54 protein-coding genes and 1 tRNA gene (1 of these 55 running past the window's edge) are annotated in these 56,429 nt (G+C 59.9%); 29 read left to right on the forward strand and 26 right to left on the reverse strand.

Features of this window, described 5'->3' with window-relative positions:
* The coding region (locus tag HMPREF2792_RS13405) for a transposase (RefSeq protein ID WP_141748945.1) at window positions 1-143 on the reverse strand (143 nt) is incomplete at its 3' end.
* Window positions 144-257: 114 nt separating this feature from the next.
* Window positions 258-1,487, reverse strand: a complete 1,230-nt coding sequence (locus HMPREF2792_RS00010) for an MFS transporter (RefSeq protein WP_070495012.1) — start codon at window positions 1,485-1,487, stop codon at window positions 258-260.
* 91 nt (window positions 1,488-1,578) lie between these two features.
* Between HMPREF2792_RS00010 and HMPREF2792_RS13090 the strand changes: the two genes are divergently transcribed.
* Window positions 1,579-2,256 carry a TetR/AcrR family transcriptional regulator gene (locus tag HMPREF2792_RS13090; RefSeq protein ID WP_070462451.1) on the forward strand — a complete coding sequence of 226 codons (678 nt, stop codon included), beginning with the start codon at window positions 1,579-1,581 and terminating at the stop codon, window positions 2,254-2,256.
* A gap of 248 nt (window positions 2,257-2,504) precedes the next feature.
* Here the strand turns inward: HMPREF2792_RS13090 and HMPREF2792_RS00020 are convergent, their stop codons facing one another.
* On the reverse strand, window positions 2,505-3,389 hold the full coding sequence (locus tag HMPREF2792_RS00020) for a hypothetical protein (protein WP_070529834.1): 885 nt from the start codon (window positions 3,387-3,389) through the stop codon (window positions 2,505-2,507).
* A gap of 25 nt (window positions 3,390-3,414) precedes the next feature.
* On the reverse strand, window positions 3,415-3,624 hold the full coding sequence (locus HMPREF2792_RS00025) for a hypothetical protein (RefSeq protein ID WP_070529836.1): 210 nt from the start codon (window positions 3,622-3,624) through the stop codon (window positions 3,415-3,417).
* A 55-nt stretch (window positions 3,625-3,679) separates the two neighbouring features.
* Between HMPREF2792_RS00025 and HMPREF2792_RS00030 the strand changes: the two genes are divergently transcribed.
* A complete protein-coding gene (locus HMPREF2792_RS00030) occupies window positions 3,680-4,222 on the forward strand; it encodes a DUF421 domain-containing protein (protein ID WP_180952042.1) in 543 nt (180 codons plus the stop codon).
* A gap of 134 nt (window positions 4,223-4,356) precedes the next feature.
* Here the strand turns inward: HMPREF2792_RS00030 and HMPREF2792_RS00035 are convergent, their stop codons facing one another.
* The 3 genes from HMPREF2792_RS00035 to HMPREF2792_RS00045 all read right to left on the reverse strand — a co-directional run bounded on the left by HMPREF2792_RS00035 (window position 4,357) and on the right by HMPREF2792_RS00045 (window position 6,165).
* The gene (locus HMPREF2792_RS00035) at window positions 4,357-4,611 is read right to left on the reverse strand and encodes a hypothetical protein (protein WP_070522137.1); all 255 of its coding nucleotides are present in this window, start codon (window positions 4,609-4,611) and stop codon (window positions 4,357-4,359) included.
* A gap of 57 nt (window positions 4,612-4,668) precedes the next feature.
* On the reverse strand, window positions 4,669-5,016 hold the full coding sequence (locus HMPREF2792_RS00040; protein WP_070529837.1) for a hypothetical protein: 348 nt from the start codon (window positions 5,014-5,016) through the stop codon (window positions 4,669-4,671).
* Between the two features lie 288 nt (window positions 5,017-5,304).
* A complete protein-coding gene (locus HMPREF2792_RS00045) occupies window positions 5,305-6,165 on the reverse strand; it encodes a peptidylprolyl isomerase (RefSeq protein WP_070529838.1) in 861 nt (286 codons plus the stop codon).
* Window positions 6,166-6,271: 106 nt separating this feature from the next.
* Between HMPREF2792_RS00045 and tpx the strand changes: the two genes are divergently transcribed.
* The 3 genes from tpx to hisS are packed head-to-tail and all read left to right on the forward strand — an operon-like array spanning window position 6,272 to window position 8,696.
* Window positions 6,272-6,769, forward strand: coding sequence for a thiol peroxidase (tpx, locus tag HMPREF2792_RS00050; protein ID WP_070522146.1), 498 nt, complete (start codon window positions 6,272-6,274; stop codon window positions 6,767-6,769).
* Window positions 6,769-7,413 carry an MBL fold metallo-hydrolase gene (locus tag HMPREF2792_RS00055; RefSeq protein WP_070522149.1) on the forward strand — a complete coding sequence of 215 codons (645 nt, stop codon included), beginning with the start codon at window positions 6,769-6,771 and terminating at the stop codon, window positions 7,411-7,413. Before tpx ends, HMPREF2792_RS00055 begins: the two co-directional genes overlap by 1 nt.
* A gap of 5 nt (window positions 7,414-7,418) precedes the next feature.
* Window positions 7,419-8,696 carry a histidine--tRNA ligase gene (hisS, locus tag HMPREF2792_RS00060; RefSeq protein WP_070529839.1) on the forward strand — a complete coding sequence of 426 codons (1,278 nt, stop codon included), beginning with the start codon at window positions 7,419-7,421 and terminating at the stop codon, window positions 8,694-8,696.
* Here hisS and HMPREF2792_RS00065 read toward each other — a convergent pair.
* The 6 genes from HMPREF2792_RS00065 to HMPREF2792_RS00090 all read right to left on the reverse strand — a co-directional run bounded on the left by HMPREF2792_RS00065 (window position 8,693) and on the right by HMPREF2792_RS00090 (window position 15,668).
* Window positions 8,693-10,102, reverse strand: a complete 1,410-nt coding sequence (locus HMPREF2792_RS00065; protein ID WP_070529842.1) for an L-serine ammonia-lyase — start codon at window positions 10,100-10,102, stop codon at window positions 8,693-8,695. The two genes, hisS and HMPREF2792_RS00065, sit on opposite strands and share 4 nt — an antisense overlap.
* Window positions 10,103-10,176: 74 nt before the next feature.
* The gene (locus tag HMPREF2792_RS00070; protein ID WP_070529846.1) at window positions 10,177-10,854 is read right to left on the reverse strand and encodes an FMN reductase; all 678 of its coding nucleotides are present in this window, start codon (window positions 10,852-10,854) and stop codon (window positions 10,177-10,179) included.
* A complete protein-coding gene (locus HMPREF2792_RS00075; RefSeq protein WP_070529848.1) occupies window positions 10,855-11,961 on the reverse strand; it encodes an LLM class flavin-dependent oxidoreductase in 1,107 nt (368 codons plus the stop codon).
* 45 nt (window positions 11,962-12,006) lie between these two features.
* A complete protein-coding gene (locus HMPREF2792_RS00080; protein ID WP_070529850.1) occupies window positions 12,007-12,729 on the reverse strand; it encodes a CBS domain-containing protein in 723 nt (240 codons plus the stop codon).
* 128 nt (window positions 12,730-12,857) lie between these two features.
* Complete coding sequence (locus tag HMPREF2792_RS00085; RefSeq protein WP_198530273.1) at window positions 12,858-14,447, reverse strand: inorganic phosphate transporter; 1,590 nt, start codon at window positions 14,445-14,447, stop codon at window positions 12,858-12,860.
* Window positions 14,448-14,774: 327 nt separating this feature from the next.
* Window positions 14,775-15,668 carry a KPN_02809 family neutral zinc metallopeptidase gene (locus HMPREF2792_RS00090; RefSeq protein ID WP_070522171.1) on the reverse strand — a complete coding sequence of 298 codons (894 nt, stop codon included), beginning with the start codon at window positions 15,666-15,668 and terminating at the stop codon, window positions 14,775-14,777.
* Window positions 15,669-15,872: 204 nt separating this feature from the next.
* Here HMPREF2792_RS00090 and aspS point away from each other — a divergent pair, with 204 nt between their 5' ends.
* The 15 genes from aspS to nusB all read left to right on the forward strand — a co-directional run bounded on the left by aspS (window position 15,873) and on the right by nusB (window position 31,852).
* Window positions 15,873-17,693 carry an aspartate--tRNA ligase gene (aspS, locus tag HMPREF2792_RS00095; RefSeq protein WP_070522174.1) on the forward strand — a complete coding sequence of 607 codons (1,821 nt, stop codon included), beginning with the start codon at window positions 15,873-15,875 and terminating at the stop codon, window positions 17,691-17,693.
* Between the two features lie 83 nt (window positions 17,694-17,776).
* Window positions 17,777-18,979, forward strand: a complete 1,203-nt coding sequence (locus tag HMPREF2792_RS00100; protein WP_070529954.1) for a phosphotransferase family protein — start codon at window positions 17,777-17,779, stop codon at window positions 18,977-18,979.
* Window positions 18,979-20,334, forward strand: coding sequence for a replication-associated recombination protein A (locus HMPREF2792_RS00105; RefSeq protein ID WP_070529852.1), 1,356 nt, complete (start codon window positions 18,979-18,981; stop codon window positions 20,332-20,334). The genes HMPREF2792_RS00100 and HMPREF2792_RS00105 overlap by 1 nt, the downstream gene beginning before the upstream one ends.
* A 67-nt stretch (window positions 20,335-20,401) precedes the next feature.
* Complete coding sequence (alaS, locus tag HMPREF2792_RS00110; RefSeq protein ID WP_070529853.1) at window positions 20,402-23,089, forward strand: alanine--tRNA ligase; 2,688 nt, start codon at window positions 20,402-20,404, stop codon at window positions 23,087-23,089.
* Between the two features lie 58 nt (window positions 23,090-23,147).
* Window positions 23,148-23,696: a Holliday junction resolvase RuvX gene (ruvX, locus tag HMPREF2792_RS00115; RefSeq protein WP_070529855.1), complete on the forward strand. Its 549-nt coding sequence runs from the start codon at window positions 23,148-23,150 to the stop codon at window positions 23,694-23,696.
* A 22-nt stretch (window positions 23,697-23,718) separates the two neighbouring features.
* Window positions 23,719-24,909, forward strand: a complete 1,191-nt coding sequence (gene mltG, locus HMPREF2792_RS00120) for an endolytic transglycosylase MltG (RefSeq protein ID WP_070529859.1) — start codon at window positions 23,719-23,721, stop codon at window positions 24,907-24,909.
* A gap of 4 nt (window positions 24,910-24,913) precedes the next feature.
* Window positions 24,914-25,720, forward strand: coding sequence for a shikimate dehydrogenase (locus HMPREF2792_RS00125; RefSeq protein WP_070529860.1), 807 nt, complete (start codon window positions 24,914-24,916; stop codon window positions 25,718-25,720).
* 56 nt (window positions 25,721-25,776) lie between these two features.
* A complete protein-coding gene (locus HMPREF2792_RS00130; RefSeq protein WP_070529861.1) occupies window positions 25,777-26,169 on the forward strand; it encodes a prepilin peptidase in 393 nt (130 codons plus the stop codon).
* Between the two features lie 51 nt (window positions 26,170-26,220).
* Window positions 26,221-27,432, forward strand: a complete 1,212-nt coding sequence (aroC, locus tag HMPREF2792_RS00135) for a chorismate synthase (RefSeq protein WP_070529862.1) — start codon at window positions 26,221-26,223, stop codon at window positions 27,430-27,432.
* On the forward strand, window positions 27,429-27,938 hold the full coding sequence (locus HMPREF2792_RS00140) for a shikimate kinase (RefSeq protein WP_070522199.1): 510 nt from the start codon (window positions 27,429-27,431) through the stop codon (window positions 27,936-27,938). The genes aroC and HMPREF2792_RS00140 overlap by 4 nt, the downstream gene beginning before the upstream one ends.
* A gap of 75 nt (window positions 27,939-28,013) precedes the next feature.
* Complete coding sequence (gene aroB / locus HMPREF2792_RS00145; RefSeq protein WP_070529864.1) at window positions 28,014-29,084, forward strand: 3-dehydroquinate synthase; 1,071 nt, start codon at window positions 28,014-28,016, stop codon at window positions 29,082-29,084.
* A gap of 18 nt (window positions 29,085-29,102) precedes the next feature.
* Entirely contained in the window at window positions 29,103-29,528 is a 426-nt protein-coding gene (aroQ, locus tag HMPREF2792_RS00150; protein ID WP_070529866.1) for a type II 3-dehydroquinate dehydratase, read from the forward strand.
* 42 nt (window positions 29,529-29,570) lie between these two features.
* Window positions 29,571-30,662: a M24 family metallopeptidase gene (locus HMPREF2792_RS00155; RefSeq protein ID WP_070529869.1), complete on the forward strand. Its 1,092-nt coding sequence runs from the start codon at window positions 29,571-29,573 to the stop codon at window positions 30,660-30,662.
* A gap of 94 nt (window positions 30,663-30,756) precedes the next feature.
* Window positions 30,757-31,320, forward strand: a complete 564-nt coding sequence (gene efp / locus HMPREF2792_RS00160) for an elongation factor P (protein WP_070529873.1) — start codon at window positions 30,757-30,759, stop codon at window positions 31,318-31,320.
* 1 nt (window position 31,321) lies between these two features.
* On the forward strand, window positions 31,322-31,852 hold the full coding sequence (gene nusB / locus HMPREF2792_RS00165; protein ID WP_070529882.1) for a transcription antitermination factor NusB: 531 nt from the start codon (window positions 31,322-31,324) through the stop codon (window positions 31,850-31,852).
* A 179-nt stretch (window positions 31,853-32,031) separates the two neighbouring features.
* On the opposite strand, the gene HMPREF2792_RS00170 is transcribed toward nusB, so the two are convergent.
* The 6 genes from HMPREF2792_RS00170 to HMPREF2792_RS00195 form a co-directional block, all read right to left on the reverse strand.
* A complete protein-coding gene (locus HMPREF2792_RS00170; protein WP_070522216.1) occupies window positions 32,032-32,796 on the reverse strand; it encodes an amino acid ABC transporter ATP-binding protein in 765 nt (254 codons plus the stop codon).
* Entirely contained in the window at window positions 32,796-33,749 is a 954-nt protein-coding gene (locus HMPREF2792_RS00175) for an amino acid ABC transporter permease (RefSeq protein WP_070529883.1), read from the reverse strand. Before HMPREF2792_RS00175 ends, HMPREF2792_RS00170 begins: the two co-directional genes overlap by 1 nt.
* On the reverse strand, window positions 33,742-34,623 hold the full coding sequence (locus HMPREF2792_RS00180) for an ABC transporter substrate-binding protein (RefSeq protein ID WP_070529885.1): 882 nt from the start codon (window positions 34,621-34,623) through the stop codon (window positions 33,742-33,744). The genes HMPREF2792_RS00175 and HMPREF2792_RS00180 overlap by 8 nt, the downstream gene beginning before the upstream one ends.
* A gap of 3 nt (window positions 34,624-34,626) precedes the next feature.
* On the reverse strand, window positions 34,627-35,442 hold the full coding sequence (locus HMPREF2792_RS00185; RefSeq protein WP_070529887.1) for a DUF368 domain-containing protein: 816 nt from the start codon (window positions 35,440-35,442) through the stop codon (window positions 34,627-34,629).
* Between the two features lie 136 nt (window positions 35,443-35,578).
* Window positions 35,579-35,854 carry a hypothetical protein gene (locus HMPREF2792_RS00190; RefSeq protein WP_070529889.1) on the reverse strand — a complete coding sequence of 92 codons (276 nt, stop codon included), beginning with the start codon at window positions 35,852-35,854 and terminating at the stop codon, window positions 35,579-35,581.
* A gap of 67 nt (window positions 35,855-35,921) precedes the next feature.
* Window positions 35,922-35,995, reverse strand: a tRNA-Leu gene (locus tag HMPREF2792_RS00195).
* 91 nt (window positions 35,996-36,086) lie between these two features.
* Between HMPREF2792_RS00195 and polA the strand changes: the two genes are divergently transcribed.
* Window positions 36,087-38,738, forward strand: coding sequence for a DNA polymerase I (gene polA / locus HMPREF2792_RS00200; protein ID WP_070529891.1), 2,652 nt, complete (start codon window positions 36,087-36,089; stop codon window positions 38,736-38,738).
* Between the two features lie 3 nt (window positions 38,739-38,741).
* Here polA and HMPREF2792_RS00205 read toward each other — a convergent pair whose 3' ends face one another.
* Together HMPREF2792_RS00205 and HMPREF2792_RS00210 are read right to left on the reverse strand one after the other, a co-directional pair.
* Window positions 38,742-39,212 carry an RDD family protein gene (locus HMPREF2792_RS00205; protein WP_070529893.1) on the reverse strand — a complete coding sequence of 157 codons (471 nt, stop codon included), beginning with the start codon at window positions 39,210-39,212 and terminating at the stop codon, window positions 38,742-38,744.
* Between the two features lie 61 nt (window positions 39,213-39,273).
* Window positions 39,274-40,014, reverse strand: a complete 741-nt coding sequence (locus HMPREF2792_RS00210) for a class I SAM-dependent methyltransferase (protein ID WP_070529895.1) — start codon at window positions 40,012-40,014, stop codon at window positions 39,274-39,276.
* A gap of 241 nt (window positions 40,015-40,255) precedes the next feature.
* Between HMPREF2792_RS00210 and rpsA the strand changes: the two genes are divergently transcribed.
* Both rpsA and coaE read left to right on the forward strand, forming a co-directional pair.
* Complete coding sequence (rpsA, locus tag HMPREF2792_RS00215) at window positions 40,256-41,716, forward strand: 30S ribosomal protein S1 (protein WP_010190105.1); 1,461 nt, start codon at window positions 40,256-40,258, stop codon at window positions 41,714-41,716.
* A gap of 115 nt (window positions 41,717-41,831) precedes the next feature.
* On the forward strand, window positions 41,832-42,434 hold the full coding sequence (gene coaE / locus HMPREF2792_RS00220) for a dephospho-CoA kinase (protein WP_070529897.1): 603 nt from the start codon (window positions 41,832-41,834) through the stop codon (window positions 42,432-42,434).
* A 39-nt stretch (window positions 42,435-42,473) separates the two neighbouring features.
* On the opposite strand, the gene HMPREF2792_RS00225 is transcribed toward coaE, so the two are convergent.
* Window positions 42,474-43,850 carry a DUF4185 domain-containing protein gene (locus tag HMPREF2792_RS00225; protein ID WP_070529899.1) on the reverse strand — a complete coding sequence of 459 codons (1,377 nt, stop codon included), beginning with the start codon at window positions 43,848-43,850 and terminating at the stop codon, window positions 42,474-42,476.
* 104 nt (window positions 43,851-43,954) lie between these two features.
* Here HMPREF2792_RS00225 and HMPREF2792_RS00230 point away from each other — a divergent pair, with 104 nt between their 5' ends.
* The 4 genes from HMPREF2792_RS00230 to HMPREF2792_RS00245 all read left to right on the forward strand — a co-directional run bounded on the left by HMPREF2792_RS00230 (window position 43,955) and on the right by HMPREF2792_RS00245 (window position 47,644).
* Entirely contained in the window at window positions 43,955-44,317 is a 363-nt protein-coding gene (locus HMPREF2792_RS00230) for a DUF4259 domain-containing protein (RefSeq protein WP_141746419.1), read from the forward strand.
* An 88-nt stretch (window positions 44,318-44,405) separates the two neighbouring features.
* On the forward strand, window positions 44,406-46,499 hold the full coding sequence (uvrB, locus tag HMPREF2792_RS00235) for an excinuclease ABC subunit UvrB (protein ID WP_070529903.1): 2,094 nt from the start codon (window positions 44,406-44,408) through the stop codon (window positions 46,497-46,499).
* A gap of 114 nt (window positions 46,500-46,613) precedes the next feature.
* Window positions 46,614-47,060, forward strand: coding sequence for a universal stress protein (locus tag HMPREF2792_RS00240; RefSeq protein WP_070523204.1), 447 nt, complete (start codon window positions 46,614-46,616; stop codon window positions 47,058-47,060).
* 143 nt (window positions 47,061-47,203) lie between these two features.
* On the forward strand, window positions 47,204-47,644 hold the full coding sequence (locus HMPREF2792_RS00245) for a universal stress protein (protein ID WP_010190091.1): 441 nt from the start codon (window positions 47,204-47,206) through the stop codon (window positions 47,642-47,644).
* Between the two features lie 85 nt (window positions 47,645-47,729).
* Here HMPREF2792_RS00245 and HMPREF2792_RS00250 read toward each other — a convergent pair whose 3' ends face one another.
* The 4 genes from HMPREF2792_RS00250 to HMPREF2792_RS00265 form a co-directional block, all read right to left on the reverse strand.
* Window positions 47,730-48,746 (reverse strand): App1 family protein, encoded by a 1,017-nt coding sequence (locus HMPREF2792_RS00250; protein WP_070529905.1) that lies wholly within the window; start codon window positions 48,744-48,746, stop codon window positions 47,730-47,732.
* 10 nt (window positions 48,747-48,756) lie between these two features.
* Complete coding sequence (locus HMPREF2792_RS00255) at window positions 48,757-50,997, reverse strand: HelD family protein (protein WP_070529907.1); 2,241 nt, start codon at window positions 50,995-50,997, stop codon at window positions 48,757-48,759.
* A 141-nt stretch (window positions 50,998-51,138) separates the two neighbouring features.
* Window positions 51,139-52,062 carry a DoxX family protein gene (locus tag HMPREF2792_RS00260; RefSeq protein ID WP_070529908.1) on the reverse strand — a complete coding sequence of 308 codons (924 nt, stop codon included), beginning with the start codon at window positions 52,060-52,062 and terminating at the stop codon, window positions 51,139-51,141.
* Between the two features lie 95 nt (window positions 52,063-52,157).
* Entirely contained in the window at window positions 52,158-52,760 is a 603-nt protein-coding gene (locus tag HMPREF2792_RS00265; protein WP_070529910.1) for an MBL fold metallo-hydrolase, read from the reverse strand.
* A 76-nt stretch (window positions 52,761-52,836) separates the two neighbouring features.
* On the opposite strand from HMPREF2792_RS00265, the gene uvrA reads away from it, so the two are divergent.
* Entirely contained in the window at window positions 52,837-55,674 is a 2,838-nt protein-coding gene (gene uvrA / locus HMPREF2792_RS00270; protein WP_070529912.1) for an excinuclease ABC subunit UvrA, read from the forward strand.
* A protein-coding gene (locus tag HMPREF2792_RS00275) for a serine hydrolase (RefSeq protein WP_232748407.1) crosses the window boundary here: on the forward strand, window positions 55,674-56,429 show its 5' portion. It continues 225 nt past the right edge of the window; 756 of the gene's 981 nt are visible here — the first part of the coding sequence; its start codon is at window positions 55,674-55,676; its stop codon lies beyond the right edge, outside the window. The genes uvrA and HMPREF2792_RS00275 overlap by 1 nt, the downstream gene beginning before the upstream one ends.

Raw genomic sequence — 56,429 nt, forward strand, 5'->3', positions numbered from 1 at the left:
ACCCACCGGCCTAAAAGCCCGGCGGAAACACCGATTTCCTTAGCCACATGGGCAATTGGGCGCTCTGACTCGATTACCAGGTTCGCGGCCTCACGCCGGTACTCAGGCGTGTACTTCTTGCGCTGTTGACTCACAATGAACATCCTCTCTTACGGACACAAGATCCGTACAAATAGGGTGTCCACTAAACGAGGGTAACCTCAGGGCCGACTCCTGCGGATAACGTGATGGAACGGCTACTTCAGGCACGCTCATAGTTATTGGCGTAGTGCGGGTGCAGTGTGGGCGTAGATGACGACCACTGCAATCAAGGCGATACAGACGGCGAAGGGTGCCAGCGGGTTCCACCCGTAAAGGGCGGTCGAAGCCAGCGGGGCAATCGCGTACGCCAACCCATTATTAGCGTTGATGATGCCAGCCACTGCGCCTTGCTCATCTGCACTCATCTTCAAGGTTGGGCCAGTGTTGTACCCGGGCATCGCCAGTCCCATACCTACCCCCAGCACGATACACCCGACAACCAGTAAAGCGTGCGAGGAGGTAGGCCAAATGAGCACAGTTGCAACTAGTGTAATGGCCAGACCAGTACGTAAAAGCTTCGCTGCTCCCCACCCTGTCTTTGGAGCAATCACCGCTTGGGCAATGATCATGGTCACGCCCATGATGGTCAGGTAAATCGCGGAAATACCTGCGGTCGCAGTTGCCGACAGGGCGAAGCGGTCTTGGACAGTGAATCCAAAAATCGTAGCAACAGAAGAAAACACAAGAAACATCACCAGACCAGTTGCTAGCCAGGGAGCTACACGCGGATCAGTGAAGCGAATCCGTTGAGGCTTTGCAAAAAGTTGCCCTCGGCTTTGAGGTGCGAAACTCACCAAGAGAACAACCAGACCAATCACCATCACAACGGGCATGACCACCAAGGGCAAGAGCAGGCCACCAGCAGCGGCTAACACACCTCCAGTAACACCTCCAACAATGGAGGCCATCCCTTGAGCCGCTCCAATCATGCCCAGTGCTTTTACCCGCCCGTTCTCGCTGGCAGCATGCGTGACCAGGTGGGCTTGCGCGGTCGGGGCGATCGCTGAAATCCCTCCACCATAGAGCAAACCACGAGTGATCACAACACCAAAAACTAGTCCGACACCGCCAACTACCTGGTTCATCCCCAGGTAGGAGACAATACCGAAGGCGCTCAAAGCGATGATCGCGATCACAAGCCCAGCAGCGAGTACACGTTTAGCGCCGACACGTTGGGAAGCTCGCCCCCAATAAGCACTCAAGCTCGCTAGTACAATCGCTGCCAAAGAGATAGTGGCGCCAATATGCCATTCCCGCAATCCCATCTGTCGTGACAGTGGCGCGATGATCGGATTGAGAATCATTTGCCCCATAAAGGCGAGAAAAACGATTCCCACTACCAGGTTCGCTTGCGCTCCTGGATCAATAGAGCTCTGTGTCGGCTTATTACTACGAGGGTCGGGCATCACTACACTCCATTACTAGAACACTGTTTCACTTAGGGATATTGTAGAATGGTGTTCTAGTAAGGGTCAAGGAATAAGTTAGGGTCACCTTATGAACACTGTGCTAACGGGGCGAAGGGCTGGGCTATCACGCGAGCTGATTGTCAAACAAGCTGTACAGTTAAGCGCGATCAGTGGCGTTGAGGGATGGTCAGTACGGGACATTGCCCGTGAACTGGGCGTGGTTCCCTCAGTGATTTATCATTATTTTCCAAACAAGGAAGCCATTTGTGATGCTGTTGTAGACCGGGTATGTGTCGGGATTGAAGTTCCCGACCCGGACCTTGAATGGAAAGCCTGGTTTCGAGCTATGGCTCACAATCTACGCCCCGCATTGTTAGCATATCCGGGGATTACCGACAGGTTCGCGCGGGGCAAGTTCACCGAACAGTTTTTGCCGATGATCGATGGAGCCTGGGCCAAACTACAAGAAGCTGGGTTTGGTGACAATTCGCCTGTGGCCTACACAATTATCGCGAACTCGATCATCCACACGATCGGAGCGAGAAACCTGCGCGCATCCAATCAAATCCAGCCTCGCCACAACCTGCACGAAATGCTTGTCAGGCTTGAGCCTATGATGGCTCAATCTGTTGGACTGACCAGTATTGTCAACTCTTACCTGGAGCCTCTCTCACACCCTGATGAAGAAGAAGCGATGTCCGAGGAATACTACGACCTCGTCATCGATGTGATCCTAGACGGCATCGAACACACCCTGCTGCCTTAACTCTGACCCACTTCTCAATCATCGTCTTAGTGAGCGCCCGCACAGCTGTGTACTTCAACACAGCGGATGTAGCCCAGTTGATAAGCCGGGTCAGTTCACGTTCACCCCTCGCGTTATCATGGTCACGGAGACGGTTAAGTAGTTCTTCCTGATACGGATTATTCATGGTGTGCCCTTCATCCAGGTATGGGTAAAGGGGGCCAAGGCACACACCCTGACCCCCTTCGCTGCCTGCTACGGGCTAGCGTCTACTCGGTAGCACCCGCCGTGGTCGGCTCCACCACATCCTGTTCAGCCGTCGCCAGCACCTCCGGGCGGAACACGGAACCGCCGTACACCTGGAGGCCCGTAATCGCACGGGTGAAACGGAACGGCAGCATGGACGATTCCGCCACCTCCGTGATCTGGTAGCCGAACGGGGTAGCCATCGGGTGGCCCGCAATGACCACCTCACGGCCCGCCACCGTCGGCACCGTCGGCGCGGAAATGATGCGGAACCCGAGCAGGCGACCAATCTCACCGTTCAAGAGATTGCTGTTGTTCACTGCCTTGTCCAGGCGCTCGTCGTACAGCAACGCCGATTCCATCTCCGGGCCAACCATCACGAAACGGTCAGTCTTCGGAACCGAAGTGGCGTTGAGTTTCTTACGCAGCACCACCAGCGTCTTGTACGCGTCCTTCTTCTCAATGTCGAGCGGGAGGGTGCCCACCTTGTTGGAGTTCTTCACTCCGTCCTTCATGAGCTTGCCGATGTAGGTATCGACCTGCTCGGACATGCCTTCCTCTGCCTCGCTGACTGCCTCCGGCTTCACGTCTAGAGCAGACTGGACGGAAGATACCAGCGGAATCTTGAAGTTGAAGTAGTCGCCCTGGTCGGTCTTGAACTTACGCTCTCCGAACTCGACATCTTCAACAATCATGTCTTCGGACTCGTCGTACTTACGGATGGTGGGACGGCTAAGGTTGGTGACAACAACCTCGTCACCCTTACCGCGGATTTCGCCCTCAAAGTCGCAGTTCGTCACACCCTCCTGCGCGAATGCCCAGGTCTGACGGAGCGGCTGCATGAGCGCAGACGCGACAATCGGGCCGATTACCGGATCCCAGTTCTTGTGGGACTGTGGAGTTGCCATAGTGCGTTCCTCCTAGTGGAAACTTTTAGCGGCTGATACGGCCTTCCTCCACTGCCTTGTTGATTTCCTCAAACTTGCCCTGTGCGTACAGGCGGTCGAGGTCATCGGCGGTGAGGATTCGGCCATCGTTGTTGTTCGTGGGGCTGGGGTTCCGCTGGTGCGGGGTGCTACCCCACCCGCCTTGAACTGTGGGAATGAGTTGAGCGTGTTGGTCAATCGTGCGGGCTTTTCTCATGTGGAAGGTATGGTGGAAAGCTGTGGATACACTGAGGCTGTTTGGACGCGAGGCAATGTACCAGCTAGGTATCGAGCCTCACCGAATCCCACTGGTGATGCTCGCGACGCTGGGTATTTATTTGGCCTTTATGGTCTTGGTCAAGCTCTTTGGCAGCCGCGTTTTGACGTCCATCACCGCTTCCGATGCCGTCATCATCATTATGTTCGGCGCGGTTTCAGGCCGCGTGATTGTAGGCAACCCGCCGACCCTCGCCGCCGGAGTCATTGGTCTCTTCACACTTATGCTCCTGGAGGCAGCCTTCGGTACCTTCCGGCAGCTCGTGACATGGTCACGTTTCATCGACCGCAAACCGGTGCTCTTGGTTTATAAGGGGCAGCTGCAGGAAGACAATATGAGCTTTGCGCACATCACCGAAAGGGATATCAATTCCGCTGTGCGCAAGGCGGGCCTTGGTCGGCGCACCGACGTGCAGCTAATGATCTTGGAACCAACTGGTCAGATTTCTGTCATTCGCCGTGGCCAGCTTGTTGATGCCTCCGTATTCAAGGACGTTCTCGGCGCCGAGCGCATCGAGGAAGTAGATGCACAGGACTAGGAACAGTCTTCTAGGTTGCAAGAGTAGCCGGGCTTAGAAGCCGCGTCGTGTTTGGGCGTTGAATCGGCTGTCCAGGAAAACGAAAAATCTCCCCCTGCGCGGATTGCGCAAGGGGAGAGAGCGGCGCTTGTGGCTTACTTGATACCAGCGAGCTTATCGCCGAGACGCATTGCGTCATCCATGGCGCCGATGATGGAGGTGAAGACCTTAATCCACTCGCGGATTTCCTTCGGGCTGACGTTACCCTCATCGTCGGAGGAGAGAGCGAAGAAAGCCTTGGAGGAGCTGTCATCCTCAACCGGAGCTGCGGAAGCAACTGCGGTACCGGAGAAAGCGATGGTTGCAGCGGTAGCAGCGGCAACGATGGACTTACGGGAGAAGAATTTCATAGGATTTCCTAATCTGATTCGAATGTGAACGGAAAGTCTGACTTAAGTGGGTCTGACTTACTTAGCGAAGTTCTTGTTGTAGAAAGCGAAGACGGTGCCCAGAGCGCCGATGATGGCGGTGAAGACAGCGATCCAGTCGCGGATCTCGGACGGCTTCATGTCGGAGATGGAGGAACCCTCGGAGTCGTCGGAGGAGGAAGAAGACTCCTCGTCGGTCTTGCTCGGGGTCGTGGTGGTCTCGGCGGCCGGCTTGGTGGTGGACGGAGCTGCCGGGGTGGTGGTAGCCGTAGCGGTGGCGGTGGCCTCCGGGGTGGTGGTCTCAGCGTTAGCAACGGTCACGCCGGACAGGGAAACGGCAGCGGTGGTAGCGGCAGCGACAAGGGCCTTACGGGAGAAGAGCTTCATTCTCGTTCCTTATACATCTCGGGAATTTCAAAGACCTCACAGATGCTACTGAGGCATTGCGGGTTTTGCAAGGGATCTGACAATCAATTGATGAATCTGTGTGGCGGCTGTCCGCGGCATGTGAGCTGGGGTTTGGTCCGGTGCAGGTTGTGGACGTGGGTAATAGTTTGCCAAATGAACAGCTCAAGGCTAAGAAATTCTTAGTCCAGGTGGGGAGGGGCGGTTGGAATGGGAAAGGCCCCGCTCGCTGAATGCGAGCGGGGCCGGCCACCGTAAAGGGGGTAAAACTTAGCTCTCGACGGTTGCCTTGGTGATGCGAACTTCCTCAGCGGGAGCGCCGTCGGACTGTCCATCCTTGACACCCTTGGCAGCGATGGCGTCGATGGTCTTCTGTCCCTTCTCCGTCAGGGCGCCAAAATAGGTGTAGGAGGGCGGAAGCTGCGAGTCCTTATAGTTAATGAAGAACTGGGAACCATTGGTGTCTTCGCCGGCATTAGCCATGGCGATGGAACCCTTCGGGTACAGAGCAGGCTGTGCCCTAGCGGCGTCGTCAGCCTCATCGGTGGGGTACTCATTGGCAAACTGGAAGCCCGGTCCACCAGAACCCTTGCCGGTCGGATCACCGCACTGCAGGACGGAGAGGGTGCCCTCCGTCATGCGGTGGCACACGGTGTCGTCGTAGTACTTCGCGGAAATCATGTCCGTGATTGCGTTGACGGTACACGGAGCAAGCGAGCGATCGAGAGTCATCTCAATATCGCCTTGCTTGGTGGCGAAATTGACGGTCACTTCACCCTTGGCAGGAATGTTCTTTCCTTGCGGAGTAGGGACATCGCGGGAAGCGTCGCCAGTCTCGTTGTACTCGCAGGTGACGGTCTCACCGAGCGGCTTAGCACGCTTGCCGCTCAATGCTTCGGCGGTAGGGGCTTCAGTGGGCGTATCGGCGGCGGAGGTTTCCGAGGCCTGAATCTCTTCTTCCTCCGGCGAGCGCGTGGCCAAGAACCAGATACCGCCGACGAGGGCAACAATAACGACGGCGGCCATCAAAACGACGCCGAGCGGGCGGCTCTTCTGTTTACGGTCGCGGGATTTCAGCTCGCGATCGAGCTGGTTGAGCGCATCATCCAAGCGCTGGCTGTTAGTAGACACCTATGTTTCCTCCACAGTGGTGGTTTAAAAACTTTGACCCACCTATCCTAACCGCACGGTAGTTCACCGTGGCGCGCCGCCCCGCACGTCAGTACGCTTGGGTGCCATGGCTACTACGAATTTTCAGAATGAACCCGTCGAAACCAATGCTGAGCTGCCGAAGGTCGGTGACGCGCTGCCGGACTTCACCCTCGTCGGCACCGACTTGTCTGAGCTGACCAATGCGGACTTTGCTGGTAAGCGCCTGGTGGTGTCCTGCTTCCCGTCCGTGGATACCGGCGTGTGTGCAGCGCAGCTGCGCAAGTTCAATCAAGAGGCGGCTGGTCTGGAGAACACCGTTGTCCTGTCCGTCTCCCGTGACCTGCCTTTCGCACAGGAGCGTTTCTGCGCTGCTGAAGGTATCGACAACGTCGTCAGCGCTTCTGATTTCCGCTCCGATTTCGCCGACAAGCTGGGCCTCGTCCTGGAAGGCTCCCCGCTCAAGGGCCTGTGTGCCCGCGCGGTCATCGTCACCGACGAGAACCACAAGGTGACCTACACCGAGCTGGTTCCAGAGGTTACGACGGAGCCGGACTACGACGCAGCTTTGGCCGCCCTCAAGTAATGAACACACCCGATATCTACGGTTTCGCCGCAGGGCCTTATAAAACCAACACCTATGTTGTGGCTAACGGCTCGCGGGCGTTCATCGTGGACCCAGGGATGCACACACGCGAGCGCCTTGAGCAGCTCGCGCGTGAGAAGTCCCTGGAATTTGAGGCCGTCGTGCTCACCCACGGTCACATTGACCACACGCGTGATGCCGCTGAGTTTAACCTGCCGGTCTACATCCACCCGGATGACGCGTTCATGTTGGTGGATGGCTCCGGAGTATCTCCCGAATCGCAGATGCTTTTCGCCGCCGCTTCCATGAAGCAGGTGGCGGACCGGCGTGATCTGCTGGGTGGTGAGACGCTGAGCCTCGTCGGCCTGGAGTTTGAATTACTCCATGCGCCGGGGCATTCACCGGGGTGCGTCATGCTCGTGGCCGAGGATTTTGCGCTGACCGGTGACGTGTTATTCAAGGGCTCGATCGGCCGTACAGACCTTCCGCATTCCGATCCCGCGGCGATGCAGCGCTCATTGCGCGGTCCGGTGTGGGGCCTTGATGATTCCCTTGCCATCTTGCCGGGCCACGGCCCAACATCGACGATGCGCCGCGAACGCGCGACTAATCCGTTTCTCCGTGCGGCGGGGGATGTACTCTAAAGGGCGTGAGTGATAAGAAGCAGTTCAAAGCCCTGTCCGCGCCCAAGGGTGTGCCGGACTACGTTCCGCCGCAATCGGCCATCTTTGCCAAGGTTCGTGAGACCTTCGTGCATCAGGCACATCTGTCCGGCTTCCAACACATCGAACTCCCCGTCTTTGAGGACACGTCGCTGTTCGCCCGCGGCGTGGGGGAGTCCACGGACGTCGTGTCGAAGGAGATGTACACCTTCGCCGATCGCGGCGACCGCTCCGTGACTCTGCGCCCCGAAGGCACCGCGGGTGTTATGCGCTCAGTTATCGAGCACAACCTCGACCGTGGTCAGTTGCCTGTCAAGCTCAATTACTTTGGCCCCTTCTTCCGCTACGAACGCCCACAGGCTGGCCGCTACCGCCAGCTGCAGCAGGTCGGCGTCGAGGCCATTGGTGTCGATGATCCGGCGCTGGACGCAGAAATCATCGCGCTAGCGGACCGCTCCTACCGCAGCCTGGGGCTTAGCCAGTTCCGTCTGGAGCTGACCAGCCTGGGGGACCACGACTGCCGCCCGGCCTACCGTGAGAAGCTGCAGGAATTCCTGTTCAAGCTGGACCTCGACGAGGAAACCAGGGCCCGCGCGGAGCTGAACCCGCTGCGCGTGCTCGATGACAAGCGCCCGGAGGTCCAGGAGCAGCTTGTCGACGCCCCCCTCATGCTCGACCACCTCAATGCCGAGTGCCGCGAGCACTTTGAGACGGTCACTGGCCTGCTCGATGACATGGGCGTGCCCTACACCATCAACCCGCGCATGGTCCGCGGTCTTGATTACTACACGAAGACCTGTTTCGAATTCGTCCACGATGGACTCGGCGCGCAGTCCGGCATTGGCGGCGGCGGCCGCTACGACGGCCTCATGGCTCAGCTCGGCGGGCAGGAATTGTCCGGTATCGGCTACGGCCTCGGAGTGGACCGCACGGTTTTGGCTCTGGAAGCCGAGGGCGTGGAGCTCGACGGCGTCGAAGAGCGCGTGGCCGTTTATGGCGTTGCTTTGGGCGCGGCGGCAAAGAAGAAGATGGTCAGCATCATTAATGATCTCCGCAAAGCCGGTATTTCCGCGGATATGTCCTTCGGTGACCGCGGCCTCAAGGGAGCGATGAAGGGCGCTGATCGCGCCAACGCCCGCTTCGCACTCGTCCTCGGTGACCAAGAGCTAGAGTCTGGCACCGTGGCGCTGAAGGATCTGCGCGCGCACGAGCAGCACGACGTCCCGGTGGGGGACGTCGTCAAGCAGCTTCGTCAGCTGGTTTAGCACTCCACCTGCGAGACGGTGAAGCCCATCGTCTTCGCCAGGCCACCGAGCGAGGTCTCCTTGTACTTGGAGAGCATGTCCCGTCCGGTTTCGGCCATGGTGCGCACCGCGTTATCGAGGGTAACGTGGTGCGTTCCCTCACCCATGAGCGCAAGGCGCGCGGCGTTGATGGACTTGACTGCGCCGATGGCGTTGCGCTCGATGCAGGGAATCTGCACGAGGCCTCCGACGGGGTCACAGGTCAGGCCGAGGTTGTGCTCAAGGGCAATCTCGGCGGCGTTTTCAACCTGTTCCGGTGTTGCTCCGAGTAGTTCTGCCATGCCAGCAGCTGCCATGGAGGACGCTGAGCCAACCTCGCCCTGGCAGCCCACCTCGGCGCCGGAAATCGAGGCATTGGACTTGATGATGATACCAATGGCACCTGCGGTCAGCAGGTAGCGGCGGGCATCGGAGCGGGTGAAATCGGCCTGGAAGTCACGCGCGTAGTGCAGCACCGCGGGGATGATGCCACACGCGCCGTTAGTGGGGGCGGTGATGACGCGGCCGCCGGCGGCATTCTGTTCGTTGACGGCAAGCGCGTAGAGGTTGACCCATTCCATCGCGGACAAGCCACAGGACTCGTCGTTTTGCTTGGCCAGAAGCTGCTGGTACATGCGTGGCGCGCGGCGGTTCACACGCAGGCCGCCGGGAAGGATTCCCTTGGAGGAAATGCCCTCGGTCACGCACTCGCGCATGATATCCCAGACCAAGTCGAGGTGCTGGTAGACGTAGTCGAGACCGCCTTCTTCGCGGTGCAACACGGCCTCGTTGGCGGCGACGATTTCCCAGATAGCTTTGTCATTGGCCGCACACAGGTGAAGCAGGTGTTCGCCGGACTGGAACTCATAAGGAACGGTGTCCTCAGCGGTGGCCGCGGCGACACCGGCTGGCACACCGGTGTCTGTTTGGAGCTGGGCATCGTATTCCTCGCGGGACAGGATAAAGCCGCCGCCGACGGAGAAGTACTCTGCATTCTCGGCGAGTACCGTGCCGTTCTCGTCCCAGGCCGTAAAGATGAGGCAGTTCGGGTGTTCCGGCACCGGTTCGTTGTTGAATTCGATGCTGTACTGCACTTCACCTGCGGGGCCAGAAATGGTGCCCTCGGTGGGGATAAAAGCATCGGCGCGTGGCTCTGCGTCGAGCGGTACGGACAGCGGATCCCATCCGGCGAGGCCCAGAATCACGGCGCGATCCGTGGCGTGGCCGCGGCCGGTAGCGGACAGGGAACCGCGCAGTACGGTGTGGACCTTGGCCGGGTGTTGATCAAGCGCCTCGAGGAAGGCCTTAGCCGCGCGCATGGGGCCGACTGTATGGGAGGAGGAGGGGCCGATTCCGATGGAGAAGATATCGGTCACGCTAATTGTCATGTGGGGGTGAAACCTCCTTGGGAGCGTTAGATAAGTGTCGCCTTACGATAGTACCGAGAGCCCTCCGCAACCGCTTAGCCCGGATGCCCGTCGTGGCGGGAAAGAAGCGCGCGGAATCCTGAATGGTCTGGATCGACGTCCTGCGATTGCTCCCCCTGGGGCGCTTCCTCCGCCTCACCGAGCCTCCCGGCAAGTCCAGAGACCCGGTCGAGCGGGCGCACCATGAGGTCCGCTAGCTCCTCGGCGGCGCGTTCTATGCGTTTGTCATTGCGCGCGCCTTCTGCAGTGCCAAAGTCTTCCGTGGCCTGAATGATCCCGGTGGGGACCACTGTGGCATGCAGGTAGTTAAGCAGCGGGCGCAGAGCATAGTCGAGCACAAGCGCGTGCCGGCTTGAGCCGCCAGTGGCAGCGATGAGCGTGGGCAGTCCCTCTAGAGAATGCGGCTCCAAAGTGTCGAAGAACATCTTGAACAAACCCGAATAACTGCCCTGGAACACCGGGCTGACGGCGATGAGACCGTCCGCCTTGGTCACGGCAGTCTGCGCGGCATGGAGGCGGAGTGTGGGTGAAACCCAGTTGGTCATGGCTTCTGCCAACTCTCCGGCAAGCTCGCGCAGCTCGACGACGGTCACGTCGACGCCTTCACCTCGGGCACTAACGCGGGCGGTGGTGGCGGCGGAGAGGGCGTCGCCAAGCGCACGCGTCGAGGAGGGTGATGAGAGTCCAGCCGTAACGAGTACGAGAGAGCGCAACTACTTCTCCTCTTCAGGGTTGACCAGCGCGTGCGGGGCATAAGCGTCGAGCGTGGCATGGGTGGGCGGGTCAGAAGGTACATGATCTGGGCGGCGTTCCTCAAAGCGGCGGCGAAGCTCGGGCACCACCTGGGTACCAAGGATTTCGATCTGCTCGAGCACCACCTCCTGAGGCAGTCCGGCGTGGTCGATGAGGAAGAGCTGGCGCTGGTAATCGCCCACCCAATCTGCAAACTGTAGTGTGCGCTCCACCACCTGCTCTACGGTGCCTACCGTCAGCGGGGTCTGAGCCGTGAACTCCTCCAGGGAGGGGCCATGACCGTACACCGGGGCATTGTCGAAGTAGGGGCGGAAGAAGTCCTTTGCCTGCTGCTCCGTGGGCGCGATGAAGACATGCCCGCCGAGGCCCACGATGGCCTGGTCGGCGCGGCCGTGGCCATAGGACTCGTAGCGATTGCGGTAGAGGTTCACCATCTTCGCGGTGTGCTCCTTGTTCCAGAAGATGTTGTTGTGGAAGAAGCCATCGCCGTAAAAAGCCGCCTGTTCCGCAATCTGTGGGGAGCGAATGGAGCCGTGCCAGACAAAGGGTGGGATGCCATCGAGAGGCGCGGGCGTGGAAGTAAAACCCTGCAGCGGGGTGCGGAACTTTCCTTGCCAGGACACGACGGGTTCGCGCCAGAGGCGGCGCAGTAGGTGGTAGTTCTCCACTGCGAGGGGAATGCCCTCACGGATGTCCTTGCCAAACCACGGGTAAACCGGGCCGGTGTTGCCGCGGCCTAGCATGAGGTCGACGCGCCCATCTGCCAGGTGCTGGAGGAATGCGTAGTCCTCCGCGAGGCGAACAGGGTCGTTGGTAGTGATCAGCGTGGTGGCAGTGGAGAGTTGAAGGTTCTTCGTCTGTGCCGCAATGTATGCCAGGTGGGTGGTGGGTGCTGATGGCACAAAGGGCGGGTTGTGGTGCTCGCCGGTGGCGAAGACGTCGAGGTCCACCTCTTCTGCTTTGAGGGCAATCTCCGTGATAGCGCGGATGCGCTCGGCCTCAGTGGGGGTGCGGCCGGTGGTCGGGTCCTGGGTGACATCGCCGATGCTAAAGACTCCAAATTGCATGACATCCTCCTTTCTATGTCATGTCAACAAGGTTAGGGAGGGGAGTTATTCCCATTCGACTGCAGCAACCAATGTTGCGAGGTCGGCAGGTGTTGCAATGGATACAGGAAGTTGGGAAGGCTTGCCGTGCTCGGTGAGAAGGACCGCGCCGGGGTGGGTGCCGTCTGCCGCAGGGTCGGTGAGGGCGTCGATGACCTCTTGCGCGCTGGCGGTGCGGGGCAGGAACTCTGCGCGGTCCTTCCGTTCTGCGAATTCCAGGACCGTGTTAATCGACGCCGCGTTAATCACACCGTCGTCACCGAGATCTGCCGCAACCCATCGGGCAATGACGTTGGTGGTGAGAAGCGCCTGGTAAGTCCCGGACTCATAGATTGGGATCTGGGAATAGCCGGTCGTGTCAATAAGCTTCAAGGCCTCCATGATCGGGGTGTCAGGGGCAAGAGTGGTCACGTCACGGCTAGCGAGCAGAGCCTGCGCTGTGGGTGGATCCGTGAGCAGGCGTTGCAGGTTTTCGAGCTGCTTGATGACGTGAGGATGTGGGGTAGCGATGGGCTCACCGCTGAAGTAGCGGCCATGGGCGATGGCGTTGCGAAGGTTGCTAAAGTCCTTCAGCTGTTCTGCTTGGCGCTTGCTTAAAAGGTGTTTGTCGTGGGCGCGATCAACAATCCACCAGAAAGAATCAGAGTTCTTTGCCCCGATAGCTTGGCGGAGGAACTGCTCAATGTCATTAAAAGCGGAAAAGAATATGGCCAGGGAGTTGTCGCTCATGCCGCCTAAGTGTACGGGTTCTTGGATTTGTGCTTAAGGCTCAAGTGATAAGAAAAATCTCGCCGTGAGCAACCCCGGTGGTTGGGGAAACTCACGGCGAGAATGCGGTATGCGCGATGCGTTGATCTTTAGAAGACGACGCGCAGGATGGACACCGTCGCCGCAGCGATGGCGGCGGCCGCCGGAAGAGTGATGACCCATGCCAAAGCGATGGGCTTCATCAGCTTCCAGTTGGCGGCGTGGTTCACAATGCCGACACCAAGGACGGCACCGATGAGGATGTGGGTAGAGGACACCGGCAGGCCCAAGAGGGAAGCAGCCATGACGACGGCAGCAGCGGCCAGCTCGGCAGCGAAACCGGAGGAGGGGTGCATTTGAGTGAGGCCAGAACCCACGGTCTGGATGACGAAGCGGCCGATGAACCAAAGGCCGGAAACCAAGGCGATGCCCATGGCTACCATGACCGGCAGCGGCACGGAAACTTCATCGGAGATCTGGTTGGTCTGCAAGACATCGAAGACTGCAGCGAAGGGGCCGATGGCGTTGGCGATGTCATTGGAACCGTGCGAGAACGCAAAGGCGGAGGCGGTGAAGACCTGCATCCACGAGAAGAGGAGGAAGGTAGAGCGCTTCAGGGACTTCTTCTTCAGGGAGCGGGCAAAGATGAAGACGGCCATCCAGACTATGGCTCCAACCATGCCCATGACTAGGAAAGTTTCTAGGGCGGTGACATCGATGCCGGTGTGCTTCAGGCCCTTGAAGAGCAACATCGCGGAGATAATCACGGCACCCAGCGCTGCGAGCAGCGGAACCCAGTTCTCGAGCGCGCGGTGTGCATTGACATCCTCGAGATCCTTGTTGAGGTTGTGCAGATCGCGGTAGTAGTCGGACTCGAGTGCCTCTGGGTCGTAGTCCTCTTCGGCGGTAAGGGCGGCGTCGCGAGCCATCGCATTTGTGTAGGAGATCTGCTGTAGCTCGTTCATACGCTCGAAGCGGGTCTTGTGCTCCTTGCGCAGCTCGGCGCGGCGAAGTTTGATGTCACGCAGGCGTTCGTCCGCGGCGTCGTTGTACACCAAGATGGAAGACTTGATCCACTTGAAAAGGAGGTATGCGGCAATACCGCCGAGAACCGGAGAAAGCACCCAGGAGAAAGCGATGGTGCCGATTCCGCCCCATTGCACCATGTCCATGCCGCCCTTGCCGGTGATGAAGCCGACGGTCAGAGCGGCGCCGACGATGCCGCCGACGATGGAGTGGGTGGTAGAAACCGGCCAACCCATGCGGGTGGCTACCAAAAGCCAGATGGCAGCGCCGAGGAGTGACGCCATCATGATGTAGACAAATTCCATCGGGTCGAGGCCATCGATGGCATCGAGGTCCACGATTCCGGAGCGGACCGTATCAGTCACCTCGCCGCCGGCGAGGATGGCTCCGGATACCTCAAAGACCGCCGCGACAGCGAGGGCCTGCTTCATGGAGAGGGTTCCCGCGCCCACGGAGGTACCGAAGGAGTTGGCGACGTCATTGCCGCCAATGTTGAAGGCCATAAAGACAGCGAAGATAATTGCTGTAACAAGGACTACCTTGTTGGTTCCCTCAGCAACTTCTCCGTTGCCCCAAATGATGAAAAAGATCAGGGTGACAGCCGTGATGGCGCCGAAGAACAGGTGCCAAATCCAGTCCTTGTTCTTGCCATTCATCGACTCAAGATCAGGCATCGTCGGCGTGGCGGTGCTCAAAACGTCGTTCCTTTCATGAAGAGAACGCTGCGTGATGAGACAGTGTGAGCAGGCCGCGGGCGGGGTGCATTCGGCGTTGGCGCGGGAAGCGCCATACCTACCGCGGTGCAGGTGATAATGACATCACGCGCAGTTCTTTTATGCTTTTAAAGACAGAGCGGAACCCACCACGAACCGGCGGGAACTTGACTACCTTAAAGCATTAAGGTGTACGGCAGGTAAACACCTGGTGTATGTGAATCTAATCTGGGCTAATGTGGCACATTTGGGGGTGGTGCGACCTTGGGGTGGGCGCTTCTTAAGACCCTAAGACTTGTAAACCCCACGGCCTAAGGTGTCGCACTGCTCCATTTTGCCGGAATTATAACCGGCGAGGAACGACTGCGCACGGTCTTCGGAAGAGCCGTGCGTCCACGTATCGGGGCGTACTTCGCCCCCTGAGCGGCGCTGGATGTTGTCATCGCCCACGGCGCGTGCAGTGTTGACAGCATCAGTCACCTGCTGCTCGGTAATGGTTTCGAGCAGGGCATCGTCACCCTTGTCGGCGTAGTGCGCCCACAGGCCGGCATAGCAATCGGCTTGCAGCTCAATCTTCACCGCGTTGGAATCCTCGCCGGGCTCGTTGTAGTTCGAGAGGCTGAGTGTTCCTTCCAGCTTTTGGATGTGGTGGCCGAATTCGTGGGCCACGATATACATCTGTGCCAATGGGGCATTATCGCCGCCGAAGTTGCGGAGCTGGTCGAAGAAAGCAGTGTCAAAGTATGCAGACTCATCCGCAGGACAGTAGAACGGACCCGTAGCGCCGGAGGCCTGGCCACAGCCCGACATAGTGGTGTTTTTAAAAATGACGCGGCCCGGTTCGACGTAGTCGATGCCAGCCTGGTCTGGTAGCTGCTGCGCCCACACCTTGTCCACGGACTGGGCCGCAAACATGACGCGGCAATCGTCATACTTGTTGCCGTCTTCAGCGGTTTGGCAGTGCGCAAACGCGTCCTCCCCGCTTTCTTCGGGGCCGACCTGGGTCTGGTCGGCCTGGGGATCGCTTCCGGTGATGGCGCCGGGATCGCCGCCGAGAAGGAGATAGAGGCCGATGAGGAGGAGTGAACCAATGCCGCCGCCGGTAGCGATCATGCCGCCGCGGCCTCCACCGCCGGAGCTTGCTCGCTTACCATCAAAATTGGCGCCAGATTTAAAAGTCATGCTCCAGATTTTGCCACATGCTGGTGGTGGTGTCTGCTCGATAGTGGGTGCACCGCCATGCGCGCGGTGCTCACCCTAGCGCTGAGCAAGTCCGGTGAGGGCGGTAGACTTGGGCCGTTCAAGTACTTGCATCCCTCGGCGCGTGCTGTCTACGCGTGGCGTGAGTGGGTGTGAGCGTCAACGATGAGAAGGGATTGAACGAGAGTGCTGCGTACACATTTGGCAGGCGAACTGCGCAAGGAGTTGGCGGGGGAGACCGTCACCCTGACGGGGTGGGTCGCACGCCGTCGCGACCACGGTGGTGTTATCTTCATTGACCTGCGTGACCGCTCCGGCGTTGCCCAGGTTGTTTTCCGCGAGACCGAGGTAGCTGAGCGCGCCCACGATCTGCGTTCCGAGTACTGCGTCAAGGTCACTGGCGTCGTGGAGCCCCGCCCGGAGGGTTCGGCTAACCCGAACCTGGCCTCCGGCGAGATTGAGGTCAACGTCACGGACCTGGAGGTACTCAACAAGTCCGCAGCGCTGCCGTTCCAGATTGATGATCCATCCTCCTCCGGTGAGGTCGGTGAGGAGACCCGCCTGAAGTACCGCTACCTGGATCTGCGCCGTGAGCGCCAGCACGATGCACTGCGCCTGCGCTCGGCCGCGAACCGCGCTGCCCGCCAGGTGCTGGACAGCCACGATTTCACTGAGATCGAAACCCCGACCCTGACTCGCTCCACCCCGGAGGGCGCCCGTGACTTCCTCGTGCCGGCGCGCCTGAAGCCGGGCAGCTGGTACGCACTCCCGCAGTCCCCGCAGCTGTTCAAGCAGCTGCTCATGGTCGCCGGAATGGAGCGCTACTACCAGATCGCTCGCTGCTACCGCGATGAGGACTTCCGCGCTGACCGCCAGCCGGAGTTTACGCAGCTCGACGTCGAGATGTCCTTCGTGGACCAGGATGATGTCATTGCTCTGGCGGAAGAGATCGTCTCCGCCCTGTGGAAGCTCATCGGCTACGAAATCAAGACCCCCATCCCGCGCATGACCTATGCCGATGCCATGAAGTACTACGGTTCCGACAAGCCGGACCTGCGCTTCGACATCAAGATCGTGGAGTGCACGGACTTCTTCAAGGACACCACCTTCCGCGTCTTCCAGAACGAATACGTCGGTGCCGTCGTCATGGAAGGCGGAGCCTCCCAGCCGCGCCGCCAGTTCGATGCATGGCAGGAGTGGGCAAAGCAGCGCGGTGCGAAGGGCTTGGCCTACATCACCGTTGCCGAGGATGGCACATTGGGTGGCCCGGTAGCCAAGAACATCACGGATGCCGAGCGCGAGGGTATTGCCGCCCACGTCGGCGCCAAGCCGGGCGATGCCATCTTCTTCGCTGCCGGCGAGACCAAGGCTTCCCGTGCGCTGCTGGGCGCAGCTCGCGGTGAGATTGCGAAGAAGCTCGACCTCATCAAGGACGGCGACTGGGCCTTCACCTGGGTCGTCGACGCACCGCTCTTCGAGCCCTCCGCCGATGCCACCGCCTCGGGTGACGTGGCTTTGGGCCACTCCAAGTGGACTGCAGTCCACCACGCCTTCACTTCGCCGAAGCCGGAGTACCTGGATAACTTTGACCAGAACCCGGGAGAGGCCCTGGCTTATGCCTACGACATTGTCTGCAATGGCAATGAGATTGGCGGCGGTTCCATCCGTATCCACGACCAGGATGTGCAGAAGCGCGTCTTCGACGTCATGGGCATCGGCGAAGAAGAAGCGCAGGAGAAGTTCGGCTTCCTGCTCGACGCCTTCCAGTTCGGTGCTCCGCCACACGGCGGCATCGCTTTCGGCTGGGATCGCATCGTCTCCCTGCTCGGTGGATTCGAGTCCATCCGCGATGTCATCGCCTTCCCGAAGTCCGGTGGCGGCGTCGACCCGCTGACCGACGCCCCCGGCACCATCCCCGCCGCGCAGCGCAAGGAGACCGGTGTGGACTTCAAGCCGGAGAAGGCTGCGAAGGCAGCCCAGGGTGAAAAGGCTGGGAAGGAGTCCTAAAGGCCCCACACCATGGGTGTACCTCATTGGGCCGACAACAAGTGGAAGCAGGCAAGCAAGTGAATCCGACGGGACACGAGTCCATGAATAATTCTGTGGCTGATGCCGTGGTAGCAGAAGCCTCACAGATGATTTCGCGCCGCTATGGCGGGGAGCCTGAGCTGAGTGACGTTGAGCAACTCACCGGCTCGGGCAATGCCGTGGTACTTCGTGCTCGGACGACTCCCAGCGCCTTCTTCCCGCATCGTTCGGTCGTCATCAAGTACAACCCGGTCACCGGGCACACTATTGATGACGCCGCGCTTCTCCGTGAAGTGGTGGCCTATCAGTTCACCACGGCGCTGTCTGAGGAGGTCCGCCCAGGACCTGTGTTGCTCGCACACGACGTGGACAAGCGCATTCTTGTGCTGTCCGACGCCGGCGAAGGCGACACCCTGGCGGACACCCTTGCGCGCAGCGGTGATGAAGACCGCGGCGAGCTGCTCAGGGCTCTGGGCAGCGCGTTGGGCAAAATGCATGCTGGGACTGCCGGGCGCGAAGAAGACTATGACGCCCTGCTCAAGCGCCAGTTACGTCGGCATCCCGAATACGCCGAGCACCAGGCATTGCGCGATGATTCCTTGCAGAGCTCCATTCTGATTGGTGCGGATATCCTCAGCGAGGCAGGACTGGAACCGCCGGAACACGTCCGCACATTGGCCCGTGCCGCCATGCAGAGTCTGAGTTCTGGCCGCAACCGCGCTTTTACTCCCTTCGACCTGTCCCCAGACAACATCATCGTCGGCTCAACGCTGACCTTCTTGGACTATGAGTGGGCCGGTTTCCGCAACGTCGGCTTTGACGTGGCCTGCGTGGTGGCCGGCTTCCCGCAGTTTCTTTTTTCTCGGCCGATCACTGATGCCGAGGCGGGGCTTTTCATCCATGCCTGGCAGCGCCGCATTGTCGATGTCTGGCCGCAGCTCGCCGATGAGAAGACGCTGCACGAGTTGCTCGTCTCCTGCCTCATCGGTTGGGCTCTGTCGAGCGTGACCACGATGTATGCCGGCGGGATCGAAGGGGTCGTCGCGTTGGCGGAAGGCAACGCTGAGATCTACCGTGACCCGCACCGTTCTCTGCTTCGTCGATCCGACCATGGTCAGTTCAGCGAGGATGAAATACTGATTCGGCGCGATCTTTATGAGACCTTCGAAGCGCTGTCGCGGTTTGCCGCGCAATGTAGCAATGACGGGTGCTCCGCGGTCGCCGAGTTTGGGCGAGCCGTGGCCTCTCGACTCCGGGAGCCCTGATGGGGCAGGAGTCATTCTTCGGCGATGACCAGTCAGCGCCAAGCCTGCCGGGTGGCCCCGATATGTTTGCAACCCACCCCGGTTCGCCGCTGGCCGCGCGCATGCGGCCGCAAAACCTCGATGAAGTAGTGGGGCAGAAGCACCTCCTGGAGCCGGGAACCCCGCTGCGTAGGCTGGTGGAAGGCTCAGGCGAGGCCTCCGTCATCCTGTACGGGCCGCCGGGAACCGGAAAGACGACGCTGGCCTCACTCATCGCATCTTCCTTGGGAGATAACTTCATTGGGCTTTCCGCCCTAGACTCCGGCGTGAAGCAGGTTCGAGAGGTGATCTCCCATGCCCGCCGTGAGCTGATTCAAGGGCGCCGCACCGTGCTGTTCATCGATGAGGTGCACCGCTTCTCCAAGACTCAGCAGGACGCGCTGCTCGCGGCCGTCGAAAATCGCACCGTGCTGCTCGTGGCCGCCACTACCGAAAACCCTTCCTTTTCCGTCGTGGCGCCGTTGCTTTCGCGTTCCTTGTTGCTGCACTTGGAGCCGCTGGACGACGCCTCCCTGCGCACCCTCGCCGAGCGCGCATTGACCAGCGAGCGGGGATTGGCGGGAAGGATCACCGCAACGGACGATGCTCTAGACCAGCTGGTGCTGCTCGCCGGGGGCGATGCTCGGCGCACACTGACCTATCTTGAGGCGGCGGCCGAGGCAGTGCCCGATGGCGGTGAACTCACCGTTGAGGTTCTCAAAGAAAACGTCAATCACGCGGTGGTGCGCTATGACCGCGACGGCGACCAGCATTATGACGTGGTCTCCGCGTTTATTAAGTCCATCCGCGGTTCCGACGTGGATGCCGCGCTGCATTACCTGGCCCGCATGATTGAGGCAGGCGAAGACCCGCGTTTCATCGCCCGCCGGCTTATCGTGCATGCCTCCGAAGACATCGGAATGGCTGATCCCACCGCGCTGCCCACTGCCGTGGCCGCAGCGGAGGCCGCGGCCCTTATCGGATTACCCGAGGCGCGTATTCCGCTGGCTCAGGCGACAATCCATCTCGCTACGGCACCGAAATCCAATTCCGTTATCAACGCCATCAACGCGGCCCAGGCCGACGTTCGCGCCGGCAAGAGCGGGCATGTGCCCGCGCACCTGCGCGACGGCCATTATGAGGGAGCGAAACGCTTGGGCAATGCAGTGGGCTATCAGTACCCGCATGATGATCCGCGCGGTGTACTGTCCCAGCAGTATTTGCCGGAGACGCTGGCGGATGCCGAGTATTATCACCCCACCGACCATGGCGCGGAGAAGCGTGTGCGCGAGTACCTGGGAAGGCTGCGGGACATCATCCGGGGGCGGCGTCGCTAAGCACAGCACCGGACGGGTAAAGTTGAGCGCTGACTAGAAACCATTCAACAGTGAAGGAATTTTGCTCGTGAAGACTCATGAGATCCGGGAACGCTTTACCCAGCACTTCGTCAAGGCCGGCCACGAGGCCGTCCCCAGCGCGTCGCTGATCCTGGATGACCCGAACCTGCTCTTCGTTAACGCCGGCATGGTTCCCTTCAAGCCCTACTTCCTGGGCCAGCAGAACCCGCCTTTTGCTAATGGCACGGCGACCTCTATCCAGAAGTGCGTGCGCACCTTGGACATCGAGGAAGTGGGCATTACCACCCGTCACAATACCTTCTTCCAGATGGCGGGTAATTTTTCCTTTGGCCAGTACTTTAAGGAAGGCGCAATTACCCACGCCTGGAACCTGCTGACCACCTCCGTCGATGAAGGCGGTTTGGGCCTCGACCCGGAGCGTTTGTGGGTCACGGTCTACCTCGACGATGATGAGGCGGCCGATATTTGGCACAACAAGATCGGCGTGCCCACCGAGCGTATTCAGCGCCTCGGCATGGAAGACAACTACTGGTCCATGGGTATTCCCGGGCCGTGCGGTCCGTGCTCTGAGATCTACTATGACCGCGGGCCGGAATATGGCCAGGATGGCGGCCCGATTGCGGATGATAACCGCTACATGGAGATCTGGAACTTGGTCTTCATGCAGAACGAGCGTGGCGAAGGCATCGGCAAGGGCAACTTCGAGATCGTGGGCGAGCTGCCCAAGAAGAACATTGATACCGGCATGGGCATCGAGCGCGTGGCCTGCATCCTGCAGGGCGTGGACAACGTCTACGAGACGGACCTGCTGCGCCCGGTCATCGACGTAGCCGAGGAGCTTACCGGTGCGAAGTACGTTCCGGATGCTCCGAAGGAAGACCTCATTCGCTTCCGCGTGGTGGCGGACCACTCGCGTACCGGCATGATGCTCATTTTGGACGGCGTTACCCCCGGTAACGAGGGCCGTGGCTACATTCTGCGTCGCTTGCTGCGCCGCATTATCCGCTCCGCCAAGCTGCTTGGCGCGAAGGGTGAGACCATGGAGCGATTCATGAACACCATCATGGACACCATGACCCCGTCCTACCCGGAGATCGCCGATAACCGCGAGCGTATCCTGCGCGTTGCCGTGGCGGAGGAGAAGGCCTTCCTAAAGACGCTGGAGTCAGGCACCAAGCTTTTCGACGAAGCCGTGGAGGAACTGAAGAGCACCTCTCGTGCGGCCACCCCGAAGGTCCTCTCCGGCGAGAAGGCTTTTGAGCTGCACGATACCTATGGTTTCCCCATCGACCTGACCTTGGAAATGGCTCAGGAAGCCGGTTTGACCGTAGACATGGAAGGCTTCGACGCCGCCATGGGCGAGCAGCGCCGCCGCGCCAAGGCCGATAACCAGGCCAAGAAGCATGGTCATGCTGACCTGTCGCTCTACCGCGAGTGGGTGGATAACCACCCGACGTTGTTCACGGGCTATGAGACCCTGGAGTCCGAGGCCAAGGTCATCGGCCTTGTGCGCGATGGCGAGAAGGTTACTGAGGTCGAGGCAGGAGATACCGTCGAGGTAATCCTGGACCAGTCGCCGCTCTACGCCGAAGCCGGCGGCCAGACCGCCGACCGGGGCCGCATTATCGCGGGCGAGGCCCTCCTTGAGGTCAACGATGTGCAGAAGATTGGAAAGAAGCTGTGGGTGCACAAGGCTACGGTGACCGCTGGAGGCCTTGAGTTGGGCAACGGCGTAACGGCTGCCGTTGATGAACAATGGCGCCACGGCGCCGTGCAGGCGCACTCGGCGACGCACCTTATCCACGCAGCCCTGCGCCAAGTGCTAGGCCCGACTGCAGTCCAGGCTGGTTCCTTGAACCGACCCGGCTACCTGCGCTTTGACTTCAACTACACCGACCAGCTCACTCAGGAGCAGCTCGATGATATTGCTTTGGTGACGAACCAGGCGGTGGACCAGCACTTCCCGGTCAATACCATCGAGACGTCTTTGGAGAAGGCCAAGGAGATGGGCGCGATGGCCCTCTTTGGTGAGAACTATGGTTCCGAGGTTCGCGTCGTGGAGATGGGTGGCCCCTTCTCCATCGAGCTCTGCGGTGGTACCCACGTGAAGAACACCGCCGAAATTGGCCCGGTGTCCGTCCTCGGTGAATCCTCAGTGGGCTCGGGCGCGCGCCGTATCGAGGCTTATTCGGGCTTGGATGCATTCCGTTTCTACTCCAAGGAGACCGCACTCGTGGAAGGGGTGTCCCGCGAGCTCAAGGTGCAGACTGAGGATCTTCCGGAGCGCATCGCGCAGCTGACGGAGAAGCTCAAGGCCGCTGAGAAGCAGATTGCGGAGCTGCACAAGGCCCAGCTCATGTCGCAGACCGCGGAGATGATTTCTGGTGCGACCACCGTTAATGACTACACCCTCGTATCGGTCAAACTTCCTAACGGAGTAAACGGCGGTGATCTGCGCACGTTGGCCTCGGATATCAAGAACCGTCTCGGTGATGTCGCCGGTGTGGTTGTCCTGGCATCGGAGAACGAGGGCGGCAAGCTCCCGTTCATCGTTGGCGCCACTAAGCCTGCCGTCGAGCGCGGCGTCAAGGCTGGTGACTTGGTCAAGGTTATTTCTGGCTATGTTGACGGCAAGGGCGGCGGAAAGCCCGATATGGCTCAAGGTTCCGGCGCCAACGCTGAAGGTCTCCAGCAGGCCTTCGACGCCGTCCGTGATGAGCTCGAAGCCCACTAACGAACTCGCCCTAGTTGGCGTGCAGTTGTAGCTGACTCGCAGAATCAGGAGGAGCACGATGGCCGTAGAACCCGACAAACCAGGCGTGGACGATCCCGGCCCGGGGCGCCGTTTGGGCCTCGACGTTGGTACCGTCCGCATCGGCGTGGCGGTCTCTGACCGGGACGCGCGCTTGGCCATGCCGGTCGAAACCGTCCGGCGTGAGACCGGGTTTAAAGACCGCGACAAGGGTGATATCGACCGCCTGCTTGAGCTGATTTACGAGTATGACGTGGTTGAGGTAGCCGTTGGTTTGCCGCGTGATCTCAAGGGCAATGGTTCATCAAGTGTTAAACATGCCAAGGAAATCGCGTTTCGTATCCGCCGCCGCTTGGCAAAAGATGACAGGATGAAAGAACCTCCGCCCGTGCGTATGGTGGATGAACGCCTTACTACCGTGGTCGCCTCCTCCGCATTGCGGGCCTCTGGCGTATCAGAGAAGCGAGGTCGCTCGGTGATTGACCAAGCAGCCGCGGTGGAAATTTTGCAATCCTGGCTGGATGCGCGCCATTTCGCGTTGAACGGCCACAGCCCTTCAAACGTAGGAGACGAAGTACGTGAGCCGTAAACCTTCACGCATCGGACGCTCGATGGAACCCCAATATGTCAAGCGCCGTCAGCGCGGCATGGCCGTGCTCATTGCGAGCTTGGTCCTGATCATCGGTGGACTTGGCTACATTGGTTTCCGCCTGTTGGGAGGGGGCAGCACCTTGGACTATGAGGGGCAGGGCAATGGAGTAACCCAGCTTGTTCAGGTTCCGGAGGGCTCGTCGATGAGCGAGCTGGCACCTGAATTGGCGGAGAAGAACGTGGTGAAGACGCCCGAAGCTTTCTCTTCTGCGGCCAACTCGAATCCGCGCGCGAGCCAAATCAAGCCTGGATTCTACCGCCTTCAGGAGGAGATGAGCGCGAAGTCTGCCGTCGAAGCGCTGCTTGATGAGGGCAACATGGTTGACCTCCTCGACGTGCAGGGTGGAGCTACGCTTCTCGACGTCAACGTGGTCGGCGGTGATGTCCGCTACGGTATTTACTCGCTGATTTCTCAGGTCTCCTGCAAGGAGGGCGAATGCGTATCCGCCGAGGAGCTGGAGAAGATCGCGGCCACGGTGGATCCTGCTGAGCTGGGTGCGCCGGAGTGGGCATTGGAGGAAATTCGTGCCCGCGGTGAGGACCCCAAGCGTATTGAGGGCCTTATCGCTCCGGGCCAGTACGTCCTCGATCCGAACATGGACGCTAAGGAGATCCTGACGGATCTCATCACACGTTCGACGAAGAAGTACAACGACACCAATATCGTTGACCGCGCCCAGGCAATTGGCCTCAAGCCCTACGAGCTTCTTACTGCGGCTTCGCTGGTGGAGCGCGAGTCCCCGGCCGGTGAGTTTGACAAGGTCGCCCGTGTAATCCTCAACCGCCTTGATGAGCCGATGCGCCTTGAGCTGGATTCCACGGTCAACTATGGCCTCGAGGATGTTGAGCTGGCCACTACCGATGAGGATCGCCACCGCGAGACTCCTTGGAATACCTACGCGAAGGATGGTCTCCCAGATTCACCGATTGCTTCTCCTTCGGAGGAAGCCATCGGGGCCATGGAGAACCCCGCGGAGGGCAACTGGCTCTTCTTCGTCACCGTCGACGACAAGGGCACCACGGTGTTTACCGATAATTACGACGAGCACCTCGCCAACGTCGATGACGCTGTTCGCTCCGGCATCCTTGACAGCCAGCGCGAAGGCGCTGGCGAGCCACCGGCCGACGAGCCACCGGCCGAGGAGCAGTAACCTGATGCCCCGCGCCGCAGTTCTGGGCAGCCCTGTCGCTCATTCCTTGTCCCCGGTCCTCCATAACGCAGGCTATGAAGCTGTGAATTTGGAGGATTGGGACTACACCAAGATTGAGGTGACGGACCTAGCTGCCTTCCTCGCCAATGCGGGGGAGGAGTACCGCGGCTTTTCGGTCACCATGCCGCTCAAGTTCGACGCACTCGCCTGCGCGAACATCGTCAGCGAACGCGCCGAGCTCATCGGCTCCGCGAATACCCTGGTGCGCACCGAAGAAGGGTGGCGTGCGGATAACACGGATACCGAGGGAGTTCTGGGCGCGCTCGACGAGCTGCTTGGAAGGTCCCAACCGTCGACGGCACTGCTCATCGGAGCAGGTGGAACCGCACGGCCTGTCCTGTGGGGCCTAGCCCAGCGCGGTGTGCAGGACGTTACGGTGCTCAATCGCTCCGACCGCATCGCCGAGCTGCGCCCGCTGGCTGATGACCTTGGCCTCACCCTCCACGTGGCAACGTTCAGCGATGATCTCGCGGGGCTTGCGCGTTCGGTAGATCTCGTGGTCTCCACCGTTCCCTCCGCCGCCGTGGAAGAGCACCTAACGCAGCTGGCCAAAGCTCCGGTATTTGACGTTATCTATGATCCGTGGCCAACTCCGTTGACCGTTTATGCCGCTGCCGACGGCTACCCGACAGTCGGCGGGCACGTCATGCTGGCCAACCAGGCCTTTTCGCAGTTCGAGCAGTTTACAGGGCACACCGCTCCACGGGCAGAGATGCTGGCTGCATTAAACAAGGCGCTCAAGCTATCCTGATCGGTTCCCCAAACCACCGCGTGCGCCTTGTCTTTCCGCGCGGTAGGCTGCGGGCTATGGGGGATGTGCTTTTCTTGGCGTGGGGGTGCGCCTTAATTGTTTATGACCTGCGTTTTAAGCGCTTGCCTAATTATCTGACGCTGCCGGCCGCGGCTTTATCGTTGTGCTGGTTCAGTTTGGCGGGCCTGCTCTGGCTAGGCCTGTACGTGTTAGTGGCGCGTTTTAGCCGTGCAGGAAGCGTGGGCGGGGGCGACCTCAAGCTGGCTCTGCCTCTGGGAATGGTGACCGCCCACGCAGCGGGCCTACCAGGGGTTGCGTTGGCGATGATCGGGGCGGCTCTCAGCACGGTGTTGTGGGGTATCATCACGCGGGATAAGGTGCCTGCGCATGGTCCTGGGATGCTGTTTGCTGCGGCTCTCGTCGTGTTCTTTAGCCCCAACACGGTGTGATAGTTGGCCTAGTGACCACGAAAGAAGCCCTGGCATGCGATAATAGTCCGCATGCTTCGTTGGACTACCGCAGGTGAATCTCACGGTCAAGCGCTCATTGCACTCATTGAGCACATGCCGGCCGGGGTTCCCGTTTCCCAAGACGACATCGCTCTCCAGCTCTCTCGCCGCCGCCTTGGCTATGGGCGTGGCGCGCGCATGAAGTTTGAGGCTGATGACCTCACCCTGCTCAGCGGCATCCGCCACGGCTTGACCCTGGGCAGTCCTATCGCCATCATGATCGGCAACACTGAGTGGCCAAAGTGGACCACCATCATGTCGCCCGATGCCTTGGATCCGGAGGATCCGGAGTCCGCTAAAGCTATGGCTTCCGGTCGCGGCGCCCCGCTGACCCGCCCGCGCCCCGGCCACGCTGATTTTGCTGGCATGGTGAAGTTTGATCACTCGGAGGCGCGCCCCATCCTGGAGCGCTCTTCCGCGCGTGAGACCGCCGCCCGCGTGGCTGCAGCCACCGTCGCACGCAACTTCCTCCGTGAAACATTGGGCGTCGAAGTGCTCTCCCACGTGATCTCGATTGGCGCCTCCGAGCCCTATGAAGGCCCGTCGCCCAGCTTTGCGGAAATTGAGGCCATCGATGCTTCTCCGGTACGGGCCTGCGATAAGGCCGCAGAGGAATCTATGATCTCAGAGATTGAAACCGCTAAGAAGCAAGGCGATACCCTTGGCGGCATCGTTGAGGTCATCGTGGAGGGCCTGCCAATTGGCTTGGGATCGCACACGTCAGGGGAGGACCGTCTCGACGCACAGCTCGCCGCCGCCTTGATGGGCATTCAGGCCATCAAGGGCGTTGAAGTCGGTGATGGTTTTGCTGAGGCCCGCCGTCGCGGAAGCGAGGCTCATGATGAGATGGTCCGAACCGATCGCGGCGTGGATCGAGAAACTAACCGGGCGGGCGGTCTAGAAGGTGGAATGACCAACGGCCAGACGCTGCGCTTGCGCGCGGCGATGAAGCCGATTTCCACAGTTCCGCGCGCCTTGAAGACGGTGGATATGGCCACAGGTGGAGCGGCGACTGCCATCCATCAGCGCTCCGATGTGTGTGCGGTTCCTGCTGCTGGTGTTGTTGCAGAAGCAATGGTGGCGTTGGTCCTCGCGCGCGCCGTGTTGGAAAAGTTTGGTGGAGATAGCCTCGCTGAGACTAAGCGGAACATCGCCTCCTACCAGGACTATGTGGCAAGCCGCTTGGATTGGGGTGAAGCATGAGCTCCCCACGCGTTGTCTTAGTTGGGCCTCCCGGTTCCGGAAAGACTACGATTGGCCGCCGTTTGTCGCGGGCGCTGAATTGTGACGTTGTTGATTCTGATGATCTGATCGAGGCCCGCTACGGCAAGGCCTGCGGTGAAGTGTTTTCTGAACTGGGTGAGCCGGCATTCCGTGAGGTAGAAGCAGAAGCGGTGCGCGAGGCACTGGCCACCACTGGGGTCGTGAGCCTCGGCGGCGGAGCAGTGCTGACCGAATCCACACGTGCCTTGCTCGATAACCTGACCGTCGTATTCCTCGATGTCACGCCGGAAGAAGGCGTAAGCCGCACGTTGGGTGATGCGAACCGCCCCGTGTTGGAATCTGCAGATCCATTGGCGCACTATACCCAGCTTTTGGAGGCGCGCCGCCCCCTTTACTCGGAGGTAGCTGATTTGAAGGTGCGCACTGGTGTGCGCTCCCCGCAACAGGTAGTGGGCGATATTCTGAGTTTCCTTGAAACCCTCTAAATCGCCGGCTGTTTTGCTTTAACCTCATGATGAAGCCGCACAATCACCGCTAGCCCAGCCAAAGGAGCACTACTCATGCACACTATTCCGGTTAAAGGACCTTCACCTTATGAGGTCACAATTGGCACTGGTCTGAGCACAGAAGTGATTGGGCGCGTGGCGGACATTGGAGCGGCTAAGGTGGCGGTCATTCACCAGCCGCCGCTCGCGCAGGCTGCCGGTGACCTCGCCGAGCAAGCCCGTGCACAGGGAATAGAGGCAACTCTGGTCGAGGTACCTGATGCAGAGGCAGCTAAGCAGCTCGATGTACTTGCCCGGCTTTGGGATACCTTAGGGGAGGCTGGTTTCAGCCGCCGTGACGCCGCTATTGGTCTCGGCGGCGGTGCCGTGACCGACTTGGCAGGCTTTGCCGCAGCGACGTGGATGCGCGGCATCCCAGTTATCCAGGCGCCGACCACACTGCTCGCGATGGTGGACGCGGCCGTCGGCGGAAAGACAGGTATTAACACTGCCGCAGGCAAGAACCTTGTTGGGGCTTTCCACGAGCCGGACTCAGTCTTTGTCGATCTGGACCACCTGCGCACCCTGCCTGCCGACGAAATCGTCGCCGGTTCTGCGGAGATCATCAAGACTGGCTTCATCCATGATCCGCGCATCATCGAGCATTACCTTGCGGATCCTGCCGCTTGCCTGGACCCCGACGGCCTGTTGCCAGAGCTCATCCAGCGTTCCATCGCGGTCAAGGCGCACGTGGTTGGCCAGGACTTAAAAGAATCGGGGCTGCGTGAGACCCTCAACTACGGCCACACCTTCGGCCATGCGGTGGAGCGCCGCGAAAACTACACCTGGCGCCACGGCCGCGCGGTAGCAGTGGGCATGATGTTCATCGCCTACTTGTCCCACGCACGCGGGCTTATCGACGCCAACCTGGTAGTCACCCACCGCGACATTCTCACCCGAATTGGGTTGCCCACAACCTATGAGCAGGGCCATTTCGAACAGCTGCTGGATGGCATGCGCCATGACAAGAAGAACCGCGGTGGCCACATCCGTTTTGTGGCCCTCACGGGAATCGGGGAAACCACGCGCTTGGAAGATGCTACCGTCGACGAGCTGCGCGCAGCCTATGCGCAGCTCGCCTCATAAAAGCTTAAGGAGTTTGCCATGACCATTCTCGTTCTCAACGGCCCGAACCTCAACCGTCTGGGCAAGCGCCAACCAGAAATCTATGGCAGCGAAACCCTAGAGGACATCGAGCGTCGCGTCCGCGCAGCGGCGGGGGAGGAAGAGATCGTCTTCTTCCAGTCCAACCACGAGGGCGAGCTCATCGAGCAGGTGCATCGCGCCGCCGACGAAGGCTGGCCCGTCATCATCAATCCGGGTGGGTTTACGCATACGTCGGTGGCACTGCGCGATGCCCTAGCGGAAGTAGCCGATGGTGCAGGTTTTGTTGAGGTACACCTATCTAATGTGCACGCGCGGGAAGCATTCCGTCAGCACTCCTATCTGAGCCCGATCGCACGCGGTGTCATTGCTGGGCTTGGCTCTTATGGATATGTCGCGGCACTGGGGTACTTCCTCGCAAATTAGCTATCATGGAGTATCGCTTGAAATGAATGGAGTGGTTCTCACATGGCATTAGCCGATACTCGTTATAGCAACCGCCGCCGCAAGCTCATGACCGAGCTATCTGGTCAGCGCGTCGACGCGATCATCGTCACCCATTTGACGCACGTGCGCTACCTCACCGGCTTCTCCGGTTCGAATGGTGGTCTACTGTTGCGCAAGGACCTCTCCGCGCTCATGGCTACGGACGGCCGCTACACCACACAAATTGCTGAAGAGGTCCCGGATATCGAAGCCAGCCTCGGTCGCGATGTGGGCCCGCACCTGCTGGTGCAGGTTTCTGAGGACCTTCGCGTTGGCTATGAAGCCGACTATGTCACCGTTTCACAACTTGAGCGGCTGGAGAAAGCAAAACCGGAGGGCGTTACTCTGGTGCCTGTCACCGGCGTAGTAGAGAAGATTCGCCTCGTCAAAGACAATGTCGAGCTTCAAAAACTCGAAGAAATCGCAGCTTTGGCAAACCAGGCGCTGACCGAACTCGTCGAGGCCGGGGAAGTAGCCGCTGGACGCACGGAGCGTCAGGTAGCTGCCGACCTTGAATACCGGATGCGCATGCTTGGCTCGGAACGCGTGAGCTTCGACACCATCGTGGCCTCCGGCGAGAACTCTGCAAAGCCCCACCATGGTGCGGATGACCGCGAACTGCGCAAGGGCGATCTGGTAACGATTGACTTCGGCGCTCACCTCCGCGGCTTTAACTCAGACTGCACCCGTACCTTCGTCATCGGTGAGGTTTCTGATTTCGCCCGCGAAATCTATGACGTTGTCCTGCGCGCCCAGGAAGCGGGCGTCAAGGCAGCGGTGCCAGGTGCCAAGCTTGTCGACGTCGACGCGGCCTGCCGCGACATAATTGCCGATGCTGGCTATGGTGACTACTTCGTTCACTCTACCGGCCACGGCATTGGTCTCGACGTGCATGAAGGGCCTTATGCGGCCACAACCGGAAAGGGCACGTTGGCTGAGGGCATGACCCTGACCATTGAGCCCGGCATCTACGTCCCAGGCAAGGGAGGAGTGCGCATCGAGGACAGCCTCATTATCACTTCAGGGGCCCCGAAGATCATCACGGCTTACCCGAAGGACCTTCAGGTGCTGTAGCTAGCACCCCTTGGCGCCGTACTTGATGCGCGTACGGTATGCTTAGACACTGTTTTCATAGTTTCGACTACAAGTTATTTGGGAGAGTCATTTCATGGCAGATACCACTGATTTCAAGAACGGTCTCGTTCTGAAGATTGACAACAAGCTTCAGCAGATTGTTGAGTTCCAGCACGTCAAGCCCGGCAAGGGCCCGGCATTTGTGCGCACCAAGCTCAAGGACGTGGTCTCTGGCAAGGTGACTGACAAGACCTTTAACGCTGGTGTGAAGGTGGAGACCGCAAACGTCGACCGCCGCGACATGACCTACCTGTACAACGATGGCCAGAACTACGTGGTCATGGATGATAAGACCTTTGAGCAGTTTGAGCTTCCGTTTGAGAAGTTCGGTGACGCCGGCAAGTTCCTGCTGGAGAACATGCGCGTTCAGGTGTCCTTCCACGACGGTGAGGCTTTGTTCGGTGAGCTGCCGATCTCCGTTGATCTGAAGGTGGAGCACACCGAACCTGGCCTGCAGGGTGACCGCTCCAATGGCGGCACCAAGCCGGCAACGCTCGAGACCGGTGCCGAGATTCAGGTTCCGCTGTTCATTGAGATCGGAAACGTTCTCAAGATCGATACCCGTACTGGCGAGTACCTCTCTCGCGTCAACAACTAAGATGACCCAACCAGAGCCAAACTATAAGCGCCACACGGCGCGCTACCGAGCACGTCGCCGCGCCGCGGACATTCTTTTCGAAGCTGAATCGCGCGACGTTGATCCGGTAGCCATCGTTGAGGACCGCGTAGAGCTGGCCCGCGACCCAGAAAACGGCGTGGCGCCGGTCGCGGACTACACCCGCGAAATCGTCAGCGGAGCTGCCGAAGAACTGGATGACATCGATGACGCGATCGCCCGCTACCTCTCCAGCGAGTGGTCGCTCGAGCGCATCCCGGCCGTCGATCGTGCGATCATGCGCGTAGCGGTATGGGAAATCCTCTTTAACGCGGACGTTCCTAACGCTACCGCGCTCGTCGAAGGTGTGGAGCTTGCCTCGGAATACTCCAATGACAAGGCAGCACCTTATATCCACGCTGTGTTGGATGACGTCATCCAGGCCCAGTCTGCGGATAGCCCAATGGACTCGGCATCTGCCGAGGAATCTGAAGAACCCGCTGAGACTGCGGAAGATGAAGGCGACTCCGAGTAGAGCCCACGTCTTTCCCTGAATCCCGAAACTCCGGCCAGCTATCCTTTGTGAACTGGCCGGAGTTTTGTCTTGGTCGAGTTCAAATAGGAAACTGCCCTAGCTGCCAATGATCCTGAACCTGCCTGCGGCAGGAGCAAAGGAGTTGGCAACTAGGGCAGTTGCGGTAGTGATGCTGCGTGCTAGAGCAGCGAAGAGAGGAAATCCTTAGTGCGCTGGTGCTGCGGATTGTCCAAGACTTGCTCGGGGGTGCCGGTTTCAATGACGCTGCCGCCGTCCATAAAGACGATGTTGTCGGCGACTTCACGTGCAAAGCCCATCTCGTGAGTAACGACGAGCATGGTCATGCCATCGGCGGCAAGCTCCTTCATAACGCGGAGGACCTCGCCGACCAGCTCGGGGTCGAGGGCGGAGGTGGGTTCGTCGAAAAGCATCAGCTTTGGATCCATGGCCACAGAGCGGGCAATGGCGACGCGCTGCTGCTGACCACCGGAAAGCTGCACCGGGTACGCATCTGCCTTGTGGGCGAGGCCCACCTTTTCCAGCAGCTCCATCGCTTTCTTCTTTGCCTGTTCTGGATTCTGCTTTTTCACCTGGACGGGGGCCTCGATGATGTTCTCCAGGACTGTGCGGTGGCTGAACAGATTGAACTGTTGGAACACCATGCCGATGTCTTGGCGCTGAGCGGCGGCTTCCTTTTCGGAGATTTCATAGAGCACGCCGTTGCGTTCACGGAATCCAATGAGCTCGCCGTCGACGTAGAGGCGGCCGGCTGTGACCTTCTCTAGGTGATTGCAGCAGCGAAGGAAGGTTGATTTTCCGGAACCGGAGGGGCCCAGTAGGCAAGTGACCTCGCCGGGCATGACGGTGAGATCGATGCCCTTGAGAACCTCGAGCTGACCGAAGGATTTATACACATTCTGTGCAGAGATCATTGGGGTGGTCATTAGTTCTTTACCTCCGGGATAACAGACACGTTGCGGGGAATGGTTCCTTCGGCATCCGCCAGCGCAGCCAGCTGGCGGCCGGTGAGCTCGCGGGTGGCGCCACGTTCGAAGCGGCGCTCCAAGAAGTACTGGCCCACCATAAGAAGCGAGGTGATGGCCAGGTACCACGTCGCCGCCACCATGAGTAGCGGGATGGGCTCGAAAAGCGCAGCGGAGATATCCGTGGCGCGGCCGAAAATCTCTGCGGTGTAGGGAATTGCCACCACAAGGGAAGACGTCTTCAGCAAGGAAATGAACTCATTACCGGTCGGCGGGATGATGATGCGCATGGCCTGCGGGAGAACCGTGCGGCGCATGGTCATCCACCAGCCCATACCCAGGGCCTTGCTGGCTTCCTTCTGGCCCTCGGGAACCGAAGAGATGCCGGAGCGGACGATTTCCGCCATGTAGGCGGCTTCGTTCAGGCCCAAACCGAGCACGGAGAGCAGGAATGCATTGGTGAGTACCTCCGTGAGAGAAATCTCCGTAAACCCGAGGTTGATGGATTGGTAGAGCGCGGAGAGCAGACCCCAGAAGACGAGCTGCACGTAGATCGGGGTTCCTCGGAATAGCCACAGGAAGAGCCAGGACACACCGCCGAGCACGGGGTTGGGGGACATACGCATCACGGCGAGAGCGGCGCCGCCCACGACGCCGATGATCATCGCCAGAATCGTAATCGCGATGGTATGCAGCGCGGCGGTGGCGATGCGAGTGTCGAAGAGGTACTGGAAGTAAGTGCCCCATCCGAAGGCCTCGTTGCGTGCCGAAGAGAGGACGAACCACACAGCAAGGAGCACGAGGAGGGCGGCGAAGACCCATCGCCACGGGTGGCGAAGTGGCCGGGCTTCGATCTTCGGTGGGGTAGCCGAAGCCGCAGAATCCGATGCTGCCGGGAGAGAGGAATTAGTCATTGATCGGCCTTTCATTAATCATTGCGTGTTCGACGAGCCCCTCGGTAACGCCCCATTTTTCGAGGATTTCTGCGTAGGCCCCGGTGTCAATAAGGTGCTGGAGCGCGGCTGCCACGGCAGGTCCGAGCTCGGAGTCCTTAGGTACGGCAAACCCATAGGGAGCGGCGTCAAACATTTCGCCGACCATGGACATACGCCCGCCCGAGCGGTTGACCGCCCACGCAGAGACTGGTGAGTCCGCCGAAAGCGCGTCCGCGCGGCCCATGAGTACCGCGAGGGCGGCGTTGTCACTCGTGTCATAGGGGAGGATGGTCAGGTCCCCATCGCAGGCTTCTTGCTTCGGACGTAAGTCGTCCGTCTCGGACACGGTGGTGCGTTGCACCGCGACGGTGAGGCCACAGGGATTCGATGGATCAACCTTGTTGGGGCCGTCGGTGAGCTCGGCCCACTGAATGCCGGCGTAGAGGATATCGACGAAATCGAAGTTCTCACGACGCTCATCAGTATCGGTAAACCCAGACCCGCCGAGATCAATCTGCCCGGACTGGACTGCCGGCAGGATCATGGAAAAGTCCTGCTCCACCGGCTGGAATTTGAGGCCCATCACTTGAGCGACTGCATTGGCCAAGTCCATTTCAAGACCGATGAGTGAACCATCGGAATCCTTGAACTCGAAAGGCGCAAACGGTGGGTTTGTGCCTACGGTGAGGACCCCATCTGCGTCCTGGTACATCGCGGCGATCTCGGGTACTTCGTCCACGTTAGGCTCTGACCAGCCTTCTGGCAGCGCCGGCTCCTCGTTGGTGACGCAGCCGGAGAGGGCAACAGAGGCCAGCGCTCCGACGGCGCCCACGACGGCCTTCTTCTTATTCATGCTTTAACTCTCTTGATAACTTGCGGCTTTGCGCCTATCCACGACGATGAAAATGGCGACGATGATGCCGCCGAGCGCGAACATGAGCAGGATAAGCGGTGTGGAAGCATCCTGGTCCACGCCCCACGGCCATAATGCGCGAAGTGAGCCCAGCATAAAGCCGGCCATGGCGGCGAGGGTCGGATCGCGGTGGGTATCGAGTAGGTAATTCAAAATCTTGACGAACGCGGCAAGGCCGCACACCGCGCCGAGGGCGAAGACGCCCACGACGGTCATGTTCCGGTCAGAGACCGCGCCGATGACCGGCTGGTAGAGGCCCATTGTCAGCAAGATGAGTGAGCCCGAAACGCCTGGGAGAACGAGCGCGCAGACGGCCACCATGGCCGCCAAGAACACCACAATCAGGCTGGGGTCTTCGACGGGAGTTGAAGTAAAGCCGGTAACGAAGAAGATCGCGACGGTGGCGATGATGAATGCAGCGATGGACGCGGGCGTAAACCGCGACATCATGCTAATTGGAACGATGATGGACACGGCGACCATGCCGAGGAACAATGCGCGGGACAAGGACACTTGCCCTTCCACAAAGTTGTGGAGCAGCGTGGAAAAACCGAAGACGGCAAGGAACATGCCGGCGGCGACTGAGACGAGGAAGCCCCATTCAACCTTTTTGAAACGGCCGGAAATGAGATCATTGGCGTTGTGCAAAGCGCGTTCATAGATGCCTACGATGAGCGCGACGGTGCCTCCGGAAATTCCGGGGACCAGCTCGGCCATGCCAATGAGGGCGCCGCGAATGGCGTTAAGAATATAGTGCATAAACCGAAAGTAACGTTGACAGTCTCCTCGGTGGGGATGCCGTGCCGAGGGAGAGGAATGAGCAGATGACTCCTTATTCTCTCATTGTGCGACGCGCTTATGCAAACTATTCAGCCCATAGAAGGTTATACGTTGACTACATCGGCAAGCGCTTGGCCACTTCGCCATAGATTGAGCCCAAGATGGCGAAGGCAGCGAGTCCTACGAGACCGTCGAGAAGCACGGTGTAGAAGGTATTCAACTGCGGGTCATCGGAGGAGGCTGCGGACTTGCGCAGCTCCTGGTAATAAGAGGAGCCTTCCACCTTGGAAGAAACTTCCTTGTCGGTGCTGGATTCAGCAGCGGTAGCAACAGTAGTACCGCCCAGGGTAAGGGCGGCTGCGGTGCTCAAAGCGATGATCGTGCGACGCATGATGACGGGTTCCTTTCGGTTGAAAACACTAATACCCCACAACATTCTCTGTCGCGGGGTGGAATTGTGCCCCTGGTGAGACTCGAACTCACACTACACGGGTTTTGAATCCGTTGCCTCTGCCAATTGGGCTACAGGGGCGCACAAGCAACGATACTAGCGCAGCTAACCAATGGGAACCTAATTGCCTGCCTAAGGGCAGCGTCGGTGCTGATTGGCGCAACACGTTAGGATGGGCCGGGTGACTACTTCTCAGCCCCGACTCTTGCTCATCGACGGCCACTCCATGGCCTTCCGCGCATTTTATGCACTGCCCGCGGAGAACTTTTCTACCTCGGGCGGGCAGCATACGAATGCGGTCTACGGATTCCTTTCCATGCTGGCGAATATCTTGGCGGAGGAGAGGCCGGACTTCGTCGCGGTAGCCTTCGACGTGGGCCGCAAGACCTTCCGCACGGAGATGTTCCCCGACTACAAGGCACAGCGCGAAGCCGCGCCGGAAGAGTTCCGGGGGCAGGTTGAGCTCATCCGTGAGGTTTTGGAGACGTTGGGAATCACCACGCTGTCGCGCGAGAACTTCGAGGCCGATGACATCGTGGCTACGTTGTCCACGCAGGCGGGCGCGGACTATGAGACCTTCCTGGTCACCGGTGACCGCGACTATTTGCAGCTTGTCGACGACTCCACGACCGTCCTCTATCCCATGCGCGGGGTATCCAAGCTGCATCGCTTTACCCCGGAGGCCGTGGAGGAGAAGTACGGCCTGAGCCCGCAGCAATATCCGGACTTTGCTGCCCTGCGCGGAGATCCTTCCGATAACTTGCCCTCCGTTCCAAAGGTGGGGGAGAAGACCGCCACGAAATGGATTACCCAGTATGGCTCCCTCGACGGGCTCATCGAGCATGCCGAGGAGATCAAGGGAGTGGCGGGCCAGAACTTCCGCGACCGCATCGAACAGGTCAAGCTCAACCGACAGCTCACCCAAATGGTGACGGATATGGACCTGGAGGTGGGCCCTGCGGATCTGGAGTTTAAGGGAGCGATCGCTAGCGAGGTCGCGGCTCGCTTCGACGAGTTGGAATTCGGCACCAACCTGCGCGAGCGGGTTCTCAACGCCGTCCCACACGACGCCGCCGCCGAAGCCGCTGCGGCAGAGGAAACGCCGGAGGTATCGGTGACTGTGGTGGACACGCCGCTGGCTGAGTGGCTCGAGGGTAAGGAAGACATAGCAGTCTTCGTACAAGGTGATGGGACCCCGGGCGCGGGTGATGCTGCAGCACTGGCACTGGTCGATTCCTCCTTTGAGGGCCGCCAGATTGAGTTAGCAGATCTCGATGCTGAGGACGACGCCGCGCTGGCCGCGTGGTTGTCATCAGACTCGCCGAAATACCTACACGAGGCGAAGGCCGCCTGGCACATGCTTGCCGGCCGGGGGATTGAGTTGCGCGGAATTGCCCACGACACCGCCCTTGCCGCCTACCTCTTGCGTCCGGGGCAGCGCACGTATGCGTTGACGGACGTGTACCAGCGCCACCTACAGAAGTCCCTCGGCGCGGCCACGGAGCAGCTCTCCATCCTTGATGAGAACCCTCTGGTGGATCAGGCTGCTGCCATTATGGAGTTAGCGGCAGAACTAACGCGTCAACTCCAGGAGATTGACTCCTTCGAGCTCTATACCGACCTGGAGTTGCCGCTGGTCAACATCCTTGCCCGCATGGAGGCCGCCGGTATTGCAGTCGACAGGGATGTCTTAGAAACTCAGCGCGATGCCTTCATTGAGCAGGTCAATGAACAGGAACGCGCCGCCCGCGAGCTGGCCGGTGATGATTCTCTCAACCTGAATTCCCCGAAGCAGCTGCAGTCGGTGCTCTTCGATACTTTTGACATGCCGAAGACGAAGAAGACCAAGACCGGCTATTCCACCGCGGCTAAGGAAATTGAGCAGCTTGCTGCTACCCATCCGCACCCCTTCCTCGATCACCTGCTGGCCCACCGCGAGTATCAGAAGATGAAGACAACGCTGGAAGGTCTCATTAAGACCATTCAGCCGGATGGCCGCATCCACACCACGTTTAACCAAACGGTGACTTCGACGGGCCGTCTGTCTTCGACGGAACCGAACCTGCAGAATATTCCGGTGCGCACTGAGGCAGGACGCCAGATCCGTTCGGCTTTTGTGGTCGGCGAAGGCTTTGAGTCCTTGATTACGGCCGACTACTCCCAGATTGAGATGCGTGTCATGGCGCATCTCTCCGCAGACCCCGGGCTCATCGAGGCCTACCGCGAAGGCGAGGACCTGCATAACTACGTCGGATCCAAGGTTTTCGATGTACCGGTGGATGAGGTCACCTCGGAGCTGCGCCGCCGAGTCAAGGCTATGTCCTATGGCTTGGTCTATGGACTTTCCGCTTTTGGCCTATCGCAGCAGCTGGGTATCCCAGCGCGCGAGGCTAAGGAGATTATGGAGAGCTACTTTGAGCGTTTCGGCGGCGTGAAGCGCTACCTCGACGAGGTAGTGGTGCAGGCCCGAAAGGACGGTTATACCTCCACGGTCTTTGGGCGCCGCCGCTACCTGCCGGAGCTAAACTCCGATAACCGCGTGGCCCGTGAGAACGCTGAGCGCGCTGCCTTGAACGCGCCCATCCAGGGAACTGCTGCGGATATCATCAAGGTTGCCATGATCCGTGTGGATAAGGCCCTTGAAGGCATGGCCTCGCGCGTGCTGCTCCAGGTTCACGATGAGCTTGTCGTGGAGGTGGCTCCCGGAGAGGCAGAAGACGTACAGCGCATCCTAGAACGCGAAATGGACAAGGCTATCGAGTTGACTGTTCCGCTCGAGGTGTCCGTTGGCGTGGGCAAGAACTGGGATGCCGCAGCGCACTAGAGGTTAGGTCAAGCCCACCGCGCGCTCGTCCTCGGTGGGCGTGCGGCGCTCGACCAAACACCCGGCGAGGAGATCGAAGGGGGTTTGGCCCAGCACAAGGACGCTGAGGCCAAGGATGGCCAAGATGGTTGCTTCAACATAGGGGAGTCCTGTCAGCGCAACAAGAGTAAGGAGTAGCCAGCTGTTGCGAATTGCTGCGCTGGCGATTCCGGGATGCTCAGCGATGACTTCTAGCTTCAACGACCACTTGCCCAGAGAAGTCTGCTTCGTTGCCTCCGCCCACACCCGGTAGACGTAGAAGACGAGGGCGAGCGCGATGATGTCGTAGATAGCTCCTGCTCTGCCGCTCAATACTCCGTCGGTGCTGAGGTTGATTGCCCATTTGATTACCACGATGACAGCGGCGGCGAGGAAGGCGTCAATCCACCAGGCCACCGTGCGGCGCAGAAAAATCCCGAGGCGTTCTAAAAGCATGGCTGCCAGCTTAGTTCGCTGCGGGCGGCACACTCCGCACCAGGGTGGGCAGGGGTCCGGGCTATCGTGCTTCGCACACGAAGATGGCAGTGCCAGGGAAAATTTCACCTCGTTCTGGAGACCACTGGCCCCACGTGGTGTCGAGGCCCTCTGGCCATTCGGGTTCGATGAGGTTGCAAATCTCGAAGGATCCGCGAACCTGTAGTGCTCGCACCCAATCACCCATCGTGCGGTGAAACTCGGCATAGCTAAGCTCACCGTTGACATCCTGTTCGAGGTAGGCGCGCTCAAAATAGGACAGCTCTGCTGTGAGGTTCTGGGGATCGTCGGGGAAGACCCAGCGCATTGGGTGCGGCACAGAAAAGACAAAGCGTCCACGTGGGCGCAGGACCCGGTGGACCTCGCACAGCGCCGCGTCCAGGTCGGCCACGAAGGGTAGGGCGCCGAAGGCGGAGAAGACGACGTCAAAGGATTCGTCGCGATAGGGAAGCGCTAGGGCATCAGCTTGGACTAGCGGTAGCTCGGGCGCGGCATGGGAGAGCATTCCCGACGAGAGATCGAAACCCGTCGCAAAGTGCGTGCGTCCTTGCAGCCACTGCGTGCACGGCGCGGAGCCGCAACCTAGCTCGAGAACGGTGGCGGAGGAGACGTCGCCAAGCAGTTGCGCCTCAGCCTCATGCAGCATTTCCGGGCACCAGTAGAAAGAGGATAGGTATTCGGGGTGTTCCGCGTGGTAGGAGTCGGCGTCAGTATCCCAAAAGTTGCGGTTGGCAGAGGATGCCGAAAACGATGCTGCAGACATTCTTCCTTTCCCAATTCTTTTTCCATGGCGCATTTGCCGTTTTAGCTGCGAGGATGTAGGGTTGTACGGGCGTGTCTATGACTCGGGACGCGCTGGGCTACTGTAGGAGAGCTCGGCACGGCTGCGAGTCGGGATTGAAATCCATCTTAAGCCTTGCGCATTCGCGCTGCTTAATGACGCTTTTCAAGAGACGCGTAACTGTCCAATTACGATCTCCTACGTTTATTCGGAGCATAACTACATGCCAACTTCTAACACCCCTCAGGTTGCGATCAACGACATCGGAACCGCAGAGGACTTCCTCGCAGCTGTCGACGCCACCATCAAGTACTTCAACGATGGTGACATCGTCGAGGGCACCGTGGTCAAGGTTGACCACGACGAGGTCCTGCTCGACATCGGTTACAAGACCGAGGGCGTCATCCCGTCCCGCGAGCTCTCCATCAAGCACGACGTCAACCCGGATGAGGTTGTCGAGGTCGGCGACGAGATCGACGCACTTGTTCTCACCAAGGAGGACAAGGAAGGCCGTCTGATCCTGTCCAAGAAGCGCGCACAGTACGAGCGTGCTTGGGGCGCCGTCGAAGAGCTGCACGCCAAGGAAGAGCCGGTCACCGGTACCGTCATCGAGGTTGTCAAGGGTGGTCTCATCCTGGACATCGGCCTCCGTGGCTTCCTCCCGGCATCCCTCGTTGAGATGCGCCGCGTCCGCGACCTGGAGCCGTACATCGGCCAGGAGCTCGAGGCCAAGATCATCGAGCTGGACAAGCAGCGCAACAACGTTGTTCTGTCCCGCCGTGCATACCTCGAGCAGACCCAGTCCGAGGTCCGCTCCGAGTTCCTGCACCAGCTGCAGAAGGGCCAGGTCCGCAAGGGCGTTGTCTCCTCCATCGTCAACTTCGGCGCCTTCGTCGATCTCGGCGGTGTCGACGGCCTGGTTCACGTTTCCGAGCTGTCCTGGAAGCACATCGACCACCCGTCCGAGGTTGTCACCGTGGGTGACGAGGTCACCGTCGAGGTTCTCGACGTCGACCTGGACCGCGAGCGCGTGTCCCTGTCCCTGAAGGCAACCCAGGAAGATCCGTGGCGCGTCTTCGCCCGCACCCACGCTGTGGGCCAGATCGTTCCGGGCAAGGTCACCAAGCTCGTTCCGTTCGGCGCCTTCGTTCGCGTCGAGGAGGGCATCGAGGGTCTCGTCCACATCTCCGAGCTGGCTCAGCGCCACGTGGAGGTTCCGGACCAGGTTGTCAACGTTGGCCAGGAAGTCATGGTCAAGGTCATCGACATCGACCTCGAGCGTCGCCGCATCTCCCTGTCCGTTAAGCAGGCAGACGAGGACTACACCGACGAGTTCGATCCGTCCAAGTACGGCATGGCTGACTCCTACGACGAGCAGGGCAACTACGTGTTCCCGGAGGGCTTCGACCCGGAGACCAACGAGTGGCTCGAGGGCTACGACGAGCAGCGCCAGGCTTGGGAGGCTCGCTACGCCGAGTCCGAGCGTCGCTTCAACCTGCACACCGCTCAGATCGAGCGCAACCGTGCTGCAGCCGCTGAGGCCGCCGAGTCCGCTGCCAACTCCAACTACTCTTCCGAGTCTCAGGATGCAGCTCCGGCATCCGATTCTCAGGCAGAGGTTGGCGGCTCCCTCGCTTCCGACGAGCAGCTTGCTGCTCTGCGCGACAAGCTCGCTGGCAACTAAAAGCTAAGTCCTCTCGGATAGGCTCCGCCGTTTAGTCCGAGACGATCTAGTTCTTGCAGAAAGGCCGCTTCTCTCCGCTGTGGGAGAGGCGGCCTTTCGCGTATCCTAAGCCGGTATGAAGCTCATTGGACTCACCGGCGGAATCGGCAGCGGAAAATCGACTGTGGCGCAGCTTCTCGTGCGCCACGGCTGGGAATTAGTGGATGCCGATCAGATAGCCCGGGACATTGTTGAACCGGGTCAACCAGCGCTCACAGAACTGGCGCAGGCTTTCGGGGAAGATATTCTCCAAGAAGACGGAAGTCTGGACCGGAGGTTGCTAGCTTCCCGTGCCTTCTCTAGTCGCGAGAAGACCGCTGTGCTCAACTCGATTACGCACCCGCGCATTAACGAGGAAACCCAAGCCCGCTTCGACGCAGCGCGTCAAGCCGGTGCCGATTTCGTGGTCTACGATATGCCGCTCCTCGTGGACAAAGGACTCCACAAGGATATGGACGCCACCATTGTTGTTGACGTTGACGCAGAGGAGCGTGTGCGCCGCCTGGTGGCATACCGCGGGCTGGATGAGGAGGACGCACGCCGCAGGATCGCCGCGCAGATTCCGGACGATGTGCGGCGTGCTGCCGCTGACTTCATCATTGACAACAACGGCCCCCGCGAAGCACTGGATGAGCAGGTCGAGGAGGTCGTCGAGAAGCTGCGCGCCCGCCTAGGTTAGGCACGCAGCTTCCTAGCAGCAACTTCCTGGCAGAAGCTCCTAGCGCGTTGCTACGACGTCAGAGACTGCGATGTGGTCGTTGTTCTCCATGTCCTCGCCCACGAAATCAAGGTCAGTGCGCATCAGCATGGTGTTGTAATCGTGCCACGATGTCAGCGTGTAATACAGGTGCTGGTCATCCTGGTTCGGCAACACGAAGGGCGCGTACGTGTCATTGAGTGGCTCGCCGCTGACAACCTCGGTGGTCTTCGCGCCCACGAGCATGCGGCGCGGTGACCATGGTCCTTCGGGGCTATCTGCGGTCCGCATGACGATGCCCTCTCCCTCCACTCCATACATGGTGACGTACTTGCCCAAGTAGTGGTTGTAGGCCACGGAAAGCTCGGAGACCTTGCCATCGAGCACCTCGGTGGCCCGCGCGGGATCCTTCACCCATGAGCCATCCGAGTAGTAGCTGAAGGCATCTTCGTTGGGGAATTCAGACTTCAACGCGCGGGATAAATATGCCGGGCCACGGCGGCCGTTTCCCGTGGAGTAACGGTAGATATAGTCGTCGTGCTCGATGAAGGCCGATTGCTGCAGCTTTTCGAAACCTGGGCGGTAGTTTGCGCCGCCGGGAATGGGAGCGTTCGTCCCGTGGCTAGCGTTAGTGCGCGTGGCCTCCGGTACCGCGCGCCACGTGACTCCGCCGTCGGTCGACTTCACGGTCCCACCAAAATTGGTGGACCATCCGGTTTTCGGGTCGTGCCAAGAGCGCACGGACATGTAGTCGATGTAGTGCACGCCGTCGACCACGATGCCCGCTGTGGGGATGGTGGTGCGCTCGCCGTTGGTATCTTGATCTCCCACCTTTTGGGAGGGGATGAACTCCTTTGCGCGGCCATTGGCGGACCATCCGGAGTTAGTCAGCGCCTCCTCCAGACGTAGGCCATCACCGTAGTCGTGGTCGCTCGTGCGCAAGAGGAGGTTGGAACGCCACCCATCACCGTCGCTCGAACAATCCATGGAATCGCCGAAGACGTAGTAGGAGCGGCCCGCGTTGTCAGAGTAGGCAATGCCGAGGTCGGTTCCGGAAATGTCGAATTTTTGGTCGGTGCGGTTCGGGGAACCGGAACCGGTGATGAGCTGCATGATTTGTGTCGGTCCGCCGGTGATTTGGCGCTGGTTATAGTTGCTGCGCTGTGGTGCTGCGGAGTCACCTGAACTGCTCGAACGAGAGGAGCTACCCAGCAGCGCGTCGAGCCCTCCTAGCGAAGAGCCACCTCCCGGCCCGGAGGCCTCGGACTTCGACGTGAAGCTACCGGATTTCGAATAGGCCGTACACGGAGAAGCTTGGGCGGTGGGCGTGTGGGACACGATAGCGACGGGCACGAGACCGGCGATGGTTACTGCGCTGGCGAGGGAACGAAACTTCATGCCAGCCGATTCTAAAGGAGAGCGGCAACTTTTAAAGCATATGGTGGCTAAAATTTACCTTGTGCTCGCGCCCCGTTCATCTTGAGTGCTTAATCTGCCCCTCCATGGGAACCTGGGACGTTGGGCCTTTTGATAATCACGCCGCGTGCGAAGTGCTCGCGGAAATTCGTGATGGCTCCTTCGACCTCGACACGTTTAAGAAAAGCTGCGTGGATTCTCCCATCGATGTTGACGACGCCGAGGTCGTCATCGCCTTAGGCGCACTGGCGACGTCCCCGGCGGACAAACTTCCCGCTGGAGTCAGTGTCGAATCCGTTAAAGCGCTGCGCACGCCGCAGACTCGGGCCTGGCTGCGCCAGAAAATTAACACAGCGATGGAGCCCAATAATTCCCCGATTTATGCTCTGTGGGAAACCACGGGTGAGTTAGATCTGTGGCTGCGCACGACGCGTGCTGTATTGCCCTAAACCGTTCTCTCTTGCCTCACACAGTGGCTGGGTTGTTGACCTGCCGGGACCTAGCAGGTTTAGGCTTCGGCGCGTTAGACTGGTCGGCATGGCTTTTGCTGCTGAACACCCTATCCTGCCGGTCTCGGAACACCGTCCTGTCGGTGAAATCGAACGGCGCTCGGCCGATTTTCGTGTTGAATCAGAGTACCAGCCCGCCGGCGACCAACCCGCCGCCATCGCGGAACTGGATGAGCGGCTGAGCCGCGGCGAGCGCGACGTCGTCCTCATGGGTGCCACGGGTACCGGTAAATCCGCTACTGCGGCGTGGCTCATCGAAAAGCAGCAGCGCCCGACACTCGTGATGGCGCCGAATAAGACGCTGGCGGCCCAGTTGGCAAATGAGCTGCGCCAGCTCCTCCCGCACAACGCCGTTGAGTACTTCGTTTCTTACTACGATTACTACCAGCCGGAAGCCTATATCGCGCAGACGGATACCTATATTGAGAAGGACTCCTCGATTAATGAGGACGTGGAACGCCTGCGCCACTCCGCCACCTCGGCGCTTCTTTCCCGCCGTGATGTTGTCGTTGTGTCCTCTGTGTCCTGCATCTATGGCTTGGGCACGCCGCAGTCCTACCTCGACCGCTCGGTCGTGCTGGAGGAAGGGGAGGAGATTGACCGCGATCGCTTCCTGCGCCTGCTCGTGGATATCCAGTACGAGCGCAATGACGTGGGTTTTACGCGCGGAACCTTCCGCGTCAAGGGCGATACCGTGGATATCATCCCCGCCTATGAGGAGCGTGCGGTGCGCATCGAATTCTTCGGCGATGACGTGGATGAGCTCTACTACATCCACCCGTTGACGGGCGATGTTCTCGAGCGAGTCGACGAGGTGCGAATCTTCCCCGCGACTCATTACGTGGCGGGTCCAGAGCGCATGGCGCGGGCCATCGAGGACATCAAGGAAGAACTTGCGGAACGCCTCGCCGAGCTGGAGAACCGCGGCAAGTTGCTCGAAGCACAGCGCCTGCGAATGCGCACCGAATACGACCTCGAGATGATCGAGCAGGTGGGCTTTTGCTCCGGCATTGAGAACTATTCGCGCCACGTCGACGGGCGCCCTGCCGGTTCGGCGCCGGCGACACTCTTGGATTATTTCCCGGAGGACTTCCTTACCATCATCGATGAGTCCCACGTGACCGTCCCGCAGATCGGTGGCATGTTTGAGGGTGATATGGCCCGTAAGCGCAACCTCGTGGAGTTTGGCTTCCGTTTGCCGTCTGCCGTAGACAACCGGCCACTCACCTTTGATGAGTTTGAGGAGCGCGTGGGGCAAACCGTCTACATGTCGGCCACGCCTGGTGATTTTGAAATGACGGCCTCCGGCGGCGAGTTCGTCGAACAGGTCATTCGCCCCACCGGCCTGGTGGATCCCAAGGTGACGGTCAAACCCACCAAGGGCCAGATCGATGACCTCATCGATGAGGTCCGCGCCCGCACCGCTAAGCAGGAGCGTGTATTGGTCACCACCTTGACTAAGCGCATGGCAGAAGACCTCACTGATTACCTTCTGGAGCATGGCATCAAGGTGCGCTACCTCCACTCGGATATCGATACGCTGCAGCGCGTGGAGCTACTGCGGCAGCTGCGCTTGGGTGAATTCGATGTGCTCGTAGGTATTAACCTGCTGCGCGAGGGCCTCGACCTTCCCGAAGTCTCACTCGTCGCCATTTTGGACGCAGACAAGGAAGGCTTCCTGCGTTCCACCACTTCGCTCATCCAGACAATTGGCCGCGCCGCCCGAAACGTGTCCGGTGAGGTCATCATGTACGCAGACAAGATTACGGACTCGATGCAGGAAGCCATCGAGGAGACTGAGCGCCGCCGTGAAAAACAGATTGCCTATAACAAGGAACACGGCATCGACCCGCAGCCATTGCGCAAGAAGATCGCTGACATTTTGGACCAGGTCTACGACAACGCCGATGAGCAGGAGCAGGGGGCGGACCCCACGGCAATCGTCGAGAAGCCCGATGTGTCCTCCATGGCTGCCGACGAGGTGCAGGCGCTTATCGACGACCTGACGACCCAAATGCGCGAAGCCGCCCGAGAGCTTAAATTCGAGCTGGCGGGGCGCTTGCGCGATGAGATCGCGGACCTGAAGAAGGAGCAACGTGGACTCAAAGAGGCCGGGATTTAACAGTCTGGGCCGGCATACTGAAACCTCGTTAGTGCACTGGGCGGGTAACACCACACTCAGCGTGGGCAGCCGTGCCATACTGTTAGGGATTAACCACTAGATATAAGGAGAATCATGCTGAGCTACAACGTCATCGCCGTGGGAACCGATGGATCACCGACATCCCTGCGTGCCGTCCGTTCTGCCGCATCCATGGCGCGTGCTTATGATGCGACGTTGATCATCGTGTCTGCTTTCTACAACCACTCCGGTTCGATGCTCGGCGCACCGAACGCAGAGGACGCCCGCGTGCCCGTCGTCAGCGAGGAAATGTCAGAGAATTTCCTCAACAATGCCGCGGAGATCGCGCACGGCGAGGGTGCGAAGCGCATCGAGATCATCGCTAAGTCTGGCGACCCTGTGAACTCACTCATCGAGGTGGGCAAGGACTATGACGTCGACTTGTTCGTGGTGGGTAACAAGGGAATCCATTCAGTTCGCGGCCGGGTATTCGGTTCCGTTGCGACGGAGCTAACCCGTAAGGCCCACGCGGATGTTGTGGTGGTCAACACCACTGAGTAAGCGCCGGGCTCCAGTCGGGCGTACAGCACACGCGCTGATCGACGCGAACACGCCAGCGTTGTTAGACTAGCGGGTGCGCAAAAGCTTTTAGAATTTTGTTTAGCGGTGGCCTCAAGGTTGGGGCCCAGCGAAGAAAGGTCATCATGAGCGATTACAACAAGATCGTGGTCGGTACCGACGGTTCCAAGTCCTCCCTGCTCGCAGTGGAGCGCGCCGCCAAGATCGCCGCAGCCTTCGATGCCACCCTCATCATCGGTTGCGCCTACTACGAGAACCAGGAGCAAGCCTCCAAGACACTGCGCCAGGATTCAGTGACGATTCTCGGTGATGAGAAGGCTCAAGCCAACCTCGCCTCCGGCAAGGAACACGCAGAGAAGTTCGGCGTGACGAAGGTGGAGACCGCTGTGCGTCCGGGCACCCCGGTTCAGGCTCTGATGTCCATCGTCAACGACAACAAGGCTGACCTGCTCATCGTTGGTAACCGCGGAATTAATTCCTTGACCGGCCGTCTGCTCGGTTCGGTTCCGGCGGATGTCGCGCGTCAGTCTGATTGTGACGTCATGATCGTCCACACCGTCAACTAAGCCTTCTCGGGCTACGGTACGCACACGCCCCAGAAACTTCTTCGTCGGAAGTCTCTGGGGCGTGTTTGCGCGTTGTGGTGCTTTTCTAAGAGCCGAACCGAAGCTTGCGATAGGCGCGGGCGAGGGCGTTACCGTCGGCGCCTTGAATAAGCGGGATATCGAAAGAAGACTCTTTGTTGACCTTGACCAAGGGAGCAAGCGAGCCATGGGAGAGCAGCTGCTCTTGTGGCGTGAGGTTGCGTATTGCTAGCGCTGCCACACGGTTGGGATGCTCCGCCGCGGCGTCGGCATAAGTCAGAGGATCGTGCTGCCCATCATCACCGATGAGAAGCCAGCGCAATTTGGGGAAAGCAATGAACAAGTTGCGCAGTTGGACGCGCTTGTGTTCTTGGCCATTGCGGAAAAGACCGGTGGGCGTTGGGCCCCAGTCGGTGAGCAACAGTGGGCCACGTGGGAAGCCGTTCTCCGCCATGAAATTGACCAAGGTGTCATAGGTATTCCACGCACCGGTGGAGAGGTAGACGAAGGGAACCTCTGGGTGCTGTTGAGAGATCTCCCGGTAGAAACTGGCCATGCCTTCGACGGGGGTTCGCGTATTGGTGCGCTTTACCCAGGAATTCCACGCTGCAATCATGGCTCGCGGCAGCCAGGTCACCATGATGGTGTCATCGATATCGCTGACCACACCGAATGTCGTGTCTTTGTCCACGATGAGGACTTCCGCGCGCACCTCGTCCGCGCCTTTGGCGCGGATGGTGACGTCGTGCCAGCCAGGTTCTAGCCCGTGATCATGGACGAGGACATCGATATAGCCGTTGTCGTTCGTGGTGCCCGACACCGTCTTACCGCCAACAGTTACTTCGACCTCGTGATGCGTGACCTGGATGGTGAAGAATTGGCGGTATCCGCGTTGGGTCCACGTATCGCGTTCCTCAGCCTTGGGATCGTGCATGAGCACGCGGCCAAGCACGTGGACAAAGTCCTCGTTGCCGTAGCCGGCATAGCCAGTAATGCTGGGCTGCCAGCCTTTGCGTGCGGAGTGCTTGAGTGAGAATGCATTCGCGGTGGATTCGACTTTGCGGGCGATATCGGAAAGTGCCATGCGCACCAGACTAACCGAAAACCTCCGCGTAACGGCCGGCGATGGTCAAGGACTGCGTCGCGCGCGTGAGGGCCACGTAGAGGTTGTGCAGACCTTGCGGTGATGCTGCCACGATGTCATCCGGGTTGACTACGGTGACGTGGTCAAACTCTAGCCCCTTGGTGTGCTCAACGTTGGCCGCCGTGATCACAGCCCGCAGGCGCCCTTCATCGTCCTGGAAGGTAGCTGGCTCAAGGTCGTCCGTATCCTCGCGCCAGATGACGTCCACGCCGTCGCGAACAGCGATACCCGGCGTCGCTTCGGGGTTGATGGATTCCAAGAGTTGATTGGCCAATTCGGTAATTGGGCGCGGGGTGCGGTAGTTGACGCTTAACCCGTGAAGCCGAAAGCGCTCGCCGACGAACGGCTCGAGCGTGTCCGCCCAATCATCGACGCCGGCAGGGGCACCGGTCTGGGACGTGTCGCCCACGAGAGTCATCCACCGCGAGGGGCTACGGCGAAAAATCATGCGCCATTCCATCGGGGTGAGTTCTTGGGCCTCGTCGACGATGACGTGCCCGTAGGCCCACGTGTAGTCTTCACGGGCGCGCTGGGCGGTGGTGCGGGAGTCCCGAACCTCGTGGCGTCGAGCGAGGTGCTCGGCGTCGATGACGTCGTGGGCAGAGAGAATCTCCGCTTCGAACATGTCGTCATCGTTGTCGGTGGAATCGGAAGAGCTCAGGATATCGAGTGCGTCTTCTGCCTCTGCGACTTGCTCACGCCATTCTTTTTCTTCGGCGACACGTTCTGCTTCGGGGTCGGGCATGCCGATGAGAACCGCAAGTTCGTCGAGAAGCGCGGCGTCGGAAGGCGCCCAAGCTCGGCCGTCCTCACGGTAGAGCGCACTGCGGGTTTCATCATCATAGTCGCCGGCCGCCGAATCGATGCGTTCGGTGCTGCTGAGGAGATCGGCGAGGACATCGGTGGGTGTCAGGTGGGGCCAGAACTCGTCGATGAGCTCTAGCACCTGGGGTTCTTCCGCGAGGTCGTCGTGGAGCTGATCCACATCCGCGCGGGAGAGCAGGTTGTTGCCGCCGAGAGGGTCAGCGCCAATGCGTTCAGCCATCTGCTGGGCCAGCGACTCGGTGAGGTGCTCCGCAAACGCTGCTTGTGCATCGTTGTGCGGTTTGCGCGAGCGCCGTGCACGTGTCCGTGCTGCCTTGACCATCTGTGGGTCCACGGTGAGCTCGAGCCGATCGATCTCGAGCGTGCGCGATTGTTCCGGCAGGCGTTGATAGTCTTTCACCGCGTTGCCGAGGATCTCCACCATGGCCGCGGAGCCTTTGATTTCGCGCGCGAGCAGGGACTCAGGGTGAGTAGCCTCAATGCCGGGGAAGAGAGAAGAGATGGTAGAAAGCACAACGCCGGTTTCACCAAGCTCCGGAAGCACCCGGGAAATATACTCCAGGAAGGTGGAGTTGGGACCCACGATGAGCACACCCGTGGCGGCCAGTTGTTCGCGGTAGGTGTAGAGCAAATAGGCCACACGGTGCAGTGCCACCGCCGTCTTGCCGGTTCCTGGCCCGCCTTCGACCACCATGACGCCGCGCGTGCTGTCTCGGATGATTTCGTCCTGCTCCCTCTGAATGGTTTCCACAATGGAAGGCATGTGCCCAGTGCGGGCCTGTTGCATGACGTGGTGGAGGGCGGACTCACTGGCAACGTCGCTGCTGTCGGTGTGTGACTCGCCTTCGAGGACTTCGTCGCTGATTCCGGTTACCGTGCGCCCAGTAGTCCTGATGTGCCGGCGGACGTGGACTCCCTCGGGGTGCGCGGTGGTGGCAAGGTAGAAAGGTCGCGCCATCGGGGCGCGCCAATCCAGAAGGAGCGTGCGGTAATCCTCCTCGCGGGCATCGAGCCCCATGCGGCCGATATAGCGGCGGTCTAGTCCCTCCGGGGTGGGGTTATCACCGGGTGCATCAATGTCGATGCGCCCAAAAACTAGGCCGAGTTGGGCGATGTTTAGACGGTCCAGCTTGGCCTGCAACCCGTGGTACTCGGTTTCGCGGCGCACCAGAGCATCGGCATCCGGGGTATGCGGATCGACGGCAGCCTGTACCTCATTGAGGCGCTCATTTGCGGCGTGGACCTCATTATCGAGACGCGCAAAAAGGCCATCGACATAGGCTTGTTCACTGGCAATCTCGGTGTGCGGATCGTTTGCTTGAGCACCAGGGTTTGCGGTGCGAGGCACGGATGAAGATTCAGACACAAGGCTCCTTGGGCGCGTTTGAAGGCTTCTCCTGGGTAGAAAAGAACAACGGCCCAGCATACTAGCTGAGCCGTTGTTGTCTCCACCGCTTCCATGTATCACGGTGCGTTGCGGGGCTATCCGCAACTTTAGGCGACGTGCTTAGAGGCGGTCACCGAACTTCTTGAATGCCTTATCGAGCTTCTTGGATGCTTCCTTCTGCAGCTTTTCCGCGCGCTTGCGAGCCTTCTTCTGGGCGCGCTTGCTATCAAGCGAATCGGCCTTGGCCAGGGCCGCGTCAGCGCGGTCCTGCGCCTTGCCGGCCGCCTTGACGAGGCCCTTGCGAGCGGTAGCGGAGTTATCACGGGCTGCGTCGAGCCAGTCATCCTTGTTGTCCTCAATGAACTCGCGCGCGGTCTCGGCGGTGTCTTCCACGAAGGTGCGTGCGGACTCGAGGAAATCGCGTCCGGTGGACTCCCAGTCATCGCGGTTGTCCTCGACGTAGTCCTTGGCGGTCTCGAGCCAGTCATTGGCCTTGGCCGTGACATCAGAAGAAATCTCATTGGCGCGGGTGGAGAAGTCCTCCGCAAACTTCTGCTGCTCGGACTTGCCCGGCAGCGCCTGCTGGATCTTCTTGTTCGCGCGCTCGGAAGCCTTGGCAGCGCGCCAACGCACAGATGGCTTACCTTCGGTGTCCTGGGTGACGATGGCCAGGGCGCCGAGCAGAGCGGTGTTGGTAATGAAGCCGTTGCGCTGTGCTTCCTTTTCTTCCTTGGAATCTGCGGTCCAGAAAGCATTTCCAACCAAGTTGGGGACGTGAGTCAGCGCCAGCACAGCAGCGGAGGTGCGCGGTGCCTTGCCCAGCGCCAAGCTGGTGCCCGCGGCGGTCTTTGCGCCGCCGAGCGCGCGGGTAACCAGCTCGGGGTCGTTAGGGATGTAGCCTGCGTACTCGCGCGGCAGCACCTTGCGCAGGCGCTTGAGCACGGACTCGGTGTCCGCGACGTGCTCCGAGGTGTTGCGGAGCGTATCCACACCATCCCAGATGAACACGGAGGCCAGCATAGGACGGGCAAACTTACGAATCATGACGTGCTCCATTCGATAGATCTGTAAAGACGTTCGTCACACCATAGTACGCGGGTTAAACAACTGCTGCTGTGAGGGCAGCAGTTAACACGTCGTTACCAACGGCGCTCCCACCACTCGTCCAGATGCGGGCGCTCTGTGCCAAGCGTTGTGGGCGCTCCGTGTCCAGGGCGGACGATCGCTTCGTCGGGGTAAACATCAAAGAGCCGCTGCGTGACATCCTTGTACAGGCGCACGAAGTCACCTTCCGAGGTGGTTTTCCCCACGCCGCCGGGGAAGAGGGAATCGCCGACGAAGAGGTTGGTGACACCGTCAATCTCCGCTGCAACCGCTGCACCGCCTGGAGTGTGTCCGCGCAAAATGATGACGGGTAGGTCGAAGCCGGCAAAAGGCAGGGTATCGCCATGCTCGAGCTCCACGTCGACGGGCGCGGGCAGGGCAGGGGAGTCGAGGAAAGAGGCATAGTGCACGGCGCCGGTTGTGTCCAAGACTTCTTTCAATGCACGCACGTGGTCCCAGTGGCGGTGGGTGGTAAGCACGGAGGTGATCTTTACTCCGTTATCTGCGGCTAGAGAAAGAAGCGCGGGGGCGTCAGCGGAGGCGTCGATAAGCAGCGCTTCTTCGCCCGCACACAGTAGGTAGCAATTGTTGTTCATGTCGGACACGGAAATTTTATGAAGCTCAAGCGCGTTGTTCATAAGTCCAACCATACGGGGACATTCTGATTGAGAACTCTCTGAACACACATACATTTGTGTAGGAAGGCAGCAACTAGTGGCTGATCGTTTGGTCGTACGAGGTGCGCGTGAGCACAACCTCAAGGGCGTGGATATCGATATTCCGCGCGACAAATTGGTGGTGTTTACCGGCCTATCTGGCTCGGGCAAGTCCTCGCTTGCTTTCGACACCATCTTTGCCGAGGGCCAGCGGCGCTACGTTGAGTCCTTGAGCTCCTATGCGCGCATGTTCCTTGGCCAGATGGATAAGCCGGACGTTGAGTTCATTGATGGGCTTTCTCCGGCGGTGTCCATTGACCAAAAGTCCACCAACCACAACCCGCGCTCAACAGTGGGAACCATCACCGAGATCTATGATTACCTGCGTCTGCTCTTCTCCCGCGCGGGCACGGCGCACTGCCCTCAGTGCGATGCCGTCATTGAGCGTCAAACCCCACAGCAAATCGTGGATGAGGTTTTAAGCCACGAGGAGAAGCTTAAGTTTCAGGTCCTCGCACCGGTTGTGCGCCGCCGTAAAGGCGAGTTCGTTGACCTCTTCGCGGACCTCGCGGCGCAGGGATATTCCCGCGTCCGGGTGGATGGTGAGCTCTACCAACTCAGTGATCCGCCCAAGCTGAAGAAGCAGATTAAGCATGACATCGACGTCGTCGTGGATCGCTTGCAGGTCAAGGCTTCCCAAAAGCAGAGGCTGACGGATTCCGTGGAGACTGCTCTGCGCTTGGCTGATGGCCTGGTAACCCTGGATTTCGTCGACAGGGAGGAGCTCACTCACACCTACTCGGAGAAGGCTGCCTGCCCCAACGGCCATACGCTGACCATTGAGGAATATGAGCCGCGCGCCTTTTCCTTCAACGCACCTTTCGGTTCCTGCCCGGTGTGTGACGGTTTGGGCACCCGCCTTGAGGTTGACGTTGATCTGTTGATCCCAGACCCGGATGCTCCGGCTGTGGAGGCCATCCAACCGTGGACGTCGAGTCCCAATGCGAGGTACTTCGTCAAGCTCGTCGAAGGCCTAGCGAAGGCCCTCGACTTCGATCCCCGCACACCGGTTTCTGAGTTGACTGAGGAGCAGCGTCACGCCTTGATTTATGGCACTGACGTGGAAGTCAGCGTGCGCTACAAGAACCGCTATGGCCGCCAACGCAATTGGTCCGCGCCTTTTGAAGGTGCCATCGGATTCCTGGAGCGCAAGCTTGATCAGGCTGATTCCGAATCGCAGAAGGACCGCCTGCTTCAGTACACCCGTCGCGTTCCTTGTAATGCCTGCAACGGCACGCGCCTCAAGCCCGAAATCCTGGCGGTGCGCTTGGCCTCGACCGCTCACGGTGAGCAGTCCATCGCGGGCCTGACGGCGCTGTCCATCGAGGAGGCAGCAGAGTTCCTCGACTCGCTCGTTCTGGGCCACCGCGAGGAGATCATCGCTGGTGCTGTACTAAAGGAAATCCAGGCGCGCTTGCGCTTTCTTCTCGACGTCGGTCTGAACTACCTCACCCTCGACCGCGGCGCCTCCACGCTGTCCGGTGGTGAAGCGCAGCGCATCCGCCTCGCCACACAGATCGGTTCCGGCCTAGCGGGAGTTCTCTACGTGCTCGATGAGCCCTCCATCGGCCTACACCAACGCGATAACCAGCGCCTCATCGCCACGTTGAAGCGCTTGCGCGATATCGGAAACACCTTGATCGTGGTGGAGCACGATGAAGACACCATTCGGGAGGCGGACTGGCTTGTCGACGTTGGACCGCGCGCCGGCGAGTACGGCGGAACGGTGGTCTATCAGGGTGAACCCGCCGGTATCGAAGCCGTGGAGGAATCGCTCACTGGGCAATACCTCTCGGGCAAGAAGAAGCTCGCTGTCCCCGATACGCGCCGTGCGATCGATCCTGAGCGCATGCTCAAGGTGGTCGGCGCCCGCGAGAATAACCTCAAGGGCATTGATGTGGAGATCCCCCTGGGCGTCCTCGTCTGCGTTACAGGCGTGTCCGGTTCCGGAAAGTCCACCGTGGTCAACCAGATTTTGGCCAAGACCTTGGCCAACAAGCTCAACCGCGCCCGCCAAGTGCCGGGTCGAGCCAAGCGCGTCGAGGGCGTGGAACACCTAGACAAGCTCGTGCAGGTGGACCAGAGCCCCATCGGGCGCACCCCGCGCTCAAATCCGGCGACGTACACAGGGGTCTTCGACAAGATCCGCAACCTCTTCGCGGAAACCCAGGAGGCCAAGGTTCGCGGCTACAAGCCGGGCCGGTTCTCCTTCAATGTCAAAGGCGGACGCTGCGAAGCGTGCCAAGGTGACGGCACCATCAAGATTGAGATGAACTTCCTGCCCGATGTCTACGTGCCCTGTGAAGTATGCGAGGGCGCACGCTATAACCGCGAGACCCTGGAGGTTCTCTATAAGGGTAAGAACATTGCTGAGGTCCTCAACATGCCGATTTCAGAGGCCGCAGAGTTCTTTGAGCCCATCACCTCGATTCACCGTTATCTCAATACCTTGGTGGAGGTGGGCCTTGGATACGTCCGCCTGGGTCAAGCCGCTACAACACTTTCCGGCGGTGAAGCACAGCGCGTGAAGCTGGCATCTGAGCTACAAAAGCGCACGAATGGGCGCACGGTCTACATCTTGGATGAGCCGACGACGGGCCTGCACTTTGAGGACATCCGCAAGCTCATGCTCGTCATCCAGGGCCTGGTGGATAAAGGCAACTCCGTTATCATCATTGAACACAATCTGGACGTCATTAAGGCTGCAGATTGGATCGTTGACATGGGCCCCGAGGGCGGCTCCGGCGGCGGTACCGTCGTGGCTCAGGGCACACCAGAAGATGTGGCACAGGTGGAAGGCTCCTATACGGGAGGGTTCCTCAAGGAGATGGTCTGATGGTAGGGCAGAAGCTCACGCACGCGGCCGCGGTGGCTCTCGGTCTTGCCGTGGCTACAACTGCGGCGGGCTGTTCTGCCCCGGATAGGGACGCAGTGCAGGAAGCTCCCGAAACATCTAGTGAGGGGGTTAAGAACAGCTACGACCTCGATGCGGAGCTGCGCGCCGTCGTCGCAGACGTCGAAAGCGAGTATGACGTTCAAGCCGGAGTGTCAGTGGCGGATCAACAGGGAACGTTCAACGCTGGACTAAGGGGTGAAGAGCCTGCATGGTCAACCGTAAAGGTGCCGATCGCCATCGCGGCTTTGCGCGACGAGGCTAGCCCTGAGCTTGTGGACCTCGCCATTAAGGAATCGGACAACGATGCCGCCTACGCACTGTGGTCCCACGTTCGTTGGACCGAGGGGGACGCGGGGAGCGCAGTCAAGGCCCTCTTGAAGGAATACGACTCATCCGGCGAATTCGAGGAACCATTTGGATATTCCACGTGGCTGCTCGAAGAACAGGCCAAGTTTGGCGCACACTTGCCGTGTATCTCCGAAGCCGCGCAGGTTTATGACGCGATGGATGACATCGTGGAATGGCAAGACAATGGACTCGACCGCCTCCCGCATACCCGGGCCAAAGGCGGCTGGAGGCTTTCCGAGGAGGACAACGGGTATACCCACCGCCAGATTGGGGTCCGGGAAACCGAGGGGGTCGGTAAGGATGCCGATGGCACGGTGGGATTGGCCATTGAGGTCACCATGCCCGGC

Source organism: Corynebacterium sp. HMSC068H04 (genome assembly GCF_001811255.1).
Taxonomy (GTDB): domain Bacteria; phylum Actinomycetota; class Actinomycetes; order Mycobacteriales; family Mycobacteriaceae; genus Corynebacterium; species Corynebacterium hesseae.

Coding starts and splice junctions, on each gene's coding strand:
- uvrB (WP_070529903.1), top strand. CDS start 44,406: ATGGCTTTTGCTGCTGAACACCCTATCCTGCCGGTCTCGGAACACCGT.
- HMPREF2792_RS00250 (WP_070529905.1), bottom strand. CDS start 48,746: ATGGCACTTTCCGATATCGCCCGCAAAGTCGAATCCACCGCGAATGCA.
- rpsA (WP_010190105.1), top strand. CDS start 40,256: ATGCCAACTTCTAACACCCCTCAGGTTGCGATCAACGACATCGGAACC.
- HMPREF2792_RS00055 (WP_070522149.1), top strand. CDS start 6,769: ATGAACACACCCGATATCTACGGTTTCGCCGCAGGGCCTTATAAAACC.
- HMPREF2792_RS13090 (WP_070462451.1), top strand. CDS start 1,579: ATGAACACTGTGCTAACGGGGCGAAGGGCTGGGCTATCACGCGAGCTG.
- HMPREF2792_RS00080 (WP_070529850.1), bottom strand. CDS start 12,729: ATGAGCGACAACTCCCTGGCCATATTCTTTTCCGCTTTTAATGACATT.
- HMPREF2792_RS00260 (WP_070529908.1), bottom strand. CDS start 52,062: ATGATTCGTAAGTTTGCCCGTCCTATGCTGGCCTCCGTGTTCATCTGG.
- HMPREF2792_RS00205 (WP_070529893.1), bottom strand. CDS start 39,212: ATGCTTTTAGAACGCCTCGGGATTTTTCTGCGCCGCACGGTGGCCTGG.
- tpx (WP_070522146.1), top strand. CDS start 6,272: ATGGCTACTACGAATTTTCAGAATGAACCCGTCGAAACCAATGCTGAG.
- HMPREF2792_RS00085 (WP_198530273.1), bottom strand. CDS start 14,447: ATGCCTGATCTTGAGTCGATGAATGGCAAGAACAAGGACTGGATTTGG.
- HMPREF2792_RS00090 (WP_070522171.1), bottom strand. CDS start 15,668: ATGACTTTTAAATCTGGCGCCAATTTTGATGGTAAGCGAGCAAGCTCC.
- HMPREF2792_RS00175 (WP_070529883.1), bottom strand. CDS start 33,749: ATGACTAATTCCTCTCTCCCGGCAGCATCGGATTCTGCGGCTTCGGCT.
- HMPREF2792_RS00040 (WP_070529837.1), bottom strand. CDS start 5,016: ATGAAGCTCTTCTCCCGTAAGGCCCTTGTCGCTGCCGCTACCACCGCT.
- HMPREF2792_RS00265 (WP_070529910.1), bottom strand. CDS start 52,760: ATGAACAACGCGCTTGAGCTTCATAAAATTTCCGTGTCCGACATGAAC.
- HMPREF2792_RS00170 (WP_070522216.1), bottom strand. CDS start 32,796: ATGACCACCCCAATGATCTCTGCACAGAATGTGTATAAATCCTTCGGT.
- coaE (WP_070529897.1), top strand. CDS start 41,832: ATGAAGCTCATTGGACTCACCGGCGGAATCGGCAGCGGAAAATCGACT.
- HMPREF2792_RS00185 (WP_070529887.1), bottom strand. CDS start 35,442: ATGCACTATATTCTTAACGCCATTCGCGGCGCCCTCATTGGCATGGCC.
- polA (WP_070529891.1), top strand. CDS start 36,087: ATGGGCCGGGTGACTACTTCTCAGCCCCGACTCTTGCTCATCGACGGC.
- efp (WP_070529873.1), top strand. CDS start 30,757: ATGGCAGATACCACTGATTTCAAGAACGGTCTCGTTCTGAAGATTGAC.
- HMPREF2792_RS00035 (WP_070522137.1), bottom strand. CDS start 4,611: ATGAAATTCTTCTCCCGTAAGTCCATCGTTGCCGCTGCTACCGCTGCA.
- HMPREF2792_RS00155 (WP_070529869.1), top strand. CDS start 29,571: ATGGCATTAGCCGATACTCGTTATAGCAACCGCCGCCGCAAGCTCATG.
- mltG (WP_070529859.1), top strand. CDS start 23,719: ATGGAACCCCAATATGTCAAGCGCCGTCAGCGCGGCATGGCCGTGCTC.
- HMPREF2792_RS00240 (WP_070523204.1), top strand. CDS start 46,614: ATGCTGAGCTACAACGTCATCGCCGTGGGAACCGATGGATCACCGACA.
- HMPREF2792_RS00010 (WP_070495012.1), bottom strand. CDS start 1,487: ATGCCCGACCCTCGTAGTAATAAGCCGACACAGAGCTCTATTGATCCA.
- aroC (WP_070529862.1), top strand. CDS start 26,221: ATGCTTCGTTGGACTACCGCAGGTGAATCTCACGGTCAAGCGCTCATT.
- HMPREF2792_RS00025 (WP_070529836.1), bottom strand. CDS start 3,624: ATGAGAAAAGCCCGCACGATTGACCAACACGCTCAACTCATTCCCACA.
- HMPREF2792_RS00125 (WP_070529860.1), top strand. CDS start 24,914: ATGCCCCGCGCCGCAGTTCTGGGCAGCCCTGTCGCTCATTCCTTGTCC.
- HMPREF2792_RS00075 (WP_070529848.1), bottom strand. CDS start 11,961: ATGCAATTTGGAGTCTTTAGCATCGGCGATGTCACCCAGGACCCGACC.
- nusB (WP_070529882.1), top strand. CDS start 31,322: ATGACCCAACCAGAGCCAAACTATAAGCGCCACACGGCGCGCTACCGA.
- HMPREF2792_RS00020 (WP_070529834.1), bottom strand. CDS start 3,389: ATGGCAACTCCACAGTCCCACAAGAACTGGGATCCGGTAATCGGCCCG.
- aroB (WP_070529864.1), top strand. CDS start 28,014: ATGCACACTATTCCGGTTAAAGGACCTTCACCTTATGAGGTCACAATT.
- HMPREF2792_RS00130 (WP_070529861.1), top strand. CDS start 25,777: ATGGGGGATGTGCTTTTCTTGGCGTGGGGGTGCGCCTTAATTGTTTAT.
- HMPREF2792_RS00180 (WP_070529885.1), bottom strand. CDS start 34,623: ATGAATAAGAAGAAGGCCGTCGTGGGCGCCGTCGGAGCGCTGGCCTCT.
- aroQ (WP_070529866.1), top strand. CDS start 29,103: ATGACCATTCTCGTTCTCAACGGCCCGAACCTCAACCGTCTGGGCAAG.
- HMPREF2792_RS00065 (WP_070529842.1), bottom strand. CDS start 10,102: ATGACAATTAGCGTGACCGATATCTTCTCCATCGGAATCGGCCCCTCC.
- HMPREF2792_RS00245 (WP_010190091.1), top strand. CDS start 47,204: ATGAGCGATTACAACAAGATCGTGGTCGGTACCGACGGTTCCAAGTCC.
- HMPREF2792_RS00030 (WP_180952042.1), top strand. CDS start 3,680: ATGTACCAGCTAGGTATCGAGCCTCACCGAATCCCACTGGTGATGCTC.
- HMPREF2792_RS00190 (WP_070529889.1), bottom strand. CDS start 35,854: ATGCGTCGCACGATCATCGCTTTGAGCACCGCAGCCGCCCTTACCCTG.
- HMPREF2792_RS00105 (WP_070529852.1), top strand. CDS start 18,979: ATGGGGCAGGAGTCATTCTTCGGCGATGACCAGTCAGCGCCAAGCCTG.
- HMPREF2792_RS00210 (WP_070529895.1), bottom strand. CDS start 40,014: ATGTCTGCAGCATCGTTTTCGGCATCCTCTGCCAACCGCAACTTTTGG.
- HMPREF2792_RS00225 (WP_070529899.1), bottom strand. CDS start 43,850: ATGAAGTTTCGTTCCCTCGCCAGCGCAGTAACCATCGCCGGTCTCGTG.
- HMPREF2792_RS00230 (WP_141746419.1), top strand. CDS start 43,955: ATGGGAACCTGGGACGTTGGGCCTTTTGATAATCACGCCGCGTGCGAA.
- ruvX (WP_070529855.1), top strand. CDS start 23,148: ATGGCCGTAGAACCCGACAAACCAGGCGTGGACGATCCCGGCCCGGGG.
- HMPREF2792_RS00140 (WP_070522199.1), top strand. CDS start 27,429: ATGAGCTCCCCACGCGTTGTCTTAGTTGGGCCTCCCGGTTCCGGAAAG.
- HMPREF2792_RS00100 (WP_070529954.1), top strand. CDS start 17,777: ATGAATAATTCTGTGGCTGATGCCGTGGTAGCAGAAGCCTCACAGATG.